The sequence below is a fragment of the Streptomyces sp. NPDC026062 genome, from assembly GCF_055568375.1.
Window position 1 is genome coordinate 57,060 of record NZ_JBVHOQ010000033.1, and the last position, 43,984, is coordinate 101,043.

Genomic DNA, 43,984 nt, shown 5'->3' on the forward strand with positions numbered 1-43,984 from the left:
CGACGAGCGTGCGGGCGCCGGGGTGGAGCGCGGCCAGCTCCTTGGCGCGGCCCGCGTCGCGGGCCAGCAGGACGAGCTCGTCGCCGCGCTCCGTGAGACGGCGGGCGACGGCTGCGCCGATGCCGGAACCGGCACCGGTGATGAGGTGTGTGGACATGCCCCCATCGTCGCACCCGGCGCCGCACCGGCAGCACGTCACCGGCAGCGCCTGCCGCGGGCGCATCACTGCAGGCCGGCCGCCTCCTCCAGATAGGCGAGGGCACCGAAGCCGTCCTTCGCGAAGAAGACCAGGTCGGTCAGCGGGAGCGGCAGGAAGCCCTCGTCCTCCATGCGCTGGAACTGCTGGCGCAGCCCGTCGTAGAACCCCGCGGTGTTGAGCAGCACGACCGGCTTGGTGTGCTTGCCGTGCTTCTTGAGCTCCAGGATCTCGGTGGCCTCGTCGAGCGTGCCGGTGCCGCCCACCATGATCACGATCGCGTCGGACTTCTCCAGAAGCAGCGCCTTGCGCTCGGCGAGGTCCCGCGCGATCACCATCTCGTCCGCGTTGGTCCGCGCCTTCGCGGCCAGGAAGTCCACCGACACCCCGACCAGCTTCCCGCCCGCTTCCTGCACCCCGTCGGCGACGACCTTCATCAGCCCGCTCTCCGAACCGCCCCAGACCAGGGTGTGCCCACCCCGGCCGATCAGCTCGGCGAATTCGCGGGCGGGCACGGTGTAGCGGTCGTCGAGGTCGGCAGCGGAGAGAAAAACGCAGATCTTCATGACTGCCACGGTAGAGGGCGTCACCGACAGAGCTGAATCCGGGGAAGAAACCCACGGACCGCGAAGCTGTACACCACATGACTTCCACCCGAGGACACCGCATCACCGTCGAGCCCGGCACCGAGCATGTGCGCGTGGTCCGTGACGGAGTGCTGCTCGCCGAGAGCCGGCGCCCGCTCGTGCTGCGCGAGACGGGCTGCCCGGTCCGCTACTACCTGCGGCCGGAGGACGTACGTACGGAACTGCTGACGCCGTCGGACACCCGGACCCACTGTCCGTTCAAAGGAGACGCCTCCTACTGGTCGCGACCGGGGGCGGCCGACCTCGTCTGGGCGTACCCGGAGCCGAAGGCCGAAGTGGCCGCGATCAAGGACCACTTCTGTTTCTACGACACCGAGACCCTGGCCGCCTGAAGCCCGACCGGACGTCAACAACCGCTCCGAGCTGCGGAGAAGAGAAACCTTCAGAAAGTTTTCGCGCTGAGCGATGAGTTTCCGGAGGCCCCGCAGTCCACCTCCACATGGACAAGATTCTCTCCCGCGACGGCACTCTGATCGCGTACCGGCGCCGTGGCGAAGGACCGCCGCTGATTCTGGTGAGCGGCGCACTGGGCACCGCGGTGACCGAGGCCCCGCTGGCCCGCCTCCTCGCGCCGCACTTCGAGGTCGTCACGTACGACCGGCGCGGCCGGGGCTCCAGCGGGGACAGTTCGCCGTACGCGGTGGAGCGCGAGATCGAGGACCTGGCCACGCTCGCGGAGGCGGTGGGCGGCCGGCCCTCGGTGTTCGGTGCCGGGACCGGCGGCGCGCTGGCCCTTGAGGCGCAGGCCGCCGGGCTCCCCGCCGCCGGGCTCGCGGTCTACGAGCCGCCGTACACGCCGGATGCCGCGAGCCTCCTGCTCGGGGCCGGCCGCACGGCCCGGCTGCACCGGCTGCTGTCCTCCGGGGACCGGGGCGGGGCAGTGGAGCTGTTCCTCTCCCTGGCGGGGGTCTCGGCCGACACGGTCGCCAGGATGCGGAAGGCGCCGCTGTGGCGGACCCTGGAATCCGTGGCGCACACCTTGGCGTACGACGACGCGGTCCTGGGCGACGGCGCTGTTCCGGCGGAGAGGTTCGCCACGGTGACGGCACGGACCCTCGTGGTCTGCGGCGGCTTCAGCCCGGCCGCCGCGAGGACGTCGGCCCAGATGCTGGCGGACGCCCTGCCCCGGGGCAGGCACCGCACGCTGACGGGGCAGGCCCGGGAGCTGGCACCGCAGGCCATCGCGCCGGTGCTGGCGGAGTTCTTCGCCAGGGACGTGTACGTACGCCAGGCGTCCTGAGAACACGCGGGCGGGCCGGGGGCCGGAGCACCCCGCGCGGCTACGCCCGTACAGGGGTCGGGCGTTGCCGTGCGGGGACCATGCGGAGGCCGTGCGGGGGCAGGGTCCACCGTTACGTCCTCGCCCCACCCCCTTGCTGCCCCCGGGCTGTCCGACGTCAGCGGTCCTCGGCGCCCATGCTCGCGAAGGTCTCGCGCATCAACCGGTCGATGGTCCCGGGCTTCTCGGCCAGGGAGTCGAAGAGGTCCGCGAGCAGCCACAGCACGAAGCCGTGGGCCATCGCCTCGTCCGGCGGGATCTTCCCGAACCGGCCGCGCCAGGCCACGGTGTCCATGCCCATCGCGGCAGCCATGAGGACACCGGTGACCATCGGCACCTGCTCCGGATCGGCCGACTCGAAGGAGGGAAGCCGGCGGATCACCGCGGGAATGAGATCGCTGAGCGGATCGAGCCGGTCCCCGCCGCCGGGCGGCCCGGCAATCAGGTACCCGGTCAGGACCCCCACCAGAAACACCGTGCCCCGGGAGACCTCTTCACGCCCGACGGAGTGCACCGCGGCCTCCACCCGCTGCTGTGCCAGCCGGCGCTCCTCGGCGGGCGTCCGCCTCTCCAGGACCCGGTAGGCGTCCCACGCCGCACGGACCGCCTCGTCCACCACTACACCGTCGCTGGTCATGCCCCGACCCTAGGCGTAGACGGGACGACGCGATGCGCGGAGGCATTGAGACAACGCCCGTGCCCGGGGAGCGGGCCCCGAGGCAACGCCCGTGCCCGGGGAGCGGGCCGGTGTGCCGACGGCCGCGCGGCGGATCCGTACGGACCGTCCTCAGGACATGCTGCCCCGGCACACCGTCCCCGGGGCCGGTGTGCGGCCCGTGCGGAGGTAGCGGTCGACCGTCTCCGTGACGCAGCGGTTCCGCGGGTATGTGCCGTGGCCCTCCTCCTCGGCCGTCAGGAGCACGCCGACACCGTCGCCCAGGGCGCGGGCCATGTGGCGGGCGCCGGGGTACGGGGTGGTCGGGTCGCCGGTGCCGCCGACCACCAGGACCGGGGCCGCGCCGTCCGCGTTCACCTGGAGCGTGGGGCTCTCGCCGTCGAACGGCCAGTCGTAACAGAGGTAGACCCCGGCGGACCAGGCGGCGCCGAACACAGGTGAGGCGGCTCTGACACGGGCCTCGTCCCTGTCGAGACGCCGGAAGCCGGGGCGCAGGCTGGAGTCCGCGCAGGTGATCGCGGTCCGGGCGGCGACGCCGCTGTCGGGCGGGCCTTCCGCGCGGTCGGCGGAGCCGGTGCCGTCCGCGCCCTCGCTCAGCGGACGGCCGTCGTTGCGGTCGGTCAGCGCGGTGAGAGCCTTGGCGAGCGGCGGCCAGCCGTCCGTGCCGAGGTCGAGATGGTCGCTGACGGCGTACGCGAGGTCGTCGGCGTCGAGGCTTCTTCCACCGCCGGCCGGGGCGGGCTTCTTCTCCAGGCGGCCGGCCAGGCGCGCCATGCGTCGCGCGGCCTCCTGGGGGCCGTCGCCGGTCGGGCAGTGGGGGATACGGGCCGCGCAGTGCGCGGCGAACCGGTCGAACGCCTCCTGGACCGCCTTGACCTGCGACACCTGCTCCTCATTGAGGTCCTCGGTCGGATCGACGGACGCTTCGAGGACGAGCCGCCCGACGTGGGACGGGTAGAGATGGGCGTAGACCGCGCCGAGCGCCGTTCCGTACGAGACACCGAAGTAGTGCAGCCGGCCGTCGCCGAGGAGGTAACGCATCAGGTCGAGGTCGCGCGCGGTGTGCGAGGTGCCGATGTACGGGAGGAGCGCGCCGGAGTGCTCGGCGCAGGCTTCCGCCCCGTCGTACCCGGTGTCGTCCGCGGTCTTCCCGCACCGCACGGGGATGGTCGCGCCGACGCCGCGCGGGTCGAAGGAGACCAGGTCGTAGCGGTCCAGGAGCGGCTTGTACTGGTTGAGGAACTTGGGCAGTCCACTCACACCGGACGCGCCGGGCCCGCCGAAGTTGAGAACGAGCGAGCCGATGCGCCGGGCGTTCGGGCCGGTGGCCCTGCGGCGGATCAGGGCGACATCGATCGTCCTGCCGTCCGGCTTGCGGTAGTTGAGGGGAGCCTTCATGGCGGCGCAGTCGTAGCCCGTGCGCGCGGTGCGCGGGGTGGTGCAGGGGGACCAGCGGAGGTGCTGGCCGGTGGTGAGCGCGGCGGGCAGACCGGCGGGCGGGTTGTCCGCGGTGAACTCCGTACGCGGCGCCGCACTCGGGCCGGGAGCGTCGCGCTGGAGCCAGGCGCCGACGGCCCCGATCGCGACGAGGACGACCCCGGCGATGATGCACGCGCCGGCCGCGAGGCCAGGTCCGCGGCTTCGTATCGGATGTGCGTCACTCATCGAAATCCCCGCGCTCCCGCCCAGGGACGCCCGCCCCGTGCCCGCGCACCCGTCCCCGTGATCGTCCGATCGTCGAATGAGTGCAGGGTACAAGCCACTGGAGAGCGAAGCCGAAGTGTCCGGAACGGGCGGAACGCAATGACTTCCAAGGCGCCGCTACCCCGCGGCGTCAGAACGTGACGCCGCTCAGCTGTTGCAGGCCGGCAGGAACTCCAGCCCTTCGGGCGTCCCGTACGTGAAGACCGCCTTGTAGGCCTGCACCGGGTCGCACCCTTTGTCCATCCACTGAACCGCGAACACACTCCAGATCACAAAGGCAAGGACAGCCACCCACCCCAAAGTCTTTGACATACATCCGATATTCCGCTCCCCGGCAGCGGAATAAACCATGCCACTTTCCCGCACTCGGACAGTGAGTCTCTTTCGCCCTGGACGGCGGTGCGGAATTGGCTGGCGAGTGGGTTGCGGTGAGGAAAAAGAGCCCCCGTCACCGGCGCTGTGATTCCACTCGGCACACCGACGGCGGCTGAGAGGACCTGCTGTTGGCCGACTCAGCCACACCCCGCCCCGTCCGCCCCCAGCCGTCTCACCGGTCGCCCGGCGCACCGGCGACAACGTGAACTCGGACAACACCCCCGCGCACCAATGGAGAACAGGCCATTCCGCCCGTCATGATCCCGTTGGCCGATTACGGCATCGTTTCTTCGTCACTGGTGACGCTATGTTCACTCACGCTCACCACCATCATGCGGGGCAGATCACCGGCCAGGGTTTCCGCCCGCGCAAGAACCATCCAAAGGGGGAAATGAAAAATGCTTCGCACAAAGCCGTCCGGCCGCTTGGGCAGAGGCCTCGTGGCCTTCACCGCTGCGGCTGCCTCCGCGATAGCCACCCTGGGGTTCGCCGCCTCACCGGCCGTCGCCGGGGCGGCGACCGCCACCGTGGCCGAGGCCCAGATCGGCGAGGCCTGTACCTCCGCCGATCTCGGCAAGCGCCACCCGTACATCAAGAGCACCGAAGTCGCCCCGACGATCACCCACTTCAAGGGCTGGTACGTCACGGAAGGCTCGCTGGGCTCCCAGACGATCGAAACCAGCACCCAGACGGTCATCGAGGTGCAGGTCACCGAGAAGACCGGCATCAACAGCAGCTTCGAGGTGGAAACCCTCAGTAAGGCCGGCGCTTCCGTGGAGCTGGAGGTGCAGATGAAACAGACCTCCACCAGCAGCAGCTCGAAGTCGATCACCTGGAACTTCCAGAAGCCCGGCTACTACGGCCTCTACCAGGGCACGCAGAAGGTCACCGGCACGTACGGCAGCCTCAACTGCAGCCGCGTCGACCTGGGCAACGGCTCCTACGCCCTGAAGTGGGTCGAGACTCCCGTCGGTGGCAGCTACACCACCTACACGACCCTCGAAGAGGGCGCCGTGCGCTGCGAGGACACGGTGCCGGTCAGCAGCATCATGCGCAAGGCCCGTGATCTCCTCAACTGCGGTACCGCTGGCGCCGGGACCGAGCACGCACCGGCAGCCGAGGCCTCCGAGCCGGTGACGGCGGCGGAGCAGGACACGGCCGGCCCGCGCATCGCCGCCGGTGTGCCGTCGGGCTTCACCTGCGCCGCGGGCTACTACAAGATCGGCACGTCCGACCAGTCCCTGTTCTGGACCGCGCCCGGCTTCCTGCAAGGCGACAACGTACAGCTGAAGCCCTCGACGGTACTCAGCCTGAACCTGGACCAGTGGCAGGTGTGCCAGGGCCCGGAGACCAACGGCATCGCCGAGCAGATCTTCGTCAATCACTCAAGCAACAAGTGCCTGGCCATCGCCGAACAGAGCGCTGCCGACGAGGGGGCGCCTCTGGTGCAGACCGACTGCAGGACGGACGACCTTCAGCGGTTCTACATCTACCGCGATGTTCCCGGCTCCGAGAAGATCGGCGTCCAGAACAAGTACACCGGCTACATGATCGGTCACGACCGCCATGCCGAGGGCCAGCCCCTGCGCCAGTACGGCAGTGGCAGGCAGGACGGCTCCGGTACGTACGTCCTGGTGAAGGCCTGACCTCACCGCGTCCCGCGGTCCCGCACGGCGAGATCCGGCCCGGGTCGCCCCACTCGGCCCGCGGGAACGAGATGGGGCGACCGGGTCCCGTCCACGACCGTGCCGTACGGCTCCGGCGCGTAGGGGCCCGTGCCGGCACCGGCGCGGGCCCTCTCAGGCGGTGGCCGCCGTCTCAGGCGGTGGCCGCCGTCTCCCGCCGCACCGTCGTGGCGATCGTCGCCGACCCGACCACGCGCGTCCCGTCGTACAGCACGACCGCCTGGCCGGGAGCCACACCACGTACCGGCTCGGTGAAGGCGACGTGGAGCGTACCGTCGAGCAGTTCGGCGCTCACCTCGGTCTCGCCGCCGTGGGCGCGGAGCTGGGCGGTGTACGTACCGGGGCCGGACGGCGGGGTGCCGCACCAGCGGGGCCGGATCGCGGTGAGGGCGGTGACGTCGAGTGCCTCGACCGGGCCGACGGTCACCGTGTTGTTCACCGGGGAGATGTCCAGCACGTAGCGCGGCTTGCCGTCGGCAGCCGGGTGGCCGATGCGCAGGCCCTTGCGCTGGCCGATGGTGAAGCCGAAGGCGCCCTCATGGGTGCCGAGCTTCGCACCGGACTCGTCGAGGATGTCGCCCTCCGCCTTGCCGCCGAGGCGGTCCGCGAGGAAGCCCTGGGTGTCGCCGTCGGCGATGAAGCAGATGTCGTGGCTGTCGGGCTTCTTGGCCACGGCGAGACCGCGGCGCTCGGCCTCGGCACGGATCTCGTCCTTGGTGGTGAGGGTGTCGCCGAGCGGGAACATGGCGTGGGCGAGCTGGCGCTCGTCCAAGACGCCCAGCACATAGCTCTGGTCCTTGGCCATGTCGGAGGCGCGGTGCAGCTCGCGGCTGCCGTCATCGGCGAGGACGACGGTGGCGTAGTGGCCGGTGCACACCGCGTCGAAGCCGAGCGCCAGCGCCTTGTCGAGCAGGGCCGCGAACTTGATCTTCTCGTTGCAGCGCAGGCACGGGTTGGGGGTGCGCCCCGCCTCGTACTCCGCGACGAAGTCCTCCACGACGTCCTCGCGGAAGCGTTCCGCGAGGTCCCAGACGTAGAAGGGGATACCGATGACGTCCGCGGCCCGGCGGGCGTCACGGGAGTCCTCGATGGTGCAACAGCCCCGGGCGCCGGTCCGGAAGGACTGCGGGTTCGCGGAAAGGGCGAGGTGCACACCGGTCACGTCGTGGCCCGCCTCGGCGGCGCGGGCCGCCGCGACGGCGGAGTCGACACCGCCCGACATGGCGGCGAGCACACGGAGGGGGCGCTGGGAAGTCTGAGTCATAGCTCCACCAGGGTACGGGTCGCGGGGAACCGAAAGCTCACGGATAAGCGTTGTCGGTCACATGGGGACCAACGGGACGGCGGGCGCCAACGGCCCCGGAGGATCGGGGACGGGCAGCGGGATCAGCCGGCGCGCGGTGCTGATCGGCGGCGCCGTCACCGCGGCGGGTGCGGCGGCGCTTGCGCGGGATCAGCTGAAGCGGGCCTGGTGGCGGCTGCCGGGAGTGGAGAAACCGCGTACACCGGGAGAGGTGGATTACGCACGGGCCACCTGGACGGCGGCCTCCGAGGCGAACTGGCGGCGCGCGGACCGCCCCGACGACTACGACATCGACCGCGTGGTCATCCACGTCACCCAGGGCAGCTTCAACAGCGCGGTCCATGTCTTCCAGGACCCGGGACACCGGGCCGCGGCGCATTACGTGGTGCGCAAGGACGGGCATGTGACACAGATGATCCGCGAACTGGACGTGGCCTTCCACGCGGGCAACCGCTCCTACAACGAACGCAGCGTGGGCATCGAGCACGAGGGCTTCGTGGAACAGCCGCAGGGCTTCACCACCGCGATGTACGGGGCGTCCGCCCGGCTCACCGCGGCGATATGCGCGAGATACGGCATCCCGGTGGACCGCGAGCACATCATCGGGCACGTGGAGGTGCCGGGAACCGATCACACGGACCCGGGGAAGGGCTGGGACTGGGACCGCTACATGAAGCTGGTCCGGGCGGCGAAGGTCTGAGGCGGCCCGGCGCGAGGGCGGCCGTCAGCTGAGCCCCGCCGTCCGCGCCCGCTCCACCGCCGGGCCGATCGCCCGTGCCACGTCCTCGACGTCCTGCCGGGACGAGGTGTGGCCCAGCGAGAAGCGCAGGGTGCCGCGGGCCAGGTCCGGATCGGTTCCGGTGGCCAGCAGGACGTGGCTGGGCTGGGCGATCCCGGCCGTGCAGGCGGAGCCGGTGGAGCATGCGATGCCCTGGGCGTCCAGCAGCAGCAGGAGCGAGTCGCCCTCGCAGCCGGGGAAGGTGAAGTGCGCGTTGGCGGGCAGCCGCCCGCCGGGGGCCGGGTCGCCGCCGAGGAGGGCATCGGGGACCTGCGCCAGGACGGCCTCGACCAGCTCGTCACGGAGCCCGCCGATGTCCCGGGCGAAAGCCTCGCGCCCGTCGGCCGCGAGCCGCCCCGCGACGGCGAACGCGGCGATGCCGGGCACATCCAGGGTGCCGGAGCGCACGTGGCGCTCCTGCCCTCCTCCGTGCAGCACGGGCACCGGGGTGTACTCGCGGCCGAGCAGCAGCGCCCCGACAGCGAACGGGCCGCCGATCTTGTGCGCGCTCACGGTCATCGCGGCCAGCCCGGAGCGGGCGAAGCCGACGTCGAGCTGCCCGAAGGCCTGGACCGCGTCGGCATGCATGGGTACGTCGAACTCGCGGGCCACCGCGGCCAGTTCGTGTACCGGCATGATGGTGCCGATCTCGTTGTTCGCCCACATCACGGTGATCATCGCGACGTCGTCGGGGTTGCGGACCAGCGCCTCGCGCAGGGCGTCCGGGTGGACGCGGCCGTAGCGGTCGACGGGGAGGTATTCGACGGTCGCGCCCTCGTGCTCGGCGAGCCAGTCGACGGCGTCCAGCACCGCGTGATGCTCGACGGGGCCGGCCAGGACCCGGGTGCGCCGGGGGTCGGCGTCGCGGCGGGCCCAGTACAGCCCCTTCACCGCGAGGTTGTCCGATTCGGTGCCACCGGAGGTGAAGACCACCTCGCTGGGGCGGGCGCCGAGGGCGTCGGCGAGGGTCTCTCTGGACTCCTCGACGGTACGGCGGGCCCGGCGCCCGGCGGCGTGGAGTGAGGACGCGTTGCCGGTGACGGCGAGCTGCGCGGTCATCGCCGCGATCGCCTCCGGCAGCATCGGCGTGGTCGCGGCGTGGTCGAGGTAAGCCATGGTGCGCTCGATTCTACGAGCCTGCGGCGGGGCGTACGGCGGGCGCATGGGTCCAGGCACCCGCGCACCGCGAAGCGCGCGGCCCGGCCCGCCCGGTCCACCTGGTCCGGAGCACGGTGCGGGGCCTGATCCGGAGCCCGATCCGGAACCCGGCGCGGTGGGGCGGGCGTCAGGATCCGCGTTCTGCCGGCCGCCGAAGTTCCGGCCGTCAGCCGCCGAAGCTCCAGGCCACGACGCCGTTTCCGGTGACCAGGAAGGCGAGGATCAGCAGGTCGGCGACGCCGAGCGCGAGCCCGAGGAGAGCCCTGCCGCGGCGGGCGGTGGAGCGGGCCAGCGCGACGATCGCCATGACGATGGCCGCCGGTCCGAGCAGGACGTTCATCACCAGCAGGCCGACGACACCGAGGACGAAGGACGCGACGGCGAGACCGTCGGCGTCCCGGGTGGACCGCCCGGCCGGCGCGGCTGCCGGGGACGGGGCGGCCGGGGCGGGGGTGGCGCCGGCGGACAGCCGGGCGGCGGCCTCGGAGCGACGGGTGAGCGCGGTGAGTGTCATCGTGCGGACTCCTTCGGATCTGGACGAGCTGAAAGCGCCTCGGCGGACGGGCCGGGCCGTCACCGGGAGCGGCGGCGCGCCCCCGACCGCTCGCGTACGGCGAAGACCAGCAGCCAGCAGCCGATCAGAGCGCCGAACGCCAGGGACAACGGAAGCGGAATCTGGACCACCGCTCCCAGCACGATCCCCAGCAGGAGGAGGGCGGCGACAAGGGCGATCATGGTCAGCCTTTCGACGATTGGCGATTGGCGATTGACGGACGTCGATTGACGGACGCCGGATGGCGGATGGCAGTTGGCGATCGAGAACTCAGAGTACGAATGTTCACTGACTTGCCAGTCTAAACCCGGGTTCCGCTTCCCCGGTCGGGAGAACAGTTGTTTACTGAATGGCATGAGTCACACCGCCGGCGCCCGGCAGACCCAGAAGCTGAAGACCCGCCAGGCCCTGCTGGATGCCGCCCTCGGGCTGCTGGAGCACCAGAGCCTGAGCAGCCTGGGTCTGCGCGAGGTGACGCGGGCCGCGGGAGTCACCCCCACGGCCTTCTACCGGCACTTCGACGACATCGCCGCGCTCGGGGTGGCTCTGGTCGAGCAGACACTGGACAGCCTGCACGGGATGATCGGTGCGATGCTCGCCGAGACCGGCGACAGCGAACTCCGGCTCGACCGCGGCGTCGAGCTGATAGCGCGCCACGTCCGGGAGCAGCCCGCGCACTTCCGCTTCATCGCCCGCGAACAGCACGGCGGAGTCGGCCCGGTCCGCGAGGCCATCTCCGCCCAGCTTCGGCGGTTCGCCGAGGAAGTGGCGGCGGCACTGGCGGACGAGCCCGGGTCACGGGGCTGGAACGAGGAGGATCTGCTGATGCTGGGCGGCCTCTACGTCGACCACATGGTGATCACCGCGTCGGCCATGCTGGATGCCGGCCCGGACGGCGACGCACAGGTGGCCCGCGTCGCCCGGCGCCGACTGCGGCTGATCACCCTCGGCCGCCTGCACTGGCTGGACGGGCCCGCGCCCGACGCCGGCCCGCCCCTCGCACCCGGCCCCCCGACGCCCCCGGCTCCACGCACCCGCACAGGGCCGTGACCTCCGCCCGGAACGCGAAACGTCAGCCGCGCGGGGCGCGGGCGAGCTGGCGGGACTGGGCGACCAGCCGGTCCGCGCTGTCCCAGACGTCCGCGTCCTCCTCCAGGAAGCCGCCCGCCAGGTTGCGGGTGGTGATGGACACGCGCAGCGGGCCCGGGGCCGGGCGGCAGCGGATGTGGGTGGTGAGCTCGATGGTCGGGGTCCAGCCCTTGAGCCCGAGCTCGAAGGAGGTCGGCGGCAGCGCGTCGACGGCGAGGAGCAGCGAGAGCGGGTCGGCGTCACGGCCGTCCGCGAGTCCGAACCAGCCGCGCATCTCCCCCTTGCCCGAGGGCTGCCCGATGGCCCAGCCGACCGTCGCCGGGTCGAGCTTGATGTCCAACCGGCCCGCGATCGCGGAGCTGCCGGGGATCGGCGCCGGGCCGTCGCTCGGGCCCAGGCAGTGGTCCCGGGGCGGGATGGCCGGCGGCGTGGCCGACGTGCGGATGTCGTCGGTCAGGGCATCGAGGTCGCCGTAGGTGGCGATGACCCGGATGCGCTCGATCTCGGCGCCGTCCTCGGCGTACTGGAAGAGGGAGGCCTGGCCGGTGGAGAGAGTGCGCCCGGTGCGTACGGCCTGGGTGCGGATGACCGCGGGGCCGGCCACGGACGCGGTGAGGTAGTGCGCCGAGACCGAGAAGGGGTCCGGATGGGGCAGCGCCTCGCCGAGTGCGCGACCGAGCATGGCCAGCAGGTAGCCGCCGTTGACCGCGCCGAAGATCGTCCAGCCCGCGGAGAGCTCGGCGTCGTAGACGCCTTCCTCGCGGAGGGTGACGGCGGTGTCCCGGTCGAACTCACTGTCCCCGAGGGTCGCCTGCGCGGTCGGTGCCGCCTGCTCTGCTGCCTGTGCCATGGCATGCACCGTACACCGATTGCATTACTGAGCGGTAGCTTTATCGGGTCGCCGAGATGACGGTACGGGTGACGGCGGATCGGAGCGAAGGAGGGCGGGACGGGACAGTGCGGGCCTATCCCTCGTCCGGCGTCGCCGAGCGCCGGTTGTAGGCGCGCGGGGCCCGCCAGTGGTAGCGCAGCGCCAGCAGCCGCAGCACAAATGCCGTGAGCACCGCGCAGCCGCTGCTGAAGGCGTTGAGCGCGCCGAAGCGGATACAGAGGACAATCATGGTCGCCCCGACGATGGCGGGCACCGCGTACAGGTCGCGGTCCCAGCGCAGCAGCGACGGCACCTCGTTGGCCAGCACGTCGCGCAGCACACCGCCGCCGACCGCGGTGGCCAGGCCGAGCGCGGCCGACGCGGTGAGCCCGAGGCCGTAGTCGTACGCCTTCACCGTCCCCGTGACGCAGAAGAGCCCGAGGCCGGCCGCGTCGAAGATGTTGACGCCCAGCTGGATCCGTTCGACCTGCGGGTGCAGGAAGAAGACCAGGCCGGCCGCGAGCAGCGGGGTGGTGAAGTACCCGAGGTCCGTGAAGGCGGCGGGCGGCACCGCGCCGATGATCACGTCACGGAACAGCCCCCCGCCCAGCGCGGTCACCTCGGCGAGCACCGCGATGCCGAAGACATCGAAGTTCTTGCGTACGGCGAGCAGAGCGCCGGAGATCGCGAAGACGAAGATCCCGACGATGTCGAGCGCATGCTGGACGGAGGGCGTGAACAGTTCGTTGAGCACCGGGCAATTGTGCCGGTACTACTCCTTGGGGCTGTCCTCCGAGGCATCGGAGGCTTCCGCCGGTGTCGCGGCTTCGGACTTCGAAGCCGTCTCCGGCTCGGCGACCGGCGTCGGCTCCGCGGCCGCCTCCGGTTCGGCCTGAGCGCCCGTGACCAGCTCGACCGTTTCCCGGGCCCCGGCCGGCGCCTGCTGGCCCGGCGCCTGGTCCGGCGCGTTCTCCGGGTGGTGGCAGGCGACCTGGTGGCCGGTCTTCAGCGCGATCAGCGGCGGCTCCTGCGTCTTGCAGATCTCCGTCGCCTTCCAGCACCGGGTGTGGAACCGGCAGCCGCTGGGCGGCGAGATCGGCGAGGGCACATCGCCCTTGAGCAGGATGCGCTCGCTCTTCGCCCCGCGCCGCCGCGGGTCCGGCACCGGCACCGCGGACATCAGGGCCTTGGTGTACGGGTGCATGGGCGCCGAATACAGGGACTTGCGGTCCGCCAGCTCGACGATCTTGCCCAGGTACATCACCGCGATGCGGTCCGAGACATGGCGGATGACGGAGAGGTCGTGCGCGATGATCACATAGGTGAGCCCGAGCTCGTCCTGGAGGTCGTCCAGCAGGTTGACCACCTGTGCCTGGATCGACACGTCCAGCGCCGAGACCGGTTCGTCGGCGACGACCAGCTTCGGCCGCAGGGCGAGCGCGCGGGCGATGCCGATGCGCTGGCGCTGACCGCCGGAGAACTCGTGCGGGTAGCGGTTGTAGTGCTCGGGGCTGAGCCCGACCAGCGACAGCAGCTCCTGGACATGCTTCCTGAGCCCGCCCTCGGGCTCGACGCCCTGGAGCTTGAACGGCGCGCTGACGATCGTGCCGACGGTGTGCCGGGGGTTCAGCGAGGAGTACGGGTCCTGGAAGATCATCTGGACGTCGCGGCGCATCGGCCGCAGCTTGCCCATGGACAGGTGCGTGATGTCCCGGCCCTCGAACTCGACCTTGCCGTCGGTCGGTTCGATCAGCCGGGTGATGAGCCGGCCCATCGTCGACTTGCCGCAGCCGGACTCGCCGACGACGCCCAGGGTCTCCCCCGGGTACACCTCGAAGCCGATGCCGTCGACGGCCTTGACCGCCGCGGTCTGCCGTCCCAGCACGCCCTTGCGGATCGGGAAGTGCTTGACCAGGCCCTCGACCCTGAGCAGGGGCTCGCGCGGGGCGGTGGCCTGTTCCGGGATCTTCACGTCCTTCTCCAGCACCGGCGGATCCTTCTTCTCGCTCACGTCGCTCACCTCACGCGCCTCGCTCACAGCTTCGGCGCAATCTCTTCGGTCCAGATCCGGGTCCGCTCCTCCGGTGCCATGTGGCAGGCGGAGAAGTGACCGTCGCCGACCAGCTCCAGCTCGGGACGCGTCGTGCGGGTGAGGTTGTCCTTGGGGATGTCCGCGTACGGGCAGCGCGGGTTGAAGGCGCAGCCTGCGGGGACGTTGATCAGCGACGGGGGCTGGCCCTTGACGGGGATCAGCCGCTCGGTCTGCTCACGGTCGATGCGCGGCATCGAGGTGAGCAGGCCCCAGGTGTACGGGTGCCTGGCCTCGTAGAAGACCTTCTCCGCAGGGCCGCGCTCGATGCACCGGCCGCCGTACATCACCAGGAGCTCGTCGGCCATCTCCGCCACGACCCCGAGGTCGTGGGTGATCATGATGACCGCGGAGCCGAACTCCTTCTGCAGGTCGCGGATCAGGTCCAGGATCTGCGCCTGGACGGTGACGTCCAGGGCGGTGGTCGGCTCGTCGGCGATGAGCAGTTCCGGGTTGTTGACCAGGGCCATCGCGATCATGGCGCGCTGGCGCATACCGCCGGAGAACTCGTGCGGGTGGGCGTCGACCCGCTTGTGCGGCTCGGGGATGCCGACCCGGTCGAGCATCTCGACGGCACGGGTGCGGGCGATCTTCTTGCTGACCTTGTTGTGGACCCGGTACGCCTCCACGATCTGCGAACCGACCGAGAAGTACGGGTGCATCGCCGAGAGCGGATCCTGGAAGATCATCGCCATCTTGCGGCCGCGCAGCTCGCGCACCCGGGCGTCGGACGCGCCGATCAGCTCCTCGCCGTCCAGCCAGACCTCGCCGGAGATGCGGGCGTTGGGGGCCGTACGGTGCAGGCCGAGCACACCGAGGGAGGTGACGGACTTCCCGGAGCCGGACTCGCCGACGATGCCGAGGGTCTGTCCGGGCTTCACATCGAAGCTGACGCCGTCGACCGACTTGACCAGGCCGTCGTCGGTCTGGAAGTGGATGCGCAGATCCCGTACGGAGAGGAAGGCCTCGTCGTCGGAACGCCGGCCGGCCACCGGCTCGCCCGGCGTCTCGGTCTTGGAAACCTCAGTCACGAGAGCCTCACCCTGGGGTCGATGGCGGCGTACACCAGATCCACCAGCAGATTGCAGATGACGATGAAGAAGGCGGCCACGAGGGTCACGCCCATGACGATCGGAAGATCGTTCTCCTGCACGCTCTTGATGGCGTACTGGCCGAGTCCGGGGAAGGAGAACACGGTCTCGGTGATGACGGCGCCTCCGACCAGCAGACCGAAGTCCATGCCGAAGATGGTGACGATCGGGGTGAGCGCGGCGCGCAGGCCGTGCTTGCCGATGACGACGCTCTCCTTGAGGCCCTTGGCGCGGGCCGTACGGATGTAGTCCTCACCCATCGTCTCCAGCATCCCGGCCCTGGTGATGCGGGCGTAGAGCGCGGAGTAGAGGAAGGCCAGCGAGCACCACGGGATCAGCAGGTTCCACGCCCAGTCCAGTGGACTGTCCGTGAACTCCACGTAGTTGACGCCGTCCCAGACGGGCCATTGCACCGTCAGCACACCCAGCGCGAGCATGCCGGTGAAGAAGATCGGCAGGGAGACACCGGCGAGCGCGACACCCATGAAGAAGCGGTCGAGGATCGAGCCCCGCTTCAGCGCGGAGACGACTCCGATCGCCACACCGCTGATCAGCCAGATCACCGCGGCACCGACGGCCAGCGAGAACGTGACCGGGATACGCGCGGTCAGCTCGGGCCAGACCTCGACGTGGCGCTTGAAGGAGTAGCCGAAGCACGGCACACCGCAGTGCGTGGCCTCGGGGCCGAACTGGAAGTCGGCTCCGACGAAGAGCTGCTTGATGAAGTGCCAGTACTGGATGTACAGCGGCTGGTCGAGGCCGAGGTTCTGTTTGACCGCGAGGATGGACTGCGGATTGGCGTCCTTGCCCACGTACTGGGCCGCCAATTGGTCCATCGTCTGCCCGGCCAGTCGGGGAACGAGGAAGAAGATCGCGAAGGTGACTGCGCTGACGATCAACAGCAGCAGTACCGCGCCGAAGACGCGTCGGATGATGTACGCAGCCACAGCTATCCGGCGCCGGTATCTGCTCGCCGGGGATTACCCAAGCGCTCGGACACCGTGCCTTCACCTGCCTTTCGGGACAATTCTGGGGGTCCGGAGGCCGCCTCCCGAGCCGCGTGCGCGGCCCGGGAGGCGGGGCCGTTCCTACTTGGCGGAACCCATCAGCACGTAGTCGTACATGCCGAGGTAGGCCTGCGTGACCGTGACGTTCGTCGCGGAAACCGGGCGGAGCAGCAGGTTCTTGCGGTAGATCAGCGGCACAGCGGTGGCACCTTCGGCGACAGCCCTGTCGACATCGGCCCAGGCCTTCGCGCGGGCGGCGTCGTCGGTGTTGGCGATGCCGTCGTTGAGCAGCTTGTTGATCTTCGGGTCGTTCAGTTCCTGGACGTTGTTACCACCGGACGGCTTGATGGCCGAGCCGTTGATGATCTGGTCCAGGAAGCCGAAGCCGGTCGGCCAGTCCGCACCCCAGGCGCTCATGATCATGCCGAGCTTGTTGGCGTGGACGTAGCTCGGGTTGCCCGCGAAGTTCTGGAAGTACTTGCCGGCCGGGAAGGTCTTGATCTCGGCGTTGACGCCGATCTTCTTGAGCGAGGCCTGCACCGCGGTGACCATGGCCATCTCGGCGGGGCGGTCGGAACGGGCCGAGATCTTGGTGTCGAAGCCGTTCGGCTTGCCACACTGCTTCAGCTCGTCCTTGGCCTTGGCCTCGTCGCCCTTGTGGCCGGCGGACTCGTACTGGTCGAACTTCTCGTAGCCGTTGACCGTCGGCGGCAGCAGGGTCGTCGCGACGTCACCCTTGGGGTCGCCACCCTGCGCGGCCTGGACCGACGCCTTGTCGATGCCCCACTGCACGGCCTTGCGGCAGTGGATGTTGTCGAACGGGGCGACGTTGACGTTCAGACCGATGTACGAGGTGGCACCCGCGTACGAGATGTCGGTCTGCTTCTTCAGGTCGGCCTTGGTGAGGACCTTCGGCTGGGTCGCCGGGGCGACACCGGTGCCGGCACCGTCGACGGTGATGTTGTCGGAGAGCAGGTTGTTGTCGACCGTCTCCTGCTTGACCTTGAAGCGGACCGTCACCTTGTCCGGCAGGGCCGGGCGGATCGGGTCGGTCTTCGCGTCCCAGTTCGTGTTGCGGACGAGGGTCGCGCCGCGGCCCTCCTCGTAGGACTCGAACTTGTACGGGCCCGAGGACACGATCTTCTTGACGTAGTCGGCGCCCTTGTCCTTCGCGGCCGGCACGGGGGCCGTCTGCGAGAAGGTCGCCAGGTAGTCGAAGTCCGCGAAGGCGTCCTTCAGCTTGAAGACGATCGTGAGGTCGTCCGGCGTCTCGATGGAGGCGATGCCATTCGGGTTCTTGTCCTTGTACGGACCCTGGTACTTGTCGCCGCCGAGGAGGTGGGCCTTGAAGTACGTCGGGCCGTTGGACAGGGCCTCCGGCGCGAAGTTGGAGCGCTCGACGGCGTACTTGACGTCCTTCGAGGTGATCGGGGTCCCGTCCTCGTACTTGAGACCCTTCTTCAGCGTGTACGTCCAGGTCTTCGCGTCGGGGCTCGCCTTTCCGAGACCCTCGGCGAGGTCCGGGACGACCTCCAGGCCTTCCTTGCCGGCGGCCGGCTTGAAGGAGGTCAGGCTGCGGCTGTACAGACGGGCGAAGTTCTGCACCCAGCCGTAGTACGTGTTGCCGGGGTCGAGCGAGTCGGGCTCGTCGGACATCTCCAGCTTGAGAGTCCCGCCCTTCTTGTCCGACTTGTTGACGATCGAGGTCAGCGCGGCGTCAGTGGCGCCGGCGCCACCGCCACTGCCCTTGCCGCCGCTGTTGTCGTCCTTGGAGCCGTTGCACGCGGAAGCTCCGAGCATCAGGACCACAGCTGTGGCGACCACCGCTGTCGTTTTTCTGGTCTTCACCTGAGGAAATTCCCCTCAATCGATGGTTGCCGTGGCTTGTCGCACGACGTTGTGACGAACACCCGGGCACTACTTGCTACGAGGATCGAGGGCATCACGCAGCCCGTCTCCCAGCAGGTTGAACGCCAGCACCGTGACGAAGATGGCCACGCCCGGCACGATCATGTACATCGGGTCGTTCTGGTAGAAGTCGATCGCGTTGGTGAGCATCCCGCCCCAGGATGCCTGCGGGGGCGCGATACCGACGCCGAGGTAGCTGAGGCCCGCCTCGAAGAGGATGTTCGAGGGGATGAGCAGCGTGGAGTAGACGAGAACGGGCGCCACCAGGTTGGGCAGCAGCTCCCGGAAGAGGATGAAGGGCCCTCGGGCACCCAACGACCTTGCGGCTTCGACGAATTCGCGATTGCGCAGGCTCATGGTCTGGGCGCGGACGATGCGGCCGATGTACGGCCAGCTGAAGAAACCGATCACGAAGATCAGGACCGCGATCCTCAGCGGCAGTCCCTCCAGGCCGAAGGCGCCGTCCTGGAGTGCCGCCGAGATGGAGATCGCGAAGAGCAGCAGCGGGAACGCCAGGAAGGTGTCCATCATGCGGCTGATGACGGTGTCCACCCAGCCGCCGTAGAAGCCCGACACCACACCGAAGAAGACGCCGATCACCACGGAGAGCAGGGTGGCTCCCACCGCGACGACCAGGGACACCCAGGAGCCCTCGATGATCCGGGTCATGATGTCGCGGCCGTACTGCGGCTCGACGCCCAGCGGGTGGCTCCAGCTGATGCCGCCCCAGTCGCCCTTGGGTGCGAGCAGCGCGGGGTCGATGAGGTCCTGGTGGAACTCGTTGGGGTCCAGCCCGAAGACGGCCTGGATCGGCTTGGAGAGCACGGCGAGCAGGATCAGCAGGATGACAACGATGCCGCCCGTCACCGCCACCTTGTCGCGCTTGAAGCGCGTCCAGGCGATCTTCCCGAGCGAACGGCCTTCGATCTGGCTCTGTTTGACTCCCGTGAGTACTGCCTCCGGCTGCGCCTGGGCAGCCGAACCGGTGGTCTCGATCGGTGCGGTCACAGTGCCTCTGACCCCTCCCGCCGGCGGTGGCCGGCCCTTGCTCGCCGTAGTGACGGCTTGGCGCGTTTCAGCCGGGGCGCTTGACTCGGCTGATGTGTTCGGTGCGATGGACGTGTCCGTGGAATGACTGTCGGCGCAACCTCGTACAAAGGGCGGACGATCCCCACTAGCCGGGAGTCTTCAATGCCGTTGCGATCACCCGCCAGACCTGGCGGGGAATGTTTGCTCAAACGTGATGCGGTCAGTGAGCTTCCGTTATCCGGACAGCTTGATCGAGTGAGCGGACCACTCGGCCGCTAATCCACCAGAACGGACATGACGCCCAACAGGCGCCATTGGGTGGCTATTTGGGTGACCCTCACGGATGCCTTGTCCGCCGGGGAGCTGTTTGTCCCGACCTGGGACGGAGCCCGATTGGGCTAATAGGCGCGCGGGGCGGGGCCGGGAGGGTGCGGGTAGCCGTAACCCGGAGCGACGGCGGCGCCCCGGCCGGCCTGGGCGTGCGGCTCACGGTCGTAGAACGGACGGGAGTTGGCGCGCAGCCACATCGCGACCGGGTCGTACGCGTCGGCCATCGCGACCGTGGAGACCGGGAGCCCCTCCGGCACCGCGCCGATGGACTGCTGCATCATCGCCCGCACGGCGTCGACGGACGGCGCGCTCGTGTCGTACAGATCGAGTCCGACGGCGAGGTACGCGGCGCCGAGCGCGGGCTGCACCCAGGCGCGGCGCAACGAGCGGATCGCGGGGGTGTGGTGGGCGTTCTGCGTGAGCTGGGCGTAGAACTGCGGAATCTCGATGGCGGGTTCACTGATCCGCAGCGGACCGGCGGGCATCCGGTCGAGGCCGGTGGCGATCCGGCGCAAGTCCAGCCAGGGGATGCCCACGCCGCCGCCCGGTGCGTGCGGATTCAGCCAGATGCCCCAGCGGTCGGGGAACAGGGCGCGGGCGATGTCGCGGCCGTCCACGACCTCGTGGTCCCGGTTCCAGCCGCTGGCGGAGAGCTCCTGGGCGGAGGTGACGCAGGGGGCGTAGCCGAGGCCGTCGATCTCCATGTTGCCGTACTGGGCGTCGGGCGAGCCGGCCCGGCCGTGCCAGAGCAGCATCCAGATCCGGTCCGCCGCCAGGGCCTGGAGGAGCGCCTCGTACGCGTCGTAGCGCCCGGGCGTCACCTGGCGCAGCATGTGCTCGACCTGCCCGGCCGCCGCGCTGCCTGCCGCACTCACCCTGGGTCCCGCCCCTCATCGATCCAACGTCTCGGCCTGCCGCTCCCGGGCCCTCGGGGACGGCGCGGTGCCGAGGCACCAGCCATCAAACCAGCTTATGCGGCGGCCCTGACACCGACTTGACTCCAGGGCCTGAGCCGTCGGCCCCGGGCACCGGCCCTCTTGCCGTACGGCTACTCGGCGGGGCGCCGGTAGAAGGGACGCACCCGGGCCCGCATCCAGTCGGCCACCGGATCCTGGGCCACGTCGAGCAGTACCAGGTTGACCGGCCAGGGCACCTCGACGCGTCCCAGCGCCCGGCCCAGGGCGTCCATGGGGGCGTTGCGCCCGGCGCCGTCCCAGGTGGAGAACTCGACGCCGACGAAGAGAACGGGGGCACCGCCCTCGATGCTGGCAAGGGCGCGACGGGCACTGAGCACGACGCCGCTCGCCTCGAACTCCCCGGCGGCGGCGGAGAGGAAGTCGACGGGCTCCTCCTGCCAGTCCGGCTCGTACAGCCGGACCCGGCCGCCGCTGGAGGGGCCGTCGAGCGGGGTGCGTCCGGCCCGGCAGAGCTCGGCGACGGCGGGCGGCGGCAGCGGCATGCCGACCGCGCCGCCCGGGTTCACCGCGATGCCGAGCTGCGGGGGCAGGCCCCGGGCGAACTCGCGGGCGGGTGCCACGGTGAACGACATATGGGCGCCGGCGCAGGCGAGGAACTGCTGCTCGGAGCTGAACACGGGGACGTACGGCGCGCCGTCGATGTCCAGCGTGGACAGATCCAGGTCGGTGGAGTCCGCCGAGCCCCCGTTGGGCAGGGGCACCCAGAGGTGGCTGCGGCCGAGCACCTCCACCAGCCGGCCGCCCGCATCCGGACTGCCGAGCGAGGCGCTCAGTACTTCTTCGAGCTCGTTGGCCGGCCATCCGCCCTGCGGATGGGCTTGGGCCGGTGCCGGAATGTCCACTGTCTCCCTCTCACCCATGTCGTGCAGCAAGAGATTAGCGCCGCTCCCCGGTTCCCCGTCCGCCGTACACGGCCGGACAGCCTTCGCACGGCCTGCGTTCCCCTCGGCTGTGCACCGCCTGTCCAGTCTTCGGACAGCTTTGTCTCAGCCCTCGCCCTGTGCGTCTGCGAACGTGATCCGCCTCAGCAGCCCCGCCGCCTCCCGGTCCAGCAGCACCGCCGAGGCGCAGCCGAAGGGCAGCAGACCCGACTCGGTGTCCCGCAGCAGCCGCCGCACGGCCCTGCGGTGCCGGGCGAACGCGTAACCGGAGACTCCCCGGCCGCGCTCGCGCTGCCCCTCCCGCGCGGTCCGCGGGGTGACGTCGAGCAGGACGAGGTGAAGGATGCGGCCGCGCCGCCGGGCGTCACGGGCCAGCCAGCCACGCACCCAGGCCTGGGTGCCGCAGTCGTGGACGACGACGGACACGCCGGAGCGCAGCACCCGCCACAGCCCCCAGTAGTGGGCGACGCGGACGAGCGGTCGGTAGAGGGCGTACGGGAGTAACCGGGGCAGCCGGGCCGCCCAGCGGTCCCTGGTGTCCTGGGAGTCGATGGCGTGCGCGGCGACGGTCCGCGCGATGAGGGTCGATTTGCCGCTGCCGGGCAGCCCGGAGACCACCACCACGTCGCCCGTCGTGAAGCGCAGGCTGCGCGGGCTGCGCCCGCCCCGCTCCCGGAGATCCCGTACGACGGGCGCGTGCGGGCCCACCCGCTCCCGGACCGGCACACCCGGCTGCTCGGGCAGTGCGCCGTGCGCGACCCCCGCGGTCGTCGCGTACCGCTGCAACGTCATCGCCCTCCCCCTGTCGGCTGACCCACACCTGCCCAAGAAGTGTAAAGAAAAGGTAATGCGGCACAACCGATCGACCCGCCGGATCCGTCAGGAGACCGGCATCGCGCACCGGCCCCCCACTCTTCCGCAATGCGTGCGATGATGACCCCGTCAACTGCATAAAGGCCGCTCGAATCCGCGCGGGAGAGTCCCGGCCACCCTGTGCCGGGCGCCGAAGGAGCAAGATCCTCCCTTGAATCTCTCAGGCCCCGTACCGCGTGGATGAGGCAGATCTGAAAAGCGAGCCGCCCCGCGGCTCCACCCAAGGTGCAAGCCGAACGAACCCGTGCGGGGTCTTTCGGCGAACCTCTCAGGTTCCGATGACAGATGGGGAGGGATCGTCCTCGTCGTCATGCCCTGGGAGCCTTTGTCCATGAGCACCGCCCCCCGTCTCACCGCCCTCGATGCCCTCCATCGTTCGCTCGGCGCCACCATGACCGACTTCGCGGGCTGGGACATGCCGCTGCGGTACGCCAGTGAGCGCGACGAGCACAACGCCGTCCGCACGAAGGCCGGCCTCTTCGACCTCTCGCACATGGGCGAGATCACCGTGACCGGCCCCGAGGCCGTGGCGCTGCTGAACTTCGCGCTCGTCGGCAACATCGGAACCGTCTCCGTGGGCCGCGCCCGCTACACGATGATCTGCGCCGAGGACGGCGGAATCCTGGACGACCTGATCGTCTACCGCCTGGCCGGGACCGAGTACATGGTGGTCGCCAACGCCGGCAACGCCCAGCTCGTCCTGGACACGATCACCGCCCGCGCCGCCGGCTTCGACGCCGAGGTGCGCGACGACCGCGACGCGTACGCGCTGCTCGCCGTCCAGGGCCCCGAGTCCCCCGCCATCCTCGCGGCCGTCACCGACGCCGACCTGGACGGCCTGAAGTACTACGCCGGGCTGCCCGGCACGGTCGCCGGCGTCCCCGCGCTGATCGCCCGTACCGGCTACACCGGCGAGGACGGCTTCGAGCTGTTCGTCGCCCCCGGGCACGCCGAGGCCCTGTGGCGGGCGCTCACCGAGGCGGGTGCCTCGCGTGGGCTGATCCCGTGCGGGCTCTCCTGCCGCGACACGCTGCGCCTGGAGGCGGGCATGCCGCTGTACGGGCACGAGCTGACCACGGCGCTGACGCCGTTCGACGCCGGTCTCGGCCGGGTCGTGAAGTTCGAGAAGGAGGGCGACTTCGTCGGGCGCAAGGCCCTGGAGGCCGCCGCCGAGCGCGCCGAGACCGCCCCGCCCCGCAAGCTCGTCGGCCTGGTGGCCGAGGGCCGCCGGGTGCCGCGCGCCGGATTCTCCGTGGTCGCGGACGGCCAGGTCATCGGCGAGGTCACCTCGGGCGCGCCCTCCCCCACGCTCGGCAAGCCGATCGCCATGGCGTACGTAGACGCCGCCCATGCCGCACCCGGCACCGAGGGCGTCGCGGTGGACATCCGCGGCAGCCACGAGGCGTACGAGGTCGTGGCACTGCCGTTCTACAAGCGGCAGAAGTAGCGTCCGCGCGCGCCCGGAAAGTGACGCAGTCGCGTCTCACACCGTAAGACCACCGTTCATCAGCACTCCCCCGCGTACAGGAGAATTCAGGTCATGAGCAACCCCCAGCAGCTGCGGTACAGCAAGGAGCACGAGTGGCTGTCGGCCGTCGAGGACGGTGTGGCCACGATCGGCATCACTGAGCACGCGGCCAACGCGCTCGGTGACGTCGTCTACGTCCAGCTTCCCGAGGTCGGTGACACGGTGACCGCGGGCGAGACCTGCGGCGAGCTGGAGTCGACCAAGTCCGTCAGCGACCTGTACTCGCCGGTGACCGGCGAGGTCACGGCGGCCAACCAGGACGTGGTGGACGACCCGTCGCTGGTGAACTCCGCTCCTTTCGAAGGCGGCTGGCTGTTCAAGGTACGCGTCGCGGGGGAGCCGGAGGACCTGCTCTCCGCCGACGAGTACACCACGTTCTCCGGCAACTGAGACCCCAAGGGACCACCTGATGTCGCTTCTGAACTCCTCCCTCCACGAGCTGGACCCGGACGTCGCCGCCGCTGTCGACGCCGAGCTCCACCGTCAGCAGTCCACCCTCGAAATGATCGCATCGGAGAACTTCGCTCCGGTCGCGGTCATGGAGGCCCAGGGCTCCGTCCTGACCAACAAGTACGCCGAGGGCTACCCCGGCCGCCGCTACTACGGCGGCTGTGAGCACGTCGACGTGGTCGAGCAGATCGCGATCGACCGCATCAAGGCGCTCTTCGGCGCCGAGGCCGCGAACGTGCAGCCGCACTCCGGTGCGCAGGCCAACGCCGCCGCGATGTTCGCGCTGCTGAAGCCGGGCGACACGATCATGGGCCTGAACCTGGCCCACGGCGGTCACCTGACCCACGGCATGAAGATCAACTTCTCCGGCAAGCTCTACAACGTGGTCCCCTACCACGTCGACGACACCGGCGTCGTGGACATGGCCGAGGTCGAGCGCCTCGCCAAGGAGTCCAAGCCGAAGCTGATCGTGGCCGGCTGGTCCGCCTACCCCCGCCAGCTGGACTTCGCCGCCTTCCGCCGTATCGCGGACGGAGTCGGCGCGTACCTGATGGTCGACATGGCGCACTTCGCCGGTCTCGTCGCCGCGGGCCTGCATCCCAACCCGGTGCCGCACGCCCACGTCGTCACGACCACCACGCACAAGACCCTCGGCGGTCCGCGCGGCGGTGTGATCCTCTCCACCCAGGAACTCGCCAAGAAGATCAACTCGGCGGTCTTCCCGGGCCAGCAGGGCGGACCGCTGGAGCACGTGATCGCGGCCAAGGCGGTCTCGTTCAAGGTCGCGGCGGGCGAGGAGTTCAAGGAGCGCCAGCAGCGCACCCTGGACGGCGCCCGCATCCTCGCCGAGCGTCTGGTGCAGCCGGACGTCACCGAGGTGGGCGTCTCCGTCCTGTCCGGCGGCACGGACGTGCACCTCGTCCTCGTGGACCTGCGCAACTCCGAGCTGGACGGCCAGCAGGCCGAGGACCGGCTCCACGAGCTGGGCATCACGGTCAACCGGAACGCCATCCCCAACGACCCCCGGCCGCCGATGATCACCTCGGGTCTGCGGATCGGCACGCCCGCACTCGCCACCCGCGGTTTCCAGGCCGAGGACTTCACCGAGGTCGCCGAGATCATCGCTTCGGCGCTGAAGCCCTCGTACGACGCGGACGACCTCAAGGCCCGCGTCGTCGCGCTCGCCGAGAAGTTCCCGCTGTACCCCGGCCTGAAGTAGTCCGGACCAGCGTATTTGCACGTTGGGGAGGGGCACCGCGCACACTGAACAGTGAGCGCGGTGCCCCACCTCTTGCCCCCTGCTCTTCGGGCCCACCCCGCCCGTACCGCACCACCCGGCAGACAACGACGTCTACCAATGCTTAGGAGTCACCCGTGGCCATCTCGGTCTTCGACCTGTTCTCGATCGGCATCGGCCCGTCCAGCTCCCATACGGTCGGCCCCATGCGCGCGGCCCGTATGTTCGCGCGCCGCCTGAAGAACGAGGGCCTGATCGCCCACACCGTCTCGATACGCGCCGAGCTCTTCGGCTCCCTCGGTGCCACCGGCCACGGCCACGGCACCCCCAAGGCCGTCCTGCTCGGCCTGGAGGGCGAGTCCCCCCGTACCGTCGACGTCGAAACGGCGGACGACCGGGTCGAGGCGATCGGTACCACCGGCCGGCTCAACCTCCTCGGCATGCACGAGATCGCCTTCGACGCCGACAAGCAGCTGATCCTGCACCGCCGCAAGGCGCTGCCGTACCACGCCAACGGCATGACGGTCTTCGCGTACGACCACGAGGGCGCCCTGCTCCTGGAGAAGACGTACTACTCGGTCGGCGGCGGCTTCGTCGTCGACGAGGACGCTGTCGGCGAGGACCGGATCGTCCTCGACGACACGGTCCTCAAGCACCCCTTCCGTACCGGCGACGAGCTGCTGCGCCTCGCCCGTGACACCGGTCTGTCGATCTCCTCGCTGATGCTGGAGAACGAGCGCGCCTGGCGCACGGAGGACGAGATCCGCTCCGGCCTACTGGGCATCTGGCGCGCCATGCAGGCGTGTGTCTCGCGCGGCATGTCCCGCGAAGGCATCCTCCCCGGCGGCCTCAAGGTCCGCCGCCGTGCCGCGAACACCGCCCGCCAGCTGCGGGCCGAGGGCGACCCGCAGACCCACGCGATGGAGTGGATCACCCTCTACGCGATGGCGGTCAACGAGGAGAACGCCGCGGGCGGCCGCGTCGTCACCGCCCCGACGAACGGCGCCGCCGGCATCATCCCCGCGGTGCTGCACTACTACATGAACTTCGCGGCCGGCGGCGCCACCGAGACGGAGAAGGACGACAGCATCGTCCGCTTCCTGCTGGCGGCCGGTGCCATCGGCATGCTGTTCAAGGAGAACGCCTCCATCTCCGGCGCCGAGGTCGGCTGCCAGGGCGAGGTCGGCTCCGCCTGCTCCATGGCCGCGGGCGCCCTCGCCGAGGTCCTGGGCGGCACCCCCGAGCAGGTCGAGAACGCCGCCGAGATCGGCATGGAGCACAACCTCGGCCTGACCTGCGACCCGGTCGGCGGCCTCGTCCAGATCCCGTGCATCGAGCGCAACGGGATGGCGGCGGTGAAGGCCGTCACCGCCGCCAAGATGGCGCTGCGCGGCGACGGCAGCCACAAGGTCTCCCTCGACAAGGTCATCAAGACCATGAAGGAGACGGGCGCGGACATGAGCGTGAAGTACAAGGAGACGGCGCGGGGCGGGCTCGCGGTGAACATCATCGAGTGCTAAAGGGCTGTCCCGCAATACCTGGTGGATCAGCGCGCGGCGTCAGATGCGGTGCATCGCAAGGCGGAGGGGCGCCCGCATACTGGATGTATTCGGGCGTTCCGACAACGCGGCGAGGTGCCGTAGCTGACGCCGCGCACCCGCCAGGAATTGCGGGACACCCCTTGGGCGAATGGGCCCTGACCAGCGCGTTCGCATCTTTCAGCGCTGTCAGGGCCTTCTCTGCCTACGCGGCGGAAAGTCCCTGGAACCTCCCTGAGACAGACGTGAAAGTCCCTGAAAAGTCCCTGGGATGTCCCCGGGGGGGACTTCGCTGCTTGCAGTTGTGTACGGCCGAAATCAGGACCGAGCCAGCGCTCTTGCCGTCTGAGGAGAGGTCTCTTTGCTCCCTGATCCTTCGCAGACGTTCCGCGAGAGGCACCTCGCGCTCACGGACGACGGCCGACGGTCAGTGGGAATAGCTCAATGACCCGAGGCCGTCCCCACCCCTGTACGGCACCCCATGATCAAACCGGACAATCAGGGCTCTTCCCGGGACCCTGCACCAACCACGGCCAATCCGGCCAAAACTGATCACATTCACAGAAGGATCCCTAGTCCAAATCACACCTACATGATATTGTTCAGGCGGCTTAATCGAGAGCGCTTTTATCTACATTTAAATGCAGTCGAGGGTATGGAGAAACCCATGAAATCCAGCCCTCCAGGCCGGCAACTGAAAAAGCATCGAATTGAACGCCCCGAGTCGATCTCAACCAAAGGTCACCATAACATCCTGCAGCAATTTCACACGCGCCACATAAATTAAATTCGTGCCACCATGGGGGAAATGCAGTGCATGAGTCACACACAGGGGCCATCGTTTCTGGCCGCAGCAGGTCGGTCGATCTTTCGACTCAAAGACCCGGAGCCAGAACACCTGGGACCAAGGCTTCCGGAACCGTCTCGGTTCCGATCGCCGCACTGCTGCCCGGTGACTCCCCGAGAATGCATGGTTTGAATCAGGAGCACGCGACCCAGTTGGCCGAACACGAAGGCCCGCTGCCACCCATTCTCATCAACCGGCGCGACCTTCGTGTGATCGACGGCATGCATCGCCTTTTGGCGGCGTACATCAGAGGCCAGGAGACCATTGACGTCGAGTTCTTCGACGGGTCCTCGGAAGACGCGTTCCTGCGGGCTGTGGAAGCCAACGTGACGCACGGCCTGCCCCTGTCACTCGCCGACCGGCGTTCCGCTGCCTCCCGGATCATCGCCTCGCACCCGCAGATGTCAGACCGGGCCATCGCCCGTGTCTCGGGCCTCGGATCCAAGGCGGTGGCCGCCATCCGCCGCCGTTCAACTGACGCCACCGCACAGTTGAACACCCGCGTGGGCCAGGACGGACGCGTGCGCCCGCTGAACAGCACCGAGGGCAGGCGGAAAGCCGCCGAAGTGATCACCCAGAACCCCGAGGCGTCGTTACGAGAAATCGCCCGGCTGGCCGGAATCTCGCCGGCCACCGCGAGTGATGTGCGCAGGCGCCTCAGATCCGGCGAGCCTCCCGCCCCGACCCGCATGGAAGCCGGCGCGGCCTCTGAGGACTCGAGCCCCGGGTCCACCGCCCCGGCCGCCGTTCCCGGCGACGAACTCGTCGTCCCTTCGCCCCGGACAGTGCCGAGGCAGGGGCGCCGGGCTTCTCCGGCTGCGAACGCCCCGGGCCCTCTGCTCGACAAGCTGGCACGCGATCCATCCCTGCGCCTCAAAGAGGACGGCCGTCACCTTTTGCGGCTGCTCCAGCAGAACGCGGTGACGCAGTGGCCCAGCCTGGCGGCTGCCGTGCCGCCACACTGCGGTAAGTCGATAGGCAGTCTGGCACGCCAGTTCGCGGCCAGTTGGCTGGAGCTGGCACAGCAGTTGGAGGAACGAGAACAGTCCGCTCCCTCAAAAGCATGCAGCTGACGGCCCGGGCATTTTCCAGCTTCCCGCCCTGAGTCCAGGCTCTCGAAGCCACATCCCACGCATCGCGGGCGGCGCCTTCCGCCGATGCGACGAACTCATGCGCACCATCCAATCACCGTCTCGGCCCCGTTCCGTCGGTCCTTCGGGCTAGATTCCGCAGACCGTATCGGTCCGGAGATGTAGTACTGCCGAACGGTTCCGATCGCCCATGGGCAGCCGACGGGGAAGGAGCGGCGTGTGCAACTGGCAGTGCCGCAGTTGCACACGCCGCTGAACTCGGAAGATCCGGTGATTGATTGCTTACCTCCCTGCCGGGCATCCTGCTTCGTCACGGACTGGAACCACCTTTCCGTCAGCTGTGGCAATCGATCGATTCCCTGCCCAGCTCTGCAACACCTCCCACTCCCAGGAGCCTTGCCGATGGCTGTGCGAGACATATCGCATGTCGAGCTGTACACGAGAGACAAAATCGCCACCGTTGACTTCTTCGTCTCCGGCATGGGTTTCACACGGGTCGCGGACTCCGTGGCCGTCGACCGGAGTTCCGTGCTACTGCGGCAGGGCGACGCCCAACTCGTCGTCACATCGGGCTGGGCGACCGGCGAATGGCTGTCCGAGTACGGGGACGGCGTCGCCGACATCGCTGTGACGTGCGACGACGCGTCGGAGACGGCACGAGCCGCGCTGGCCTCGGGCGCCCGGGTCACGGGCTCCCCGCACGGGTTTCCGGTCGTGTCAGGATGGGGCGCTGTCTCCCACACCCTCTTCCCGGCCGCTACGACGGACTCCAGCACTCCGCCCCCAGGTCACAGGTGGACGGCCTCTCCGAAGGCGCCGGAAGAGCCCACGGGGCACATTCGACGCTACGACCACATCGCTATTCGCCTGGAGGCGAACCCCCTCAGGGACTACGCGGCCTTCTGCGCCGAGGTTCTCGGCCTGTCCCTCGGCCCGGACACCCGCCCACCCGCCGGCGGCCGGACTGCCGCCCCACTCGTCGCACGCAGTGTCTCGGAGCGTGTGGCCTTCGTTCTCACCACGACGGATGCGCACCACGGCGCGGGAGCACGCGACACACACGTGGACCCCGAAGAGCCCCCGGGCACTCACCGGCTGGCGTTCCTCGCCGATGACGACCGGTCCGGGACATACGAGTACCATCACCCAGGCATGCCTCAACTACGCCTGTGCACGGTCGGGCACGCGAGCCGGCAAGAGTTCGGCACCGTTCTCTCCGGACTCGCCTCCGGGACCCGCAGCCCGGTCGGCTGACCGGGTACGCACCAAGGTCGTTCGGGGGCCCAGGCTCGAGGATGGTCCAGAATATGGCCGTGATGACAACACGAACGGCGGGAGGCCTCGGCCAGTGACTGACGCCCCAGGCACGGACCTGCGCGCCGTCATCGTCGACGACCAGGCATTGGTGCGCACCGGGTTCCGCATGATCCTGATGTCGGACGGCATCGAGGTGGTGGGTGAGGCGACCACGGGTGGCGAGGCCGTCGCGGTGGTGCGCCGCACCCGGCCCGACGTGGTGCTGATGGACATTCGGATGCCGGAGATGGACGGCATCGAGGCGACCCGCCGGATCCTCGCGGACAGCTCCCTGCAGACCCGCGTCATCATGCTCACCACGTATGACGTGAACGAGTACGTCTACGAGGCCCTGTCGGCCGGCGCCGCCGGGTTCCTCCTGAAAGACGTCTCCCCCGATCAGCTGGTGGCCGCGGTGAGGCTCGTACGGGCCAACGACGCCCTCCTGGCACCCAAGATCACTCGCCGTCTGATCGAGCGCTTCTCTCCACGTGCGGAGATGAAGCCCAAGGTGCACCAGGACCTGTCCCAACTGACCACACGTGAGCTGGATGTGCTGCGCCTGCTGGCCACCGGCTTGAGCAACGCCGAGTTGGCGGAGCGGCTCAGCCTGAGCACGTCCACGGTGAAGACGCATGTGGCGCGGATCCTGTCCAAGCTCGGGCTCCGCGACCGGGTGCAGGCCGTCGTACTCGCCTACGAGACCGGGCTGATCTCTCCGGGCGAGTAGCCAGTGAGAGACCAGCCCGGGCAGGCGGGTGTCCGGTATCGTCCGGCCGGGGCGTCCGGCTCAGACGCTGCCGAGCACGACGACCGCGTTCTGGCCTCCGAAGCCGAACGAATTGCTCACCGCCACGGACACCGGGGTGTGCCGGGGTCCGCCGTACACGATGTCGATATCGGGCAGAGCCGGGTCGGTGCTCTCGAAGTTGGCGGTGGGCGGTATGAGTCCCTGCTCGATCGACAGCGCGGTGAACGCGGCCTCGACCGCTCCCGCCGCGCCCAGCATGTGCCCGGTCACGCCCTTGGTGGAGGTGACGGCGACCTCCGTGCCGAACATCCCCTCGATGAGCCGTGCCTCGACGGCATCACCCTGCGGGGTGCTGGTCGCGTGGGCGTTGACGAGGGTCACCTCCGAGGTGCCGACCCCTGCGTCCGCCAGAGCCTGCCGCAGGGCCAGCCGGGCGCCGTACCCCTCGGGGTCGGGAGCGGTCAGGTGATGGGCGTCGGAGGAGGCGCCGTATCCGAGCAGCCGCGCGTATCCGCGTCGGCCTCGGGCCTGGGCGTCCTCTGCGCGTTCCAGGACGAGCACGGCTGCTCCCTCGCCCAGGACGAAGCCGTCGCGGCCCGCGTCGAACGGCCGGGACGCCCGGGCCGGGTCCTCGAAGCGCCGGGAGAGCGCCTTGAGGCGGTCGAAACCGGTGGCGACCAAGGGGGTCACGGCAGCCTCGGTGCCACCGGCGAGGACCACGTCGCAGCGGCCCGCGCGCAACAGGTCCAGGGCCGTGCCCACGGCAGTCGTTCCGGACGCACATGCCGTGGACACGGTCAGGGACGGGCCTTGCAGGCCCATGTCGCAGGCCACGGTGCCGGCCGCGATGTTGTCGAGCGCCTTCGGGACGGTCAGCGCGTCGACCGCGTGCGGTCCCTGGTCCGCCAGTCGCAGCCACTGCTCCTGCCAGATCCGCTGTCCGCCGATGCCGGTGCCGAGGACGACGCCGACCCGGGAGGGGTCCCAGGAGCCGTCGGTCAAGGACGCGTCGGCGACAGCGGCGCGTGCCGCGGCGACGGCGAACCTGGTGAAGAGATCCATCGGGTGGGCCTCGTCACCGCGCTCCTGCTGTGCGTCGAAGCCGGTCACGGCGCAGCTGAACGGCACACCGAGGCCGGCCAGCCGGGGATCCTCCACGGCAGGGGACACACCGGCGCACGTGGCCTTCCAGGTCAGTCCGGTGGTCAGTCCGGCCGGTGTGACCATGCCGATGCCGGTGACGACGATGTCGGGTCGGCCCCGCACGGGGGCGGTCATGCCGTCGGGTCGAGGACGGGGACCTCGTGGGTCCGGTCGGGAAGATCGAGCAATGGGGGCACGTGGGGGGAGATCATCTGCAGGTTTCCTTCTGTCCTATTTCGGAACGCACGGGGGTCAGATGTGGCCAGGTCAGCGCGGCCGATCCCCAGGTCAGTCCACCGCCGAAGGCGGTGAGCACGGTGCGGGAGCCGGGCTCGAGACGCCCGCCGTCGACGGCATCGGCCAGTGCCAGCGGGATGGACGCGGCCGCGGTGTTGCCGACCCTGGCGATCTCGCACACCACGGCCTCCGACGGCACCCCGAGCCGGTCCGCGACCGCGTCGATGATGCGCGCGTTGGCCTGGTGGGCCACGAAGGCCCCGATGTCGTCCGGGGCCCAGGCGCAGTCCTTCACGACACTCAGCGCGGAAGCAGTCATGTGTTCGACGGCCCGTAGGTACACTTTGCGGCCCATCATCGTGAACCAGCGTTCGCCCTCGGGCTGTTCACGCTCGCCAGGCACGCGGATCGCGTCCCTGGCCGCGCCGTCGCTGCCCAGATCGAACGCGAGCAGGGCCCCTGTCTCCCGCGCGGTGCCGCGGCGCAGCACCACCGCGCCGGCGCCGTCGCCGAACAGCACCGCGGTCGACCGGTCAGCGGGGTCGACGATGCGCGAGTACGTCTCGGCGGCGGTCACCAGAACGCTGTCCGCCAGGCCGGCACTGAGCAGTCCGGTCGCGGTCGCCAACGCGTAGACGAACCCGCTGCACACCGCCGACACGTCGAAGGCCGGTATTCCGCCCTGGCCGATGCGATCGGCGACCTCGGGGGCGGCGGCCGGGCAGGGCCGGTCCGGGGTCGTGGTGGCGAGCACCAGCGCGTCCACCGTCGTACGGCCCGCCGAGCGCAGGGCGGCGTCGGCCGCCGCGCAGGCGAGGTCCGTCATGGAGACATCCGGTGTCACGCGCCGCCGGGTGGCGATTCCGGTGCGCGCACGGATCCAGTCGTCGCTGGTGTCCAGCCGCTCCGCGAACCAGGCATTGCGGATTTCCGTACGGGGAAGGCAGGTTCCCAGTCCGGCGACGACTGCCGCGAAGCGGTCGTCCGGCTCTTCCCGGGCCGGTGTCGTGAACTCCGTTGCGCGCATTCTCACGCCCCTTCAATTCCTTATTCCTGACGACATGAGACAGGGTGTTCCCGGAAGTTCGACGAAGATCGACCGTACACAGGCCCGAATAGCAGACACAACAGTGGCCTTGAGCAGCTCATTCGATTCGGCTGATTTCATATCGCAACAACATGCGGATCGCCCGTTCAACCCTGCCCTCGGCGCCAGTTGAACAGAGCGGTGTATCAGCTTCCGTCTGCCGTCACAATGTTCGGATGGAAGAGGGAGCGAACGACGCGAAGACCCGGTGGATCCTGTCCGTGCGCAAGGTGCTTCGCGCCGAGGGGCGTCCCGACGCACGGGCACTGCTGGTGGACACCCTGCTCGCGGTCGCACTGGCCGTCGTCGGGATCATCGCCAGCTGGAAGTTCCAGCCTGTCGACTACATGCCCGGCGTGAACCCGCAGGACGCGCCGACGCACGTACCGAGGGGCGGGCGTCCGCACTACTGGCTCATCGCGGTCAATCCGCTGCCGCTGGCCCTCCGGCGCCGGTACCCGCTGCCCGCCTTCTGGGCCGCGGTGGGCCTCTGTCTTCTGCTGGGCAGCCAGGCCACCTGGATCACCCTCGCGGTCTGCGCCCTGGCCGCCTACAGCGCGATCGGTCACAGCCGTCGACGTGTGCTCGCGTCGGCGAGCCTGGTGATCGCCGCGGCGCTGAGCGGCTTTGCCTTCCACGGTGCCGTGCCGGAGCTGCCGGGCTGGTCCGCCGCCTTCGTGATCATGCTGCTCGCCGCAGTCGTCGCCGCCACCGTGCGGCACTGGCAGGACCAGTTCAGGGCCAGCCAACGGCATGTGGCCGCCCTCCAGACGGAGAAGCAGGAGGCTGCCCGCAAGGCCGTGGCGGAGGAGCGCGCCCGCATCACCGCCGAACTCCACGACGTCGTGTCGCACAACGTGAGTGTGATGGTGATCCAGGCGGGCGCGGCGCACCGGGTCCTCGACGTGGCCCCGGAGGAGGCCCGGAAGGCGCTGCACGCGGTGGAGGCCAGCGGGCGGGCCGCGATGGCCGAACTCCGCGCTGTCATGAGCCTTTTCGCCGCCCCCCTCGGCTCCGTCGAAGGGTTGCAACCACAACCGGGCCTCGATCAGCTCGAGACCCTGGTCGACGGGGTACGGGCGACCGGAATGCCGGTGGACCTCAAGATGTCGTTGCCGCCCGAACCGTTGCCACCCGGCATCGAGCTCGCCGCGTACCGGGTGGTTCAGGAGGCCCTGACCAACTCGCTCAAGCACGCGGCCGGAGCAAGCGCCTCGGTCGTACTGCGCCATGACGAGGAATGGCTGGAAATCGAGGTCACCGATACCGGTGGCACCCGCACGGAACAGGCGAGCTCCGGCAACGGCAGGGGCCTGATAGGACTGCGGGAAAGGCTGGCCGCGTACGGGGGTTCCCTTGAGGCACGCCACCGGTTCGGAGGCGGCTTCGTGAACCAGGCCCGGCTCCCGTGGCGGTCGACGTGACCGGCGTGAGCCGGCGCTACTCCCGCAGGAACCGGGTCGGCTCCGCGCGGAAGAGGTAAGTGCAGCAGTCTTCCGTGACCGCGACGGTGTGCCGCCAGTCCCCCGCGCTCCAGCGGTACATGCGGTAACCCAGGGTGTTGGTCAGGCCGTGCACGAGGGAACCGCGGTCGAGACCTGGCCAGCCGCAGATCCGCACCAGCAGGACGGGGCGGTCGCGCAACAGCAGTTTGAAGGCTCCGGCGAGCACCCGGCTCCCGGCCTTCCCGGTGTTCCCGGCATCGAGCTTGACCATGAGGAAGTCGACCCGTTCCAGACCCAGCCACAGGGCCATGCCGTCCAGCGTCTGCATCGGTGCGGAGGCGGAATGCTGCTCCGCACCGGCGGGCGGTGGTGTGTCCGGTACGACGGACAGCCGACAGGCGGCCTGCGCAGACGTCCGGCAGCTGGAGTCCGCGGCGCACCGGTGAGCGATCTCGCCCACGGCGTGGTGCACCGATACGTTCCTGTGCCTCAGCAGGGCGGCCACCACGGTCGGCCACCGAGGCGGGCGTGCCAGTGGCTCGACGTGATGCACCCACCCTGTCGGCCCCGCGAGGATGGACATGACCACGCTGTACATGGCACCGGCAGCGGCGAAGTTCACGCACACCGCGCCGGGTGCCACCGCCGAGCGCAGCACGGGCAGTCGGGCCTGTGCCCCCGGCAGCCATCGAGCCGCCCAGAGCAGCAGCCGGGTCACGGAGGTTGCGCAGACACCCGAGCGGCGGGGGCCTTCCCTCGTGAACCGGGCGCGCCCGCTGGACGGAGAGTCAGAGTTCATCCGCGACCTTTCTGGCGAGGCGTTGAACCAGGTGGGAGGGGGAAACGGCAACGGTGGCCGGGAGGGTCGCGCGCTGTTCCGCCGCACCCCGTCCGGGTACAAAGGTTGCTGCATACCGAGAGCGGGCGAGGCCGTCGGCCGGGCTCGCAGGATCTGCTGCAGCGCCACGCCCTGTCGGCAGGCCACCCCCTGGAAATGTTCGATGCGCCATCATTCCAGCATCCACGGCTCTGCGTGGAAGTTCGCACCGGAATGGCGGGATTGCCGCCCTCCCCCTGCCCCGTCCTCAGCCCGAGGGCCTCCGCGCGCCGGGCGCGGTTCGTTCAAGTGCGCGGAGTCATCAGTTGAACGTCGGGGTATCGACCAGACGATCGACCGGATGGTACTGATCACGTTGTAATTCCACGTTCCGCGCGTACCGCGTCGAACCGCCCGGGGCGCAGCAGCGGGCCGCACACCCCGTCACGGACAGGTCCACCTCTGCCCGTCGGTCTGCGCTCCGCGCACTTCCGTCAACGGCAGTGAAACGAGTCGGGGAAGCCATGCCTTTCGTGAACACCAATGGGATCCGCCTGGCCTACGAGCGCCAGGGCCAGGGGGAACCCGTCCTCCTCATCATGGGCTCGGGAGCCGCGGGCCGCGTCTGGACCATGCACCAGACACCGGCGTTGAACGCGGCCGGCTACGAGACGATCACGTTCGACAACCGGGGTATCGGGGAATCCGACGCCCCACCCGGCGTGTACACGCTCGACGAGCTGGTCGCCGACACGGTCGGCCTGATGGAGGCCCTGAGCCTCGGCCCGTGCCACGTGGTCGGCACCTCGATGGGGGCGATGATCGCACAGGAACTGGCGCTCAGCCACGGCGAACTGGTGCGATCCGCGGTTCTGATGTCCACCAGGGCGAGGGCGGACGCGCTGCGCCGCGCGCAGTCCGCGGCTGATCGCGCGCTGCGTGAGAGCGGCCTGACACTGCCCCCGTCGTACACGGCGCTCCGGACGGTCCTGGAGATGATGTCGCCGACGACCCTCAACGACGAGGCCGCCGTCACCACCTGGCTGGAGATCTTCGAGCTGTCCGGGGACAACGGACGGGCCTCCGGCCAGGACTCGGTCTCCGAGTCGCTCGGCGACCGCCGGCAGGCCCTGCGCGGAGTCACGGTGCCGTGCCGTGTCATCTCCTTCTCCGACGACCTCATCTGCCCGCCGCACCTGGCCGGCGAGGTGGCCGACGCGATCCCCGGCTGCGATCTGGTGGACATCCCGGGGTGCGGGCACCTCGGCTACCTCGAGCGTCCGGAGGCGGTCAACGCGGCCATCGTCGAATTCCTCGGCAAGTACTGATCCGTCGACATGTACCGACCCGTCGGGCGACGTCTCCGTCGAACGACGGGACACGACAGTGAGGCAGGTTTCCGTGACCAAGGTCAGACCGGCGGGTCTGCGGTTCGACGACGACTCGATCACGCGGCAGAGGGTCCGGGCCGGCACCGTCCGGCGGATCCTCCCGTACGCCAAACGCTACCGCGGGGCGCTGGTCCTGCTCCTCCTGACGACGGTCGCCACCGCCGTCGTCGCTGCCGCCGGCCCGCTGATCCTCAAGATGGTCATCGATGACGGCATCATGCCCCGCCGGCTCGGAGTCGTGGTCGGGCTGTGCCTGACCATCGCGGGGCTGACCCTGGTGGACGCCGTGGCCCTGTACGTGCAGACCTGGTGTTCTGGCCGGATCGGTGAGGGGCTCGTCTACGACCTGCGGACCAAGGTGTTCGCACACGTGCAGCAGCAGTCGCTGGCGTTCTTCACACGGGCGCAGACCGGCGCACTGGTCAGCCGCCTCAACGCCGACGTCATCGGGGCACGGCAGGCGGTGACGACGCTCCTGACCAACGCGGTCACGACCGTCCTGACACTGGTCCTCGTCCTCGGCGCGATGTTCTACCTGTCGTGGCAGATCACGGTTGCCGCGCTGGTGATGATTCCGCTGTTCCTGCTGCCGGCGCGGATGATCGCCGGCAGGCTGCAGCGGCTCACCCGGGAGACGATGCAACTCGACGCCGAGATGAGCTCGATGATGAGCGAGCGCTTCAACGTCTCCGGTGCCATGCTCGCCAAGCTCTACGGCCGCGTGGACGACGAGAACAGCCGTTTCGCGGCACTCGCGGGCCGGGTGCGCGACGTCGCCGTCGGCGGTGTGGTGTACGGCCGGCTGCTCTTCATCATCGTCACGGTCCTCACTTCGCTCACCACGGCCCTGGTGTACGGACTGGGCGGCGCCCTCACCATCGACGGAGTCCTGCCGATCGGCACGCTCGTCGCCATGGTCACCCTGCTGATGCGGCTCTACGGACCGGTCAACCAGCTGTCCAGCCTGCAGGTCACCGCGATGAACGCCCTGGTCAGCTTCGACCGGGTGTTCGAGATCCTGGATCTCGAACCGTCGGTTTCGCAACGCCCCGACTCCCGCACGCTGGCCGTGTCGGGCCCCGGCCACAAGGCGCCGGACATCGTGTTCGACCGGGTCACCTTCCGGTACCCCACTGCCGAGGAGGTCTCGCTCGCCTCCCTGGAGTCGGTGGGCACGCGCGTGCCGGAACGAGGCAGCGAGGAGCCGGCGTTGCACGAGCTGACGTTCCGTGCGCCCGCGGGCCGGATGACCGCGCTCGTCGGGCCGTCCGGCGCCGGCAAGACCACACTCATCAACCTCGTGCCGCGCCTTTACGACCCGACCTCGGGCACCATCCGGATCGGCGGGCACGACATCGGCGAGCTGACCCTGCAGTCGCTGCGCGACACGGTCGGTGTGGTGCCCCAGGACGCCCATCTCTTCCACGACACGCTGCGGGCCAATCTGACCTACGCGCGGCCCGACGCCGGCGAGCAGGAACTGATCGACGCCTGCGTGGCCGCGCGTGTCTGGGACACCGTCAGCAGCTTGCCCAACGGCCTCGACACAGTGGTCGGTGACCGCGGCCACCGCCTCTCCGGCGGCGAGAAGCAGCGGATATCCCTGGCCCGGCTGCTGCTGAAGGCCCCGCCCGTGGTGGTCCTCGACGAAGCGACCGCCCACCTCGACTCGGAGTCCGAGGCGGCGATCCAGCGCGCTCTGCGGACCGCCCTGGCCGGCCGGACCTCGCTGGTGATCGCGCACCGGCTGTCCACCATCCGCGAAGCGGACCAGATCATCGTCCTCGAGTCCGGACGGATACGGGAGAGCGGCACCCACGAGGAGCTGCTCGCCGCCGAGGGGCTCTACGCCGACCTGTACCGCACCCAGTTCGCGCAGCAGGCCCCGGACGACGCCGACGTCCCCGCCGAGATGCGCTGAGCTCCGGCCACCGTCGCCGAACGGCCCCGCCCGAGGGACAGACCCCGGGCGGGGCCGTTCCTGTCTGCCGGACGTACATCGCAAGGATGACGGCTGGGCCGAATTACTTCTCGGGACCGACGTCCGCCCGCCGGCGCACCGCCTACGGTCGCCTCATGACCACTGAGAGAGGCTCTGACCAGGTCGCCGTACGGCTCGACGGTGTGCGCAAGGAGTACGGGCAGTCCGTCGCTCTCGACGGCGTCTCGATGGAAATCCGGGAGGGCGAGGCGGTCGCGGTCATGGGACCGTCGGGCTGCGGAAAGTCCACCCTGCTGAACATGATCGCGGGTCTCGACCGCCCCACCGCGGGGTCGGTCAACGTCCACGGCGAAGAACTGGGCAGCCTCAACGAGACAGGTCTGGCTCTGTACCGGCGTCGGCGGATCGGCATGGTCTTCCAGTTCTTCAACCTGCTCGACGACCTGACGGCGCTGGACAACGTGGCGCTCGCCGGGCAGCTCTCCGGCACCTCGGCCCGACAGTCCCGCAAGCGTGCGCTCGACCTCCTCGGCGAACTCGGTGTCGCGGACCAGCGGAAGAACTATCCGGCGACGCTCAGCGGCGGCCAGCGACAGCGCGTCGCGGTGGCCCGGGCGCTGATGAACAAGCCGTCCCTGCTGCTGGCGGACGAACCGACCGGCGCTCTGGACAGCAGCAGCGGTGAGCAGGTGATGAACCTGCTGCTCGACCTCAACCGGATCGGTCAGACGCTGCTCATCGTCACGCACGACCCGCGCCTCGCCGAACGTTGCGCGACCCGTCTGATCGAGTTCGAGGACGGCCGGATCGCCCGCGAGAAGATCCTGGAGCGGGCCGCATGAGCGCCGTATGGCATGCCGCACGGGCCGCCGTCCGGCGTCGTCGGCTCCAGACGCTCGTCATCGGCCTGGTCGTTCTGCTGTCCACCGCGACGATGGTCATCGCGACGGGACTCCTCGACTCCGCCAGCCGCCCTTTCGACCGGGCTTTCGGGAAGCAGCAGGGGGCCCACGCCGTCGCCGCGTTCGATCCCGCCGAGGTCTCGGCGCAGCGGCTCGCCGCGACCGCCGAGCGGCCAGGTGTCGAGGCCTCCGCCGGCCCCTTCGGCCAGACCTCGGTGAGCATCGCTCCGGGCAGTGCCGCCTTCCTGTCCGGCCCGCTCACGGTGGTGGGCCGGGCGGACGCGGGCGGCCCCGTGGACAAGGTGAACGTGTGGAGCGGCCGCTGGGCTGAACAGCCCGGCGAGATCGTGGTGAACCAGACCCCGCCCGCGAACGGCAGCGCACCGCCGTTCCCGGCGGACGCCAAGGTGGTGACCCCGGACGGCACGAAGCTCACCATCGTCGGCTATGCCCACACCCTGAGCCGCACCGCCGACGCCTGGGTCACGCCCGAGCAGATGACGGCGCTGCACCCGACGGCCCAGCAGATGCTGTACCGGTTCTCGTCGGCGGCCACGAAGGCCGACGTCGAGCGGAGCGTGGAGAAGGCCACGGAGGGACTGCCGAAGGGCTCGCTGGTCGCCACGCAGTCGTATCTCACGATCAAGGAGGACGTGGCCTCGGGTCCCGGTGTCTACGTCCCGTTCCTGATGGTCTTCGGCATCCTCGGCCTCATCGTCGCCGTCGTGATCGTCTCCAACGTCATCAGCGGTGCCGTCGTCTCCGGCTTCCGGCACATCGGAGTGCTCAAGTCGCTGGGATTCACGCCACGTCAGGTGGTCGGGATCTATCTGCTCATGGTCTCCTTCCCCGCGCTGATCGGCTGCGTGCTGGGCACCGTCGGCGGTGTCCTCGCGACCGATCCGCTGCTCACCAACGCCTTCCAGGGCACCGGCATGGACCTCAGCGGCGTCGCGATCAGCTGGTGGGTGCCGGTCGCCGCCCTGGTCGGCATGCCGCTTCTCGCCGTCCTGGCCGCGGCCGTCCCGGCGATGCGGGCCCACCGGCTGTCCGCAGCCGAGGCGATCAGCGCGGGCAGTGCTCCGCGCCGGGGCCGCGGACTCGGGATCCAGCGCCGTCTGAGCAGCAGTCCCCTGCCTCGATCGGTGAGCCTCGGCCTGGGGCAGCCCTTCACCCGTCCGGCCCGGACGGTGATGACGCTGGTCGCGGTACTCCTCGGGGCGACCACCACGGCCTTCGCGACCGGTCTGGCCAGTACGGTCACCGAGTTCGGGCAGGCCAAGAGCCCGGCCTCCTCGGCCCAGCTCGTCGTCCAGCCGGGCCAGCCGCAGTTCGGCGAGAAGGCCCCCAAGTTGGACGACGCGCAGACGGAGAAGGCGCTGCGGTCCCTTCAGGGCGCCAAGAGCGTGACGGTCCGCGCGCACGTCCCGGTCTCCATCACGGGGTCCAAGAAGGCCGTCGCCGAGTTCTGGCGCGGGGACACCTCCGCGCTGGACTTCAAGGACCAGATCGTCACGGGGCATCAGATCGAGGCTCCGGGACAGGTCGCCGCGTCGACGGCCTTCCTTCGCGAGCGGGGGCTGCACGTCGGTGACCGGCTGACCATGGAGGTGGGCGGCAAGCCTGTCCGTGCCACGATCGTCGCCTCACTGATGAGCAACGGCGATCTGCTCTACGCGGACTGGCGGGCGCTGTCCGCCCTCGACCTGGACGCCACGCAGCTCAACTCCCGCTTCCAGTACCTGGTGCAGGTGTCCCCCGGCACGAGCGTCGCCGAGTACGTCGATGCGGTGCGGTCGACGGACCCGGGCCTCTACACCCGCCCGACGGACAGCTCCTCCGGCTTCACCAGGGCCGTCATCGGTCTGTCGGTGGTCCTCGCACTGATGCTGGCGACGGTGGCGGGCCTCGGTGTGTTCAACACGGTCGTGCTCAACACCCGTGAGCGCCGCCGTGACCTGGCCACCCTTCAGTCCCTGGGCATGACACCTCGTCAGGTGGTCGGCATGACGGTGACGTCGATGACGGCGCTCGGGGTGATCGGCGGAGTGCTCGGGCTGGTCCTGGGCGTGCTCGCCCACCGCCTGATCATGCCGATCGCCAGTGAGGCGGCGAAGGTGGAACTGCCGGCACGCATGCTGGACGTGTGGCAGGCGCCGGTTCTGTTGCTCCTCAGCCTCGTCGGCGTGGTGATCACGGTTCTGGGCGCTTACTTCCCGGCGCGTACGACGACCCGTATGGCCACCGCGGAGGCGCTGCGCAGCGAATGACGGGCAGGATTTCCTACATCCCCCGGGGAAAACCTGCGACCACGGATGCCGACCACCGTTCCGGTGGTCGGCATCCGCGTACTCACCGCGATAAATCAGCACTTCTTCCCAGCCAAAAGCAAGTATGCGAGCATGACGCCCAGATCTGCCCTCGACAGGGTTTTGCGAAAAGCCGCGTCGCTGTTTCCACAGAGCCGCATCGGTTCTTTTTTGCAGCCCACTCGTGCCGGCAATGCAGTCCGGCTCTTCCGGCATCGCCGCGGCACCGAATTTCTAGCAATCATGGGGAGTTCATGGGCATCGGTCATGCGCGAGAGCACACATACGGACACAGCGGGACGAGCGGGCCGGACGGCGCCGAGGAGGGCGCGCGCCTGGACCGTGCGGCCGTCGAGCGGGCCGGACGACGCCTGGCCGACCGGGTATGGCGGACCCCCGTGCTGCGTTGCGAGCCGTTGGACACCCGGTGCGGCGCACGGCTGTGGCTGAAGGCGGAGAATCTTCAGCGCGGGGGTTCGTTCAAGGTCCGTGGGGCGCTCCTGGCGGTGGAGCACCTTGCCATGTCCGGCAGCCGCGGGGTGATCGCGCAGAGTACCGGCAACCACGCGATCGCGGTCGCGCTCGCCGCCCGGACGTACGGTCTCCCGGCCGTCGTGGTCCTGCCCACCGACGCCCCACCGGCCAAGATCCACCGGATCCGGGAGGCCGGTGCCGAGGTGGTGACGGCGGGCACCCTGCTCGCCGACCGGGTGGCCGCCGTGTCCGACCTGCGCGGGACACTGGGCTACGACGTCATCGACCCCTACCAGAACCCTCACGTCGTCGCCGGCCAGGGGACCGCCACGGCCGAACTCCTCGATCAGGCCGCGGAGCAGGGCGCGCGCCTGGACGCGGTGGTCGTCCCGGTCGGCGGCGGCAGTGCGATCGCCGGTGCCTGTCTCACGGCCGAGGGGCGCGAGGTCGCCGTGGTCGGGGCCGAACCGCAGGCCGTGCCGGCACTCACCACGGCGCTGCGCGCGGACCGTCCGGTGACCGTGACCGCCGGGTACACCATCGCCGACGGACTTCGCCCCGACCGCATCGGTGCCTTGCCCTTCACCATTGCCCGAGGGGCGGTGGCCGCGGTCGAGACGGTGTCGGAGGAAGCCATCGCCGAAGCGATGCGCGCCGCATTCCTGCACGCCCGGCTGGTCATCGAGCCCGCGGCGGCCGCGGCGCTCGCCGCCGCCCTGGAGCACGCGTCCCGCCTCGGCACAGACGTCGGCGTGCTGCTCAGCGGTGGGAACGTCGAGCCGAGTCTGGCTGCCGCGCTGCTGACCGGCCAGGAGGTCTCCGCCCCGGACACCGCTGCGGTCTGAGGAGGCGCGCAGCGGCTGAGGACGGCGGGCGGCACGAACGGCGGGCCGGGGGGCGGGGCCACCTGAAGGGGGGGTTGCGGGGCGCCCGCGGGGGCGGGTGGCCCCGCGGGGGGGGGGCGGGGGGGGGCCCCGCGCCCCCGGCCGCCAGCTCCGAC

General features: G+C 69.8%; 39 protein-coding genes and 1 riboswitch (1 of these 40 running past the window's edge). Of the genes, 18 read left to right on the top strand and 21 right to left on the bottom strand.

Annotated features, from left to right (window positions below):
* A protein-coding gene (locus ACZ4LX_RS27045) for an SDR family oxidoreductase (protein WP_467649689.1) crosses the window boundary here: on the bottom strand, window positions 1-157 show its start. The gene continues 533 nt to the left of window position 1, outside the view; 157 of the gene's 690 nt are visible here — the first part of the coding sequence; it begins with the start codon at window positions 155-157; its stop codon lies off the left edge, out of view.
* 65 nt (window positions 158-222) lie between these two features.
* Window positions 223-762 carry an LOG family protein gene (locus tag ACZ4LX_RS27050; RefSeq protein ID WP_467649690.1) on the bottom strand — a complete coding sequence of 180 codons (540 nt, stop codon included), beginning with the start codon at window positions 760-762 and terminating at the stop codon, window positions 223-225.
* A gap of 77 nt (window positions 763-839) precedes the next feature.
* Here ACZ4LX_RS27050 and ACZ4LX_RS27055 point away from each other — a divergent pair, with 77 nt between their 5' ends.
* Entirely contained in the window at window positions 840-1,175 is a 336-nt protein-coding gene (locus tag ACZ4LX_RS27055; RefSeq protein ID WP_467649691.1) for a DUF427 domain-containing protein, read from the top strand.
* 107 nt (window positions 1,176-1,282) lie between these two features.
* Window positions 1,283-2,083, top strand: a complete 801-nt coding sequence (locus ACZ4LX_RS27060) for an alpha/beta fold hydrolase (RefSeq protein WP_467649692.1) — start codon at window positions 1,283-1,285, stop codon at window positions 2,081-2,083.
* A gap of 157 nt (window positions 2,084-2,240) precedes the next feature.
* On the opposite strand, the gene ACZ4LX_RS27065 is transcribed toward ACZ4LX_RS27060, so the two are convergent.
* A complete protein-coding gene (locus ACZ4LX_RS27065; protein ID WP_467649693.1) occupies window positions 2,241-2,759 on the bottom strand; it encodes a hypothetical protein in 519 nt (172 codons plus the stop codon).
* A gap of 150 nt (window positions 2,760-2,909) precedes the next feature.
* The gene (locus tag ACZ4LX_RS27070) at window positions 2,910-4,463 is read right to left on the bottom strand and encodes an alpha/beta hydrolase (RefSeq protein ID WP_467649694.1); all 1,554 of its coding nucleotides are present in this window, start codon (window positions 4,461-4,463) and stop codon (window positions 2,910-2,912) included.
* An 812-nt stretch (window positions 4,464-5,275) separates the two neighbouring features.
* Here ACZ4LX_RS27070 and ACZ4LX_RS27075 point away from each other — a divergent pair.
* On the top strand, window positions 5,276-6,523 hold the full coding sequence (locus ACZ4LX_RS27075) for an RICIN domain-containing protein (protein WP_467649695.1): 1,248 nt from the start codon (window positions 5,276-5,278) through the stop codon (window positions 6,521-6,523).
* A 172-nt stretch (window positions 6,524-6,695) separates the two neighbouring features.
* On the opposite strand, the gene mnmA is transcribed toward ACZ4LX_RS27075, so the two are convergent.
* Window positions 6,696-7,826: a tRNA 2-thiouridine(34) synthase MnmA gene (gene mnmA, locus ACZ4LX_RS27080; protein WP_467649696.1), complete on the bottom strand. Its 1,131-nt coding sequence runs from the start codon at window positions 7,824-7,826 to the stop codon at window positions 6,696-6,698.
* A 61-nt stretch (window positions 7,827-7,887) separates the two neighbouring features.
* Between mnmA and ACZ4LX_RS27085 the strand changes: the two genes are divergently transcribed.
* A complete protein-coding gene (locus ACZ4LX_RS27085) occupies window positions 7,888-8,565 on the top strand; it encodes an N-acetylmuramoyl-L-alanine amidase (protein ID WP_467649697.1) in 678 nt (225 codons plus the stop codon).
* Between the two features lie 24 nt (window positions 8,566-8,589).
* On the opposite strand, the gene ACZ4LX_RS27090 is transcribed toward ACZ4LX_RS27085, so the two are convergent.
* The 3 genes from ACZ4LX_RS27090 to ACZ4LX_RS27100 all read right to left on the bottom strand — a co-directional run bounded on the left by ACZ4LX_RS27090 (window position 8,590) and on the right by ACZ4LX_RS27100 (window position 10,536).
* Window positions 8,590-9,759, bottom strand: a complete 1,170-nt coding sequence (locus tag ACZ4LX_RS27090) for a cysteine desulfurase family protein (protein WP_467649698.1) — start codon at window positions 9,757-9,759, stop codon at window positions 8,590-8,592.
* A 208-nt stretch (window positions 9,760-9,967) separates the two neighbouring features.
* Complete coding sequence (locus tag ACZ4LX_RS27095; RefSeq protein WP_467649699.1) at window positions 9,968-10,315, bottom strand: DUF4190 domain-containing protein; 348 nt, start codon at window positions 10,313-10,315, stop codon at window positions 9,968-9,970.
* Window positions 10,316-10,374: 59 nt separating this feature from the next.
* Window positions 10,375-10,536: a hypothetical protein gene (locus tag ACZ4LX_RS27100; RefSeq protein ID WP_467649700.1), complete on the bottom strand. Its 162-nt coding sequence runs from the start codon at window positions 10,534-10,536 to the stop codon at window positions 10,375-10,377.
* Between the two features lie 172 nt (window positions 10,537-10,708).
* Here ACZ4LX_RS27100 and ACZ4LX_RS27105 point away from each other — a divergent pair, with 172 nt between their 5' ends.
* Window positions 10,709-11,404 carry a TetR family transcriptional regulator gene (locus ACZ4LX_RS27105; RefSeq protein WP_467649701.1) on the top strand — a complete coding sequence of 232 codons (696 nt, stop codon included), beginning with the start codon at window positions 10,709-10,711 and terminating at the stop codon, window positions 11,402-11,404.
* 22 nt (window positions 11,405-11,426) lie between these two features.
* Here ACZ4LX_RS27105 and ACZ4LX_RS27110 read toward each other — a convergent pair whose 3' ends face one another.
* The 10 genes from ACZ4LX_RS27110 to ACZ4LX_RS27155 form a co-directional block, all read right to left on the bottom strand.
* A complete protein-coding gene (locus ACZ4LX_RS27110) occupies window positions 11,427-12,293 on the bottom strand; it encodes a thioesterase family protein (protein WP_467649702.1) in 867 nt (288 codons plus the stop codon).
* 115 nt (window positions 12,294-12,408) lie between these two features.
* Entirely contained in the window at window positions 12,409-13,068 is a 660-nt protein-coding gene (locus ACZ4LX_RS27115) for a trimeric intracellular cation channel family protein (protein ID WP_467649703.1), read from the bottom strand.
* An 18-nt stretch (window positions 13,069-13,086) separates the two neighbouring features.
* Complete coding sequence (locus ACZ4LX_RS27120) at window positions 13,087-14,298, bottom strand: ABC transporter ATP-binding protein (protein WP_467649728.1); 1,212 nt, start codon at window positions 14,296-14,298, stop codon at window positions 13,087-13,089.
* A gap of 50 nt (window positions 14,299-14,348) precedes the next feature.
* Window positions 14,349-15,434 carry an ABC transporter ATP-binding protein gene (locus ACZ4LX_RS27125; protein ID WP_467649704.1) on the bottom strand — a complete coding sequence of 362 codons (1,086 nt, stop codon included), beginning with the start codon at window positions 15,432-15,434 and terminating at the stop codon, window positions 14,349-14,351.
* Window positions 15,431-16,441, bottom strand: a complete 1,011-nt coding sequence (locus tag ACZ4LX_RS27130) for an ABC transporter permease (protein WP_467649705.1) — start codon at window positions 16,439-16,441, stop codon at window positions 15,431-15,433. The genes ACZ4LX_RS27125 and ACZ4LX_RS27130 overlap by 4 nt, the downstream gene beginning before the upstream one ends.
* 141 nt (window positions 16,442-16,582) lie before the next feature.
* Entirely contained in the window at window positions 16,583-18,349 is a 1,767-nt protein-coding gene (locus tag ACZ4LX_RS27135) for an ABC transporter substrate-binding protein (protein WP_467649706.1), read from the bottom strand.
* Between the two features lie 69 nt (window positions 18,350-18,418).
* Window positions 18,419-19,417, bottom strand: coding sequence for an ABC transporter permease (locus ACZ4LX_RS27140; RefSeq protein WP_467649707.1), 999 nt, complete (start codon window positions 19,415-19,417; stop codon window positions 18,419-18,421).
* A gap of 419 nt (window positions 19,418-19,836) precedes the next feature.
* On the bottom strand, window positions 19,837-20,643 hold the full coding sequence (locus tag ACZ4LX_RS27145; RefSeq protein WP_467649708.1) for an enhanced serine sensitivity protein SseB C-terminal domain-containing protein: 807 nt from the start codon (window positions 20,641-20,643) through the stop codon (window positions 19,837-19,839).
* 173 nt (window positions 20,644-20,816) lie between these two features.
* Window positions 20,817-21,587 carry an enhanced serine sensitivity protein SseB gene (locus ACZ4LX_RS27150; protein WP_467649729.1) on the bottom strand — a complete coding sequence of 257 codons (771 nt, stop codon included), beginning with the start codon at window positions 21,585-21,587 and terminating at the stop codon, window positions 20,817-20,819.
* A gap of 144 nt (window positions 21,588-21,731) precedes the next feature.
* Window positions 21,732-22,418: an AAA family ATPase gene (locus ACZ4LX_RS27155; protein WP_467649709.1), complete on the bottom strand. Its 687-nt coding sequence runs from the start codon at window positions 22,416-22,418 to the stop codon at window positions 21,732-21,734.
* A gap of 170 nt (window positions 22,419-22,588) precedes the next feature.
* Window positions 22,589-22,684: riboswitch (glycine riboswitch) on the top strand.
* Window positions 22,685-22,830: 146 nt separating this feature from the next.
* On the opposite strand from ACZ4LX_RS27155, the gene gcvT reads away from it, so the two are divergent.
* The 7 genes from gcvT to ACZ4LX_RS27190 all read left to right on the top strand — a co-directional run bounded on the left by gcvT (window position 22,831) and on the right by ACZ4LX_RS27190 (window position 31,216).
* On the top strand, window positions 22,831-23,946 hold the full coding sequence (gene gcvT, locus ACZ4LX_RS27160; RefSeq protein ID WP_467649710.1) for a glycine cleavage system aminomethyltransferase GcvT: 1,116 nt from the start codon (window positions 22,831-22,833) through the stop codon (window positions 23,944-23,946).
* A 93-nt stretch (window positions 23,947-24,039) separates the two neighbouring features.
* Window positions 24,040-24,417 (top strand): glycine cleavage system protein GcvH, encoded by a 378-nt coding sequence (gcvH, locus tag ACZ4LX_RS27165; protein ID WP_467649711.1) that lies wholly within the window; start codon window positions 24,040-24,042, stop codon window positions 24,415-24,417.
* A 19-nt stretch (window positions 24,418-24,436) separates the two neighbouring features.
* Window positions 24,437-25,696: a serine hydroxymethyltransferase gene (glyA, locus tag ACZ4LX_RS27170; RefSeq protein WP_467649712.1), complete on the top strand. Its 1,260-nt coding sequence runs from the start codon at window positions 24,437-24,439 to the stop codon at window positions 25,694-25,696.
* Between the two features lie 155 nt (window positions 25,697-25,851).
* Window positions 25,852-27,234: an L-serine ammonia-lyase gene (locus ACZ4LX_RS27175; RefSeq protein WP_467649713.1), complete on the top strand. Its 1,383-nt coding sequence runs from the start codon at window positions 25,852-25,854 to the stop codon at window positions 27,232-27,234.
* A gap of 984 nt (window positions 27,235-28,218) precedes the next feature.
* Window positions 28,219-29,172: a ParB/RepB/Spo0J family partition protein gene (locus ACZ4LX_RS27180; protein ID WP_467649730.1), complete on the top strand. Its 954-nt coding sequence runs from the start codon at window positions 28,219-28,221 to the stop codon at window positions 29,170-29,172.
* Between the two features lie 420 nt (window positions 29,173-29,592).
* Window positions 29,593-30,444, top strand: a complete 852-nt coding sequence (locus tag ACZ4LX_RS27185) for a VOC family protein (protein WP_467649714.1) — start codon at window positions 29,593-29,595, stop codon at window positions 30,442-30,444.
* Between the two features lie 94 nt (window positions 30,445-30,538).
* Entirely contained in the window at window positions 30,539-31,216 is a 678-nt protein-coding gene (locus ACZ4LX_RS27190; RefSeq protein ID WP_467649715.1) for a response regulator, read from the top strand.
* A 60-nt stretch (window positions 31,217-31,276) separates the two neighbouring features.
* Here the strand turns inward: ACZ4LX_RS27190 and ACZ4LX_RS27195 are convergent, their stop codons facing one another.
* Window positions 31,277-32,515, bottom strand: coding sequence for a beta-ketoacyl-[acyl-carrier-protein] synthase family protein (locus ACZ4LX_RS27195; RefSeq protein WP_467649716.1), 1,239 nt, complete (start codon window positions 32,513-32,515; stop codon window positions 31,277-31,279).
* A gap of 73 nt (window positions 32,516-32,588) precedes the next feature.
* Window positions 32,589-33,644, bottom strand: coding sequence for a beta-ketoacyl-ACP synthase III (locus ACZ4LX_RS27200; RefSeq protein ID WP_467649717.1), 1,056 nt, complete (start codon window positions 33,642-33,644; stop codon window positions 32,589-32,591).
* A gap of 236 nt (window positions 33,645-33,880) precedes the next feature.
* Here ACZ4LX_RS27200 and ACZ4LX_RS27205 point away from each other — a divergent pair, with 236 nt between their 5' ends.
* Window positions 33,881-35,128 carry a sensor histidine kinase gene (locus ACZ4LX_RS27205; protein WP_467649718.1) on the top strand — a complete coding sequence of 416 codons (1,248 nt, stop codon included), beginning with the start codon at window positions 33,881-33,883 and terminating at the stop codon, window positions 35,126-35,128.
* Window positions 35,129-35,144: 16 nt separating this feature from the next.
* Here the strand turns inward: ACZ4LX_RS27205 and ACZ4LX_RS27210 are convergent, their stop codons facing one another.
* Window positions 35,145-35,948, bottom strand: a complete 804-nt coding sequence (locus ACZ4LX_RS27210) for a class I SAM-dependent methyltransferase (RefSeq protein ID WP_467649719.1) — start codon at window positions 35,946-35,948, stop codon at window positions 35,145-35,147.
* Window positions 35,949-36,490: 542 nt separating this feature from the next.
* Here ACZ4LX_RS27210 and ACZ4LX_RS27215 point away from each other — a divergent pair.
* From ACZ4LX_RS27215 to ACZ4LX_RS27235, 5 genes are all read left to right on the top strand, one after another.
* Window positions 36,491-37,294: an alpha/beta fold hydrolase gene (locus ACZ4LX_RS27215; RefSeq protein ID WP_467649720.1), complete on the top strand. Its 804-nt coding sequence runs from the start codon at window positions 36,491-36,493 to the stop codon at window positions 37,292-37,294.
* Between the two features lie 73 nt (window positions 37,295-37,367).
* Window positions 37,368-39,278, top strand: a complete 1,911-nt coding sequence (locus tag ACZ4LX_RS27220) for an ABC transporter ATP-binding protein (protein ID WP_467649721.1) — start codon at window positions 37,368-37,370, stop codon at window positions 39,276-39,278.
* Window positions 39,279-39,433: 155 nt separating this feature from the next.
* Entirely contained in the window at window positions 39,434-40,141 is a 708-nt protein-coding gene (locus ACZ4LX_RS27225) for an ABC transporter ATP-binding protein (protein WP_467649722.1), read from the top strand.
* Complete coding sequence (locus tag ACZ4LX_RS27230; protein WP_467649723.1) at window positions 40,138-42,471, top strand: ABC transporter permease; 2,334 nt, start codon at window positions 40,138-40,140, stop codon at window positions 42,469-42,471. Before ACZ4LX_RS27225 ends, ACZ4LX_RS27230 begins: the two co-directional genes overlap by 4 nt.
* 293 nt (window positions 42,472-42,764) lie before the next feature.
* Complete coding sequence (locus ACZ4LX_RS27235) at window positions 42,765-43,829, top strand: threonine ammonia-lyase (RefSeq protein ID WP_467649724.1); 1,065 nt, start codon at window positions 42,765-42,767, stop codon at window positions 43,827-43,829.
* Window positions 43,830-43,984: the final 155 nt, after the last annotated feature.

Bases quoted from the DNA above. Each gene is read 5' to 3' on its own strand.
- ACZ4LX_RS27225 (WP_467649722.1), top strand. From the start codon at position 39,434: ATGACCACTGAGAGAGGCTCTGACCAGGTCGCCGTACGGCTCGACGGT.
- glyA (WP_467649712.1), top strand. From the start codon at position 24,437: ATGTCGCTTCTGAACTCCTCCCTCCACGAGCTGGACCCGGACGTCGCC.
- ACZ4LX_RS27195 (WP_467649716.1), bottom strand. From the start codon at position 32,515: ATGACCGCCCCCGTGCGGGGCCGACCCGACATCGTCGTCACCGGCATC.
- ACZ4LX_RS27105 (WP_467649701.1), top strand. From the start codon at position 10,709: ATGAGTCACACCGCCGGCGCCCGGCAGACCCAGAAGCTGAAGACCCGC.
- ACZ4LX_RS27065 (WP_467649693.1), bottom strand. From the start codon at position 2,759: ATGACCAGCGACGGTGTAGTGGTGGACGAGGCGGTCCGTGCGGCGTGG.
- ACZ4LX_RS27185 (WP_467649714.1), top strand. From the start codon at position 29,593: ATGGCTGTGCGAGACATATCGCATGTCGAGCTGTACACGAGAGACAAA.
- ACZ4LX_RS27075 (WP_467649695.1), top strand. From the start codon at position 5,276: ATGCTTCGCACAAAGCCGTCCGGCCGCTTGGGCAGAGGCCTCGTGGCC.
- gcvH (WP_467649711.1), top strand. From the start codon at position 24,040: ATGAGCAACCCCCAGCAGCTGCGGTACAGCAAGGAGCACGAGTGGCTG.
- ACZ4LX_RS27155 (WP_467649709.1), bottom strand. From the start codon at position 22,418: ATGACGTTGCAGCGGTACGCGACGACCGCGGGGGTCGCGCACGGCGCA.
- mnmA (WP_467649696.1), bottom strand. From the start codon at position 7,826: ATGACTCAGACTTCCCAGCGCCCCCTCCGTGTGCTCGCCGCCATGTCG.
- ACZ4LX_RS27110 (WP_467649702.1), bottom strand. From the start codon at position 12,293: ATGGCACAGGCAGCAGAGCAGGCGGCACCGACCGCGCAGGCGACCCTC.
- ACZ4LX_RS27210 (WP_467649719.1), bottom strand. From the start codon at position 35,948: ATGAACTCTGACTCTCCGTCCAGCGGGCGCGCCCGGTTCACGAGGGAA.
- ACZ4LX_RS27180 (WP_467649730.1), top strand. From the start codon at position 28,219: ATGCATGGTTTGAATCAGGAGCACGCGACCCAGTTGGCCGAACACGAA.
- ACZ4LX_RS27060 (WP_467649692.1), top strand. From the start codon at position 1,283: ATGGACAAGATTCTCTCCCGCGACGGCACTCTGATCGCGTACCGGCGC.
- ACZ4LX_RS27100 (WP_467649700.1), bottom strand. From the start codon at position 10,536: ATGATCGCCCTTGTCGCCGCCCTCCTCCTGCTGGGGATCGTGCTGGGA.
- ACZ4LX_RS27235 (WP_467649724.1), top strand. From the start codon at position 42,765: ATGGGCATCGGTCATGCGCGAGAGCACACATACGGACACAGCGGGACG.
- ACZ4LX_RS27090 (WP_467649698.1), bottom strand. From the start codon at position 9,759: ATGGCTTACCTCGACCACGCCGCGACCACGCCGATGCTGCCGGAGGCG.
- ACZ4LX_RS27085 (WP_467649697.1), top strand. From the start codon at position 7,888: ATGGGGACCAACGGGACGGCGGGCGCCAACGGCCCCGGAGGATCGGGG.
- ACZ4LX_RS27070 (WP_467649694.1), bottom strand. From the start codon at position 4,463: ATGAGTGACGCACATCCGATACGAAGCCGCGGACCTGGCCTCGCGGCC.
- ACZ4LX_RS27215 (WP_467649720.1), top strand. From the start codon at position 36,491: ATGCCTTTCGTGAACACCAATGGGATCCGCCTGGCCTACGAGCGCCAG.
- ACZ4LX_RS27200 (WP_467649717.1), bottom strand. From the start codon at position 33,644: ATGCGCGCAACGGAGTTCACGACACCGGCCCGGGAAGAGCCGGACGAC.
- ACZ4LX_RS27095 (WP_467649699.1), bottom strand. From the start codon at position 10,315: ATGACACTCACCGCGCTCACCCGTCGCTCCGAGGCCGCCGCCCGGCTG.
- ACZ4LX_RS27205 (WP_467649718.1), top strand. From the start codon at position 33,881: ATGGAAGAGGGAGCGAACGACGCGAAGACCCGGTGGATCCTGTCCGTG.
- ACZ4LX_RS27050 (WP_467649690.1), bottom strand. From the start codon at position 762: ATGAAGATCTGCGTTTTTCTCTCCGCTGCCGACCTCGACGACCGCTAC.
- ACZ4LX_RS27055 (WP_467649691.1), top strand. From the start codon at position 840: ATGACTTCCACCCGAGGACACCGCATCACCGTCGAGCCCGGCACCGAG.
- ACZ4LX_RS27230 (WP_467649723.1), top strand. From the start codon at position 40,138: ATGAGCGCCGTATGGCATGCCGCACGGGCCGCCGTCCGGCGTCGTCGG.
- gcvT (WP_467649710.1), top strand. From the start codon at position 22,831: ATGAGCACCGCCCCCCGTCTCACCGCCCTCGATGCCCTCCATCGTTCG.